The organism is Psychrobacter sp. ENNN9_III (genome assembly GCF_001462175.1).
Lineage (GTDB): Bacteria > Pseudomonadota > Gammaproteobacteria > Pseudomonadales > Moraxellaceae > Psychrobacter.
Window position 1 is genome coordinate 1 of sequence record NZ_LNUO01000027.1, and the last position, 47,321, is coordinate 47,321.

The 47,321-nt window shown below is 42.3% G+C and carries 36 protein-coding genes, 1 tRNA gene, 1 other RNA gene and 1 pseudogene; 27 read left to right on the plus strand and 12 right to left on the minus strand.

The features are described 5' to 3' along the window. On the plus strand, positions 1-647 hold a 647-nt coding region (locus PENNN9_RS12775; RefSeq protein ID WP_058368131.1), incomplete at its 5' end, for a MauE/DoxX family redox-associated membrane protein. 170 nt (positions 648-817) lie between these two features. Here the strand turns inward: PENNN9_RS12775 and PENNN9_RS02220 are convergent. The 4 genes from PENNN9_RS02220 to PENNN9_RS02235 form a co-directional block, all read right to left on the minus strand. Next, positions 818-1,360 carry a hypothetical protein gene (locus PENNN9_RS02220; RefSeq protein WP_058368132.1) on the minus strand — a complete coding sequence of 181 codons (543 nt, stop codon included), beginning with the start codon at positions 1,358-1,360 and terminating at the stop codon, positions 818-820. 391 nt (positions 1,361-1,751) lie between these two features. Next, positions 1,752-2,192 (minus strand): hypothetical protein, encoded by a 441-nt coding sequence (locus PENNN9_RS02225; protein ID WP_058368133.1) that lies wholly within the window; start codon positions 2,190-2,192, stop codon positions 1,752-1,754. Positions 2,193-2,668: 476 nt separating this feature from the next. Next, positions 2,669-5,119 (minus strand): YgiQ family radical SAM protein, encoded by a 2,451-nt coding sequence (locus PENNN9_RS02230; protein WP_058368134.1) that lies wholly within the window; start codon positions 5,117-5,119, stop codon positions 2,669-2,671. 226 nt (positions 5,120-5,345) lie between these two features. After that, entirely contained in the window at positions 5,346-5,813 is a 468-nt protein-coding gene (locus PENNN9_RS02235; protein WP_058368135.1) for an Lrp/AsnC family transcriptional regulator, read from the minus strand. A 215-nt stretch (positions 5,814-6,028) separates the two neighbouring features. On the opposite strand from PENNN9_RS02235, the gene PENNN9_RS12940 reads away from it, so the two are divergent. Together PENNN9_RS12940 and PENNN9_RS12945 are read left to right on the plus strand one after the other, a co-directional pair. Next, positions 6,029-6,679, plus strand: coding sequence for an EamA family transporter (locus tag PENNN9_RS12940; protein ID WP_227511693.1), 651 nt, complete (start codon positions 6,029-6,031; stop codon positions 6,677-6,679). Next, positions 6,676-7,050: a hypothetical protein gene (locus tag PENNN9_RS12945; protein WP_227511694.1), complete on the plus strand. Its 375-nt coding sequence runs from the start codon at positions 6,676-6,678 to the stop codon at positions 7,048-7,050. Before PENNN9_RS12940 ends, PENNN9_RS12945 begins: the two co-directional genes overlap by 4 nt. 133 nt (positions 7,051-7,183) lie before the next feature. Here PENNN9_RS12945 and smpB read toward each other — a convergent pair whose 3' ends face one another. Further along, positions 7,184-7,660, minus strand: a complete 477-nt coding sequence (smpB, locus tag PENNN9_RS02245) for an SsrA-binding protein SmpB (RefSeq protein ID WP_058368136.1) — start codon at positions 7,658-7,660, stop codon at positions 7,184-7,186. A 281-nt stretch (positions 7,661-7,941) separates the two neighbouring features. Between smpB and coaD the strand changes: the two genes are divergently transcribed. The 19 genes from coaD (at position 7,942) to PENNN9_RS02335 (ending at position 28,283) form a co-directional block, all read left to right on the plus strand. Then, entirely contained in the window at positions 7,942-8,532 is a 591-nt protein-coding gene (gene coaD / locus PENNN9_RS02250) for a pantetheine-phosphate adenylyltransferase (RefSeq protein ID WP_227511695.1), read from the plus strand. A 26-nt stretch (positions 8,533-8,558) separates the two neighbouring features. After that, complete coding sequence (locus tag PENNN9_RS02255; protein WP_058368137.1) at positions 8,559-8,807, plus strand: YfhL family 4Fe-4S dicluster ferredoxin; 249 nt, start codon at positions 8,559-8,561, stop codon at positions 8,805-8,807. A gap of 247 nt (positions 8,808-9,054) precedes the next feature. After that, positions 9,055-10,371: an adenosylmethionine--8-amino-7-oxononanoate transaminase gene (bioA, locus tag PENNN9_RS02260; RefSeq protein ID WP_058368138.1), complete on the plus strand. Its 1,317-nt coding sequence runs from the start codon at positions 9,055-9,057 to the stop codon at positions 10,369-10,371. Continuing rightward, a complete protein-coding gene (gene bioD / locus PENNN9_RS02265; RefSeq protein ID WP_058368139.1) occupies positions 10,368-11,090 on the plus strand; it encodes a dethiobiotin synthase in 723 nt (240 codons plus the stop codon). The genes bioA and bioD overlap by 4 nt, the downstream gene beginning before the upstream one ends. Before the next feature lie 86 nt (positions 11,091-11,176). Beyond that, positions 11,177-11,538, plus strand: an RNA gene (gene rnpB / locus PENNN9_RS02400) — RNase P RNA component class A. A 121-nt stretch (positions 11,539-11,659) separates the two neighbouring features. Continuing rightward, positions 11,660-11,736 (plus strand) — tRNA-Met (locus PENNN9_RS02270). Between the two features lie 307 nt (positions 11,737-12,043). Beyond that, positions 12,044-12,799, plus strand: coding sequence for an ABC transporter permease (locus PENNN9_RS02275; protein WP_227511696.1), 756 nt, complete (start codon positions 12,044-12,046; stop codon positions 12,797-12,799). 49 nt (positions 12,800-12,848) lie between these two features. Next, entirely contained in the window at positions 12,849-13,520 is a 672-nt protein-coding gene (locus tag PENNN9_RS02280; protein WP_058368141.1) for an ABC transporter ATP-binding protein, read from the plus strand. Continuing rightward, positions 13,498-14,604: a capsule biosynthesis protein gene (locus PENNN9_RS02285; RefSeq protein WP_227511697.1), complete on the plus strand. Its 1,107-nt coding sequence runs from the start codon at positions 13,498-13,500 to the stop codon at positions 14,602-14,604. Before PENNN9_RS02280 ends, PENNN9_RS02285 begins: the two co-directional genes overlap by 23 nt. Before the next feature lie 153 nt (positions 14,605-14,757). Next, complete coding sequence (locus tag PENNN9_RS02290) at positions 14,758-16,539, plus strand: polysaccharide biosynthesis/export family protein (RefSeq protein WP_058368143.1); 1,782 nt, start codon at positions 14,758-14,760, stop codon at positions 16,537-16,539. Between the two features lie 56 nt (positions 16,540-16,595). Further along, on the plus strand, positions 16,596-19,043 hold the full coding sequence (locus tag PENNN9_RS02295; protein ID WP_058368144.1) for a capsular polysaccharide biosynthesis protein: 2,448 nt from the start codon (positions 16,596-16,598) through the stop codon (positions 19,041-19,043). A gap of 131 nt (positions 19,044-19,174) precedes the next feature. Next, positions 19,175-20,404, plus strand: a complete 1,230-nt coding sequence (locus PENNN9_RS02300) for a capsule biosynthesis protein (RefSeq protein ID WP_058368145.1) — start codon at positions 19,175-19,177, stop codon at positions 20,402-20,404. Between the two features lie 425 nt (positions 20,405-20,829). Then, entirely contained in the window at positions 20,830-22,629 is a 1,800-nt protein-coding gene (gene lepA / locus PENNN9_RS02305; protein ID WP_058368146.1) for a translation elongation factor 4, read from the plus strand. Positions 22,630-22,743: 114 nt separating this feature from the next. Then, on the plus strand, positions 22,744-23,646 hold the full coding sequence (gene lepB, locus PENNN9_RS02310; RefSeq protein ID WP_058368147.1) for a signal peptidase I: 903 nt from the start codon (positions 22,744-22,746) through the stop codon (positions 23,644-23,646). Between the two features lie 190 nt (positions 23,647-23,836). Continuing rightward, positions 23,837-24,232 (plus strand): DUF4845 domain-containing protein, encoded by a 396-nt coding sequence (locus PENNN9_RS02315; RefSeq protein ID WP_058368148.1) that lies wholly within the window; start codon positions 23,837-23,839, stop codon positions 24,230-24,232. Between the two features lie 202 nt (positions 24,233-24,434). Next, the gene (gene rnc / locus PENNN9_RS02320) at positions 24,435-25,229 is read left to right on the plus strand and encodes a ribonuclease III (RefSeq protein ID WP_058368149.1); all 795 of its coding nucleotides are present in this window, start codon (positions 24,435-24,437) and stop codon (positions 25,227-25,229) included. 188 nt (positions 25,230-25,417) lie between these two features. Beyond that, on the plus strand, positions 25,418-26,590 hold the full coding sequence (gene era / locus PENNN9_RS02325) for a GTPase Era (RefSeq protein WP_227511698.1): 1,173 nt from the start codon (positions 25,418-25,420) through the stop codon (positions 26,588-26,590). A 46-nt stretch (positions 26,591-26,636) separates the two neighbouring features. Beyond that, entirely contained in the window at positions 26,637-27,383 is a 747-nt protein-coding gene (recO, locus tag PENNN9_RS02330) for a DNA repair protein RecO (protein ID WP_058368150.1), read from the plus strand. 126 nt (positions 27,384-27,509) lie between these two features. Further along, complete coding sequence (locus PENNN9_RS02335) at positions 27,510-28,283, plus strand: pyridoxine 5'-phosphate synthase (protein ID WP_058368151.1); 774 nt, start codon at positions 27,510-27,512, stop codon at positions 28,281-28,283. A gap of 62 nt (positions 28,284-28,345) precedes the next feature. Here the strand turns inward: PENNN9_RS02335 and PENNN9_RS02340 are convergent, their stop codons facing one another. After that, positions 28,346-28,984 carry a GspH/FimT family pseudopilin gene (locus tag PENNN9_RS02340; protein WP_082637957.1) on the minus strand — a complete coding sequence of 213 codons (639 nt, stop codon included), beginning with the start codon at positions 28,982-28,984 and terminating at the stop codon, positions 28,346-28,348. Between the two features lie 627 nt (positions 28,985-29,611). On the opposite strand from PENNN9_RS02340, the gene PENNN9_RS02345 reads away from it, so the two are divergent. Together PENNN9_RS02345 and typA are read left to right on the plus strand one after the other, a co-directional pair. Continuing rightward, complete coding sequence (locus PENNN9_RS02345) at positions 29,612-30,925, plus strand: OmpA family protein (RefSeq protein ID WP_058368152.1); 1,314 nt, start codon at positions 29,612-29,614, stop codon at positions 30,923-30,925. Positions 30,926-31,299: 374 nt separating this feature from the next. Next, complete coding sequence (typA, locus tag PENNN9_RS02350; RefSeq protein WP_058368153.1) at positions 31,300-33,192, plus strand: translational GTPase TypA; 1,893 nt, start codon at positions 31,300-31,302, stop codon at positions 33,190-33,192. Positions 33,193-33,273: 81 nt separating this feature from the next. On the opposite strand, the gene PENNN9_RS02355 is transcribed toward typA, so the two are convergent. The 6 genes and pseudogenes from PENNN9_RS02355 to cysM form a co-directional block, all read right to left on the minus strand. Next, on the minus strand, positions 33,274-33,714 hold the full coding sequence (locus PENNN9_RS02355; protein WP_058368154.1) for a hypothetical protein: 441 nt from the start codon (positions 33,712-33,714) through the stop codon (positions 33,274-33,276). Positions 33,715-33,891: 177 nt separating this feature from the next. Next, entirely contained in the window at positions 33,892-34,803 is a 912-nt protein-coding gene (gene mutM, locus PENNN9_RS02360) for a bifunctional DNA-formamidopyrimidine glycosylase/DNA-(apurinic or apyrimidinic site) lyase (protein ID WP_058368155.1), read from the minus strand. A 146-nt stretch (positions 34,804-34,949) separates the two neighbouring features. After that, positions 34,950-37,533: pseudogene (locus tag PENNN9_RS02365) on the minus strand (RelA/SpoT family protein). Positions 37,534-37,897: 364 nt separating this feature from the next. Then, positions 37,898-39,433 carry a 23S rRNA (uracil(1939)-C(5))-methyltransferase RlmD gene (rlmD, locus tag PENNN9_RS02370; protein WP_058368156.1) on the minus strand — a complete coding sequence of 512 codons (1,536 nt, stop codon included), beginning with the start codon at positions 39,431-39,433 and terminating at the stop codon, positions 37,898-37,900. A 71-nt stretch (positions 39,434-39,504) separates the two neighbouring features. After that, on the minus strand, positions 39,505-40,329 hold the full coding sequence (locus PENNN9_RS02375; protein ID WP_058368157.1) for a 3'-5' exonuclease: 825 nt from the start codon (positions 40,327-40,329) through the stop codon (positions 39,505-39,507). 56 nt (positions 40,330-40,385) lie between these two features. Next, entirely contained in the window at positions 40,386-41,354 is a 969-nt protein-coding gene (gene cysM, locus PENNN9_RS02380; RefSeq protein ID WP_058368158.1) for a cysteine synthase CysM, read from the minus strand. 438 nt (positions 41,355-41,792) lie between these two features. Here cysM and PENNN9_RS02385 point away from each other — a divergent pair, with 438 nt between their 5' ends. The 3 genes from PENNN9_RS02385 to PENNN9_RS02395 all read left to right on the plus strand — a co-directional run. Further along, positions 41,793-45,380 (plus strand): ATP-binding protein, encoded by a 3,588-nt coding sequence (locus tag PENNN9_RS02385; RefSeq protein WP_058368159.1) that lies wholly within the window; start codon positions 41,793-41,795, stop codon positions 45,378-45,380. Between the two features lie 270 nt (positions 45,381-45,650). Next, positions 45,651-46,463, plus strand: coding sequence for a crotonase/enoyl-CoA hydratase family protein (locus PENNN9_RS02390; protein ID WP_058368160.1), 813 nt, complete (start codon positions 45,651-45,653; stop codon positions 46,461-46,463). 350 nt (positions 46,464-46,813) lie between these two features. Then, positions 46,814-47,321 (plus strand): MFS transporter (locus PENNN9_RS02395; protein WP_197409063.1); only part of this gene is annotated, 508 nt, incomplete at its 3' end.

Consider the following 47,321-nt stretch of genomic DNA (forward strand, 5'->3'; position numbering starts at 1 on the left):
TCGATCGACATATTACCAACCAAGACCAAAACAGCTTGGTCAAAAATACCTTGGGTGTTGAAACCACACCGCAAACCTTTATTGAAGGCAAGCGCGTTGGTGGTAATGAAGAGCTACAGGTATTCTTAGGTAACAGCGAAGCCACAAGTGATGATGATACTACTTATGCGCCCATCATCGCGATATTCTCTGTCACCGCTTTAATGAGTTTGGCATTATGCTGGGCTCTATCAGTTAGTGTATTGTCCATGCAAGCTTTGATGTGGTTTGTCGCCTTATCTATGTGTGTGCTGGCCATCAAAAAACTTGAAGATTTAGAAAGCTTTACGACTGGATTCTTGGGCTATGATTTATTGGCAAGGCGGGTAGTGCGGTATGGTTATGTATATCCGTTTTTAGAAGCTTTTGCAGGGATTGCCATGCTTGCCGATCAACCTTGGCTCAATCCTATAGCTGGTATAGTCGCACTTACGATTGGGTTAATCGGTGGCGTCTCAGTGATAAAAGCGGTATATATTGATAAGCGAGAGCTAAAGTGTGCCTGCGTGGGCGGAGATAGTAATGTGCCATTAGGGGCTATCTCATTAACTGAAAACGTGATGATGGTAGGTATGGGTAGTTATATGCTTATTCGTGCTTTGCTTTAGTAAATAGTTTCGGGGAGGGTGCGTTTTGCGTACCCTCTGATATTGGAAAACTATTAAGCTTCTATAACAGCCTGTCAAATACATAAGTACTTTTCTCGACATCAAGATGAAAAAACTGCTTCAGTAAAACTTACAGCGGATGGGGATTATTAGCATCCCTGCTGAATTCTCTATGGTGGCATCTCTCCATGCGTCTTCACTTTACCTTTCTTACCATCAGGTTTAATCTCAATAGGTAACACCAGTCCTTTAGCGAAGTCATCAGACAGCACATAATCATAACTACTGGCAGCGATGTCAGGCGTAGTATGGATGATAAGCGTCATATCCTTGTCATCAGTCAGCTCGTGAGAAGTATAGCTATCACTGATTTGATCGAGCACTTTTGACAGTGCTTCGTTACTTGCCATGCTCACGGTCAGGTTATGCTGGGCCGTGGCGTTATCTACATCGAAATACTCGGCGTAGTCGCGTACATTTTGACTATCGCGTGCAAATGGATAGTTGTAATCGGCGAGGTTAGCAGGCTCCTGACCGCTCGCTACCAAAGACCAGTCGATCGTTTTGTCTGGCGTTGATGAGTCTGAGGTTGAGACAGCTGGCTCGGTAGCTTTATCAGCGCTGTCAGTCGTATCAGCACTATTATCGCAGCCTGTTAGCGCCCACATACTAGCGGTAGCGATTATCATCATACTCATTAAACGCTGCGTCATCGACGTATCCTCTTTATTATTGGTCATAAATTTTTATATAAGCGCTATTTTGCCAGCTTTCGCTGCGCTTCTCTAGCGAAATGCAGCAAACGAGCGATTGTTACAGAAATATCGGCAAGACAGGTATAGTTGGTTCGCTTTAAAACTGATACGGTGCTGCTGAGGTAAATTTTTTGCAGCCTCTGTCATGCTTGCGAACAGCACGCAAGAAAAATTTACCCCAGTAGCACATCGCTATTAACGTATCAATTTTATTTCGAACTGACTATATGTTTTATGGACTAGACGCATAAAAAAACAGCCATCTTTCGATGACTGCTCTCGGTTTGCTGTTTCTTATTTTGTTTTTATATCGTTCAAATGCGCAAGGTTAACGATTCAACCTTAACCATTATCTACCGATCTGGCAGTTTACTTGGTATTCTTTACCATCAGCCCATTTCATAGCTAAGATACCTTTATCGCCTTTCATATGCCATGCATAGACAACTTCTGGGTTTGACTCATTTACATAGCTTGCGGTATCACCTTCTACGCTGCCATTTAAGATAATTGGCTGTTCTGACCAGTTTACTTTAGGGAGTGTGGCAGTTAGCATCACTTGCTTTTTATTGATAGATTGTTTGGCAAGAATTTGACTGTCATCAGTACAAGTATAAGGCGCTGGCGCCATGCGATCATAGGCTGCATCAGTTACGCTTTCTGAAGCAGGTGTAGTAGGACTTGGCGTTGTTGGAGTATTTGGTGCGGTAGGCGTTGGTGCGGTAGTCGCACAAGCGCTAAGTAAAGCAAGGGCAGGTAGGGCAGTGGCAATCTTAGTTAGGGTCTTCATAATTCTCTCCAAAAACATCCAGTCATATCATTTATTTGTATTTAACAATGCGTTAAGCATATGACGCACATATTAGCGAAAATAGAGACGATAGATTGTTAGAAATTGTTTGTTAGCTGTTATTCACGTTACGTAATCGCTGGCTAATGTAATTCATAATTTAGAGAACCTAAAAAACTCTAAATTAAAGTGGCATATATTTTATCTGAATGCGCGACTGATAGTGATTTTTGCAGCCTCTGTGTGATTTTTGCAGCCTCTGTGTGCGTAAGCACGGCAAGCAAGAAAACTTTATCAGTCGCGCTGCGACATTTTTAGAGTGAATTGATTATATCGATAATTATCAGGCTCAATAAACCAGTTTAAATAAAAAGCGCACATCGGCTTGGGAGCTGATGTACGCTTTTATTGTCTTACTTCTATAGACTGATAAGGTTTAGCCTATCATTTGTACTATTTAATACGACTTATTAACGCTACTTGGTTTTACGCGGCGGTAAACCAGTATGCTGCGTTTGGAAGTTACCTTTGCTCACTCGTTTTGTATTTTTCTTCGCTGACTTCTTTGCTGAAGTGTTGTTGGTTGAGCCATTGCTACGCTTCACTGAGTCATTACCAAGGCGGCTGTTCTTTTTGCGCGCTGATTGATAGCTGTCTTGTGCGGCATCGCGACCTTCCAAACTGGCATTAAATGGCGGAATTAAGCAGCCACGGTTTTTACCAATCAAGTCACTACGTCCCATATCTTGTAATGCTTTACGCAACAGTACCCAGTTTTTCGGGTCATGGAAGCGCAAGAACGCTTTGTGCAATTTACGCTGCTTGCCAGACTTGACGATATCCATATCACCTTCACTACGGCTGATCTTATGTAGCGGGTCTTTATGCGTGTGGTACATGGTGGTTGCCGTCGCCATTGGACTTGGGTAAAACGCTTGTACTTGGTCAGCGCGGTAATCGTTGCGTTTAAGCCATAGCGCAAGATTCATCATGTCTTCATCTTTGGTGCCTGGATGTGCGGCAATAAAGTAAGGAATTAAATACTGCTCTTTGCCCGCTTCCTGACTGAACTGCTCAAACATCGCTTTAAATGCGTCATAACTGCCCATACCAGGCTTCATCATCTTCGATAGCACGCCTTCTTCAGAATGCTCTGGTGCGATTTTGAGATACCCACCGACATGATGACTGACCAACTCTTTGACATATTCAGGATCTTTTACTGCCAAGTCATAGCGCAAACCAGAAGCGATAAGAATCTTTTTGACGCCTTTGATATCACGGGCTTTACGGTATAGCTGAGTCAAATTACTGTGATCAGTAAGCAGGTTTTCACAGACATCAGGATAGACACAAGACGGCTTACGGCAATTTTTCTCAATGGTTTCATCTTTACAGTTTAGGCGATACATATTGGCAGTTGGACCACCAAGGTCAGATATCACCCCAGTAAAGTTTGGCGCAGTATCACGGATGGCTTCGACTTCACGTAAGATAGAGTCTTCTGAGCGGTTTTGGATGATACGTCCTTCGTGCTCAGTGATAGAGCAAAACGTACAACCACCAAAGCAGCCACGCATGATATTGACCGAAAACTTAATCATGTCATAAGCAGGAATGCGCGCATCGCCATAGCTTGGATGCGGCAAGCGTGCATAGGGCAGATCAAACACATAATCCATCTCTTCAGTTGAGAGTGGAATCGGTGGTGGATTGAGCCATACATCGATAGCAGTGTGCGAGTTGCCGCCGCCACTACCATGACGCTGCACCAGCGCACGAGCATTACCTGGATTGGTCTCTAAATGCAGGATACGGCTGGCGTGAGCATAAAGAACAGGATCAGACTTGACTTGCTCATAATCAGGTAGGCGAATGACAGTCTTTTCACGAGCAGGTAATTTAAGTTTATATTTACGCGCAGTCTTAGGCTTTTCTTTGACGTTGTCGAACCCTCGCAGCTGCACCACTTGAGTATCTTCATCGACTTGATCAGCGTTAATAACTTTATTGGTAACTGGCTCTGCGACGAAGCCAGCATATTGGGCAGACATTCCTGTCATGGCTTGCCCAACTGGCGAATCGCTAGGCTTTTCTTGCTCGATTTTACAGCTATCAACGTCTTCGGTCATCACATACGGATTGATAATGGGATCGACACGGCCGACGGTATCGACATCGTTGCTTGCCACTTCAGTCATATCCGCTTGCCAATGGCGACGGCTAGGCGACAGCAAATAAGCTGTACCACGTAGCTTGCTCATTTGCTCAAACGTATAGCCTTTTGAGAGACCATGTACCACATCGACGATGGCCCGCTCAGCGTTACCATACAATAAAACGTCAGCGCGAGAGTCGAGGAGGATACTACGGCGCACCTTATCTGACCAATAGTCATAATGAGCAATACGGCGCAGACTGCCTTCAATACCACCTAAGATAATCGGCACATCAGGATAAGCTTCACGGCAGCGCTGACTATAGACAATAGCCGCGCGGTCAGGGCGTTTATTGGCGACGTTTCCTGGTGAGTAAGCGTCATCACTACGAATCTTGCGATCAGCGGTGTAGCGGTTAATCATGCTATCCATATTGCCCGCGGTGACGCCGTAAGCGTAGACGGGCTTGCCAAGCTCCATAAAAGCGTCTTTACTCTTCCAATCAGGCTGGGCAATGATACCGACACGAAAGCCTTGCGACTCTAATAGACGACCAATAATTGCCATGCCAAAGCTTGGATGATCGACATAAGCATCACCTGAGATGATAATGACATCACAAGCATCCCAACCGAGCGCATCCATCTCAGCACGCGTCATCGGCAAGTAAGGAGCGGGCTCATAGCAGCTTGCCCAATGTTTATCATAGTCGTAAAGCGGTTTGACGCCTTGTTTAAAGGCGGTGCGGGCGATGGTATCGGCAGACATGGGCGGACCTATTAGCTAAGAGTTTGGCTGTAGAGCATAAAGAGGATTTAAAGGCAGACGGACAGGTTTTCTGTGCCTTTAAAAACCGCTCATTTTAACATGAATTACCCTCAGGTAGCGATAAGTTATTGATAGCGTGAGATAATATTCCAGTATTTACCATTTATAAGTGGTTAATAACGATAAGTCCGCTAAATGTATCGACAATACAACAGCTTATCTGCAGCTAATCCAACAAAATTTTCGTCCCACTCTTCGTAAAGTTCATCACAAACTGGCTTTTAAAGTTGCGCACGTTGTTTTCATAAGTGAGCAAACCTGTGGTGAATTGATGATAATCCTGCATGTTTTTGGCATTGACCATCAGCATAAAATCCGCATCGCCCGACACTTCATAGCAGCTCATGACTTGAGATTGTGCATGCATCAAGCGCTCAAACCGATGTTGCATAGATGTATTAGAGCGCGCCATCTCTATCATTACTACTGCGGTAAGCCCGTAACCGACTTTATTGGGATCGACGATAGCGACTTGTTTGGTAATGACACCATTATTGGTGAGTGATTGAATACGTCGCTGGGCCGTAGCGATAGACACATGAACGCGTTCTGCGATTGTTTTTAATGGCAGCGTTGCATCATCTTGTAATAAATTCAAAATGGCTTTATCAATATCATCTAAAGTTTCGCTCATTTATAGAATCCTATAGTAATTATTATCACTATAAACTAATTATTGATAGATAATTTATTTTATTACCGTACATATGATAAAAAAATTCAAAATGATATCCATATAGAGATAATATCTCTTTACATCTTAGTAGAATAAACCATATCGATAAAGCTTGTTCCATACAAAATAAAAGCTAATTTCTCTAACGTTTATTCAAACTTATGGTGCTGTTTATGACTATCTCAACGCTATCGACTGTCTTTGTTAATACATTCGCAACTACTGTTGCGCGCATGCCGTTACCTGCAATGTGGACAGCGGGCAGCGTACAGCAACGTACATTAATAATGGGCGTAGCACTGGCTGTATTATCAAATCTTTTATTCGGTGTGCTTTATGCGTACAGCAGTTTTTTGGCACCGTTATCAGGTACGCAAGTATTTATCTGGCGGATGTTAGCGATGTGGACGGCTTTGGTAGGGTATCTCATGGTTAGCGGCCGTTTGGGGAGGCATGTTGAAAAGTTAAAAAGCTTGCGCTCTGTTAAACAATGGGCATGGTTGCTATTGCCGACACCAATATTTCTTAGTCAATTTTGGCTGTTTATGTGGGCACCAGTCAACGGTCAAGGCGTCCAAACCGCGATGGGGTATTTTTTATTTCCCCTCATGATGGTGGTGTTCGGTTGCGTTTTGTTTGGCGAAAAATTAAGCCGCTTACAATGGTTGGCTGTTGCTTTTGCTGCCTTAGGTGTGGGCAGTGAAATTGTGCGCACCAAAGCGTGTCTTGGGCGACCTTGTGGGTTTGTGGTACGTATCCGCTGTACTATATCATTCGCCGTCTGCAAGGTATTGGCGCAATCACTGGATTATTGGTTGACTTGACTCTCTTTGCACCATTTGCAATGGCTTACTTATTCTTCGTTGCACCGACCAGTTTGATGCTCGTTAGCGGTTCTGGGTTTTTTATTATGATGCTTATAGGATTAGGCGTACTTAGCGTGTTGGCAATGAAAACCAACGTCGATGCTAGCCAAATGCTACCAGTCAATGTCTATGGCATGATGAGTTATATCGAGCCTGCGCTATTATTTATCTTAGCTATCACGGTACTTGGCAACCCATTTGAGTCAGCGATGATATACAGCTACGGATTGATTTGGTTAGGGATAGGGTTTTTGATTATTCATGGCGTCCGTCAGTTACGTAAGGCAAATCGAGAAACAAAAGTAACGCTAACCACTAAAACCGCCTAAATAGTTGTCAGTATAAGTAGATTGCTTTTGTGAAATTATATTTATACCTAGAACGAAAAAAGGACAACACAGCTTAAAGTTGAATCGTCCTTTTTTTGAAGGCTAATACCGTAAAGTAAATTTAGTTAGGGTATTAATCCAAATGCTGTTTAAAGCCGCGCTGCTTATCACGTTCCCAATCACGGTCTTTTAAGGTTTTGCGTTTATCGTGTTGCTTTTTACCAACGGCAAGGGCGATCTGGCATTTCACCATAGAGCGCTTCCAGTAGCATGATAACGGCACGCAAGCATAGCCTTTTTGATTGACCGCGCCGTAGAGTTTATCAATCTCACGGCGATTGAGCAGCAGCTTACGCGTACGGATACTATCAGGGCTGACATGCGTTGAGCTTGATAATAGTGGCTGAATATGTGCCCCAAACAAGAACGCTTCACCGTTACGAAAAGTGATATAAGCTTCGGTAATGGACATTTTACCAGCGCGGATGGCTTTGACTTCCCAGCCTTGTAAGGACAATCCTGCCTCGAACGTCTCTTCTATGAAATACTCGTGACGCGCTTTTTTGTTTGAGCAAATCTGATTGTCAGGTTTTCTTGATTTTTTTGACATAAATTCTCCATAAGGACTACAACACACCGTGTCCTTGTCTAACTATTCCTCATCCTAACCCTAATACGGATTATATTTTTGTGATGCTAAGATGGATGAGTCGAACCGTCTATTGTAGCAAAGCTACTACTAAAAATGTTAGGGCAAATGTAGTCATGCGTTATCAATATTCAGTAGATTTGGATTAAAAATTATACTAAGTACTGACCATAGATAAGTATTATGTTTAACCAAAATTTGTTAGCATAAGCGCTATTATTAACCAATAAATTAGCCTTGCCATGAATTCAGCAACTACTTCTAATGACTTAGATTCTAACCTTCCAAATTCTAATGCGTCGGAATTTTCGAACGCTGCCAAATCTTTAGAATCTTCAAAGTCTTCAAAGCTACATACCAAAATTTTATACCCAGGTACTTTTGATCCTATTACGAATGGCCACGTTGATTTGGTCACCCGTGCGACCAAGTTGTTTGATGAAGTGGTAATCGCTGTTGCCTCAGGCCATCATAAAAAGCCGTTGTTCAGCTTTGAGGAGCGTGTTGGCTTGGTAGAGACGGTATTTGCTGACTTACCGCAAGTATCGGTGGTGGGCTTTGAAGGGCTGCTGGTAGATTTTATGCGTGAAAAAAATGCTACCGCGGTATTACGAGGCCTGCGCGCCATGTCAGATTTTGAGTATGAGTTTCAGCTCGCCAATATGAACCGTGAGCTTGATGAGCGCTTTGAAGCAGTGTTTTTGACCCCATCTCAGCATTATTCATTTATCTCATCGACGATGATTCGTGAGATTGCCAAGCTTGATGGTGATGTGAGTAAATTTGTACCCAAGTGCGTCTCACAAGCTTTTATTAACAAACTTGGCTCATAGCCCTACTTATTTAATAGGAGCAGTTTATGGCTTTATTAATCACTGACGAATGTATTAACTGTGACGTATGCGAGCCAGCTTGCCCAAATGAGGCCATCTCAGAAGGGGAAGATATTTATGTCATTGACCCCGATCTATGTACTGAATGTGTCGGTCATTTTGATGAGCCGCAATGTGTGGTCATCTGTCCTGTGGACTGTATTCCTAAGGATCCAAACCACCTTGAGACCGAAAATGATTTATTGGCTAAATATAAACGTATCACTGGTCAGTGATGCGTTGTAGATTATGCTATTGATAAATACTCAGCTCAAAATAAAATCGTTACGTTAATAGTTGTATGCGACTGGTATAAATTTCCCTTGCTTGCTGCTATCACAGAGGCTACGAAAAATTCATCCCAGTCGCACTTTACCTATTTTAAATTGAGTTCACTATCTATATGGAAGTGCTAAAAACTAGGAATAATATGACGAATATGGATATTCAATTTGCCCCACGTTTGATGTTTAAGAGTGTGCTATGACGAAACCTGCTACTAGCGATTTTGATCAAAACCACCTGTGGCATCCTTACGCCAGCCTACCGCCCACTTATCCTAATATCGTTATTGACTATGCAGAGGGTATCTACATCGTCACCGAAGATGGTACGCGCCTTATCGATGGCATGTCGTCATGGTGGGCGAGCGTACATGGTTATAATCACCCCGATCTAAATACGGCTATTACAAAGCAGCTAGGCAAAATGGCGCATGTGATGTTTGGCGGCCTGACGCATCAGCCAGCGATAGATTTGGGTCAAAAGCTGCTCTCTATCGTACCAAAAGGCCTAGATGCTATTTTTTATGCCGATAGCGGTAGTATTGCAGTAGAAGTGGCTCTTAAAATGGCGCTGCAATATCAAATCGCAGCCAAACGCTCAACCAAACGACAATTTGCTTCTACACGTTCTGGTTATTACGGAGACACATGGCATGCCATGAGTGTCTGTGACCCTGTTAATGGGATGCATAGCTTGTACGGCAAGCAGCTTCCGATGCAGCACTTCGTGTCAGCGCCCCCATTAGGCTTTGAGCGCCGTTTAACTCAGTCTGAGCACGATGAATTAACTAGGTTTTTTAGTGAGTACGGTTCGCAGTTAGCAGGATTTATCATTGAGCCTATTATTCAAGGTGCAGGTGGTATGCGTTTTTATAGCTCTGAGTATCTGCAATTGTTACGTAAGCTATGTAATGATTATGATGTGGTGCTGATTGCCGATGAGATAGCTACTGGTTTTGGACGCAGCGGCAAGCTGTTTGCGTGTGAGCATGCCGATATTAGCCCTGACATTATGACTATTGGCAAGGCGCTTACGGGCGGTTACATGACGTTTGCCGCCACTTTATGTACAAGACAAATTGCGGATACCATCCATCATAGCGATTATCCAGCGCTGATGCATGGGCCGACCTTTATGGGTAATCCGCTGGCATGCGCGGTCGCTTGTGCGTCGATTGATTTAATCATGTCTTATGATATCGAGGCGCGTACGGCGAATATGCAAGCTGTGATGCAGCAGCAGCTTGCGCCTGCTATGGCATTAAATGGTGTGAAAGAAGTGAGGTGTTTGGGAGCAGTTGCCGTAATAGAGCTAGAGATAGCCGTTGATATGCCAGTTTTTCAAGCGTTGTTGATCAACAATGGTATTTGGGTCAGACCTTTTGGAAAATTGGTCTATATTATGCCGCCTTATGTCATTACTGACGATGAGCTAGTGACATTGTGCCAAGCGCTACTAACCGTTGTCACTTCTTATTTGAATCAGGTTTCTGTCACCAATAGAGCTTCAATATGAGCGTCCTATTTATATCCGGTATCGATACCGACATTGGCAAAACTTACGCGACTGGAATAATTGCTAACGCATTGATGCAACAAGGCGTCAACGTCATCACTCAAAAGCTGGTGCAAACGGGCGTGTCCATAAATCCAAAAACGGGCGAGATGGAAGTTGCTGATGACATTATCACTCATCGTAGGTTAATGGGTATTCCTCTACAGTCTTATGATTTGGATTTTACAACCTGTCCTTATCGTTATCACAAGCCTGCCTCACCGCATCTGGCGGTAAAACTTGCTAACGCAGTTTTAGACCCTGATGTCATCACTCACGCGACGCGGCAATTGCAAGTAAACTATGACGTGGTGCTGCTAGAAGGCGCAGGTGGTTTGCTCGTACCTATTACAGAGCAATTATTAATCTTAGATTATATTGCTACTCAAGACTATCCTATTATATTGGTAACTTCTGGTCGTCTTGGCAGTATCAATCACACGCTGCTTAGCCTTGAAGCTATTACTCAGCGCGGTTTGTCTGTGCATAGTGTGATTTATAACCCCATTCATGATAATGCTGCTCAGACGGATGCTGAGATTGCTAATAGCACGATTGATTTTTTGAGAAAATACCTACAGCAGTACTACCCAGCTACGCATTGGCTTAAGTTGCCATATATAAAGGCTGAGCAACCTAGAGCCTTGCCAGATTTTTACCTGCCAAACGACTTTGTCTGAGACTGCTAAAGTCTACTGCTCGATGAGTTAAAATTAAACACAAAAGATATTTCCAGATAATCCTTTGGTTTGCTATACTAGCGCCCTTGGTAGACTAGGCGATCGCCGCTGCATACTGTTTAACAGACTTGCAGGGGAGGAAAGTCCGGGCTACATAGGGCAGCGTGCCAGCTAACGGCTGGGCGGGGTAACCCGACGACCAGTGCAGCAGAGAGCAGACCGCCTCGCGTCAGCACGTGAGGTAAGGGTGAAAGGGTGCGGTAAGAGCGCACCGCGTGGGTGGCAACATCTCACGGCATGGTAAACTCCACGCGTAGCAAGACCAAATAGGCATCGACATGGCGCGGCCCGCGTTCGATGCGGGTAGGTTGCTTGAGCGTATCAGCGATGATACGCCTAGAGGAATGATCGTCCACGACAGAACCCGGCTTATCGGTTTACCAAACCTTTTTTATTGTTTATGCTCTAATATTTACAACTAATTTGAATTAAATTTAGATTTTTTGCAAAAAAAGCCAATTAGGGGTTGACGATATCCACCTCTATCGGTATTATACCGAGCCTTAAATGGCGATGTAGCTCAGCTGGTTAGAGCGCACGACTCATAATCGTGAGGTCGAGAGTTCAAGTCTCTCCATCGCCACCATCTATATAGCAGTAATGCGTAGTATGAATAAATCCAATCCTTTGTGGTTGGTTTTTTTTTGTCTAAAATAAGTCGTTAGACAGTGTCTGTATTAATGATACAAGCTCAATAAACAATCATTACTACTGCTATTTACTTGCCAATTTCTTGCTAAATCATAGCTTTATCTACCTACTCACAGATTATTTCTTGTAACTTATGTCCCTCTTACTTATCATAGGGGCTGTTTTTGGTGAAGTCCTGTAACGCTATGTCTGTACAATTGCCTCCTTATCGTCCTATTAAGCATCGCAGTGGCCTTAAAGTCATGGGCGCCGCCTTTCATGCTTTACTAATGCGTGAGCTACAAACGCGCTTTGGTGGTTATCGTTTGGGCTACCTGTGGGCGCCATTGGAAGTTCTTTTTCAAGTATTGATATTTTTAGTAATCTTTGGAGCGATTCGTGAGCGTTTGGTTCCAGGAATGGATTATTCCCTGTTTTTGGTAGCAGGGATGGTACCTTTTCGCATGTTTCAAAGAATAGCTACAAGGGCATTAGGGGCTGTTGATGCGAATAAAGGCCTGCTAATGTATCGCTCAATTAAACATATTGATGTGATCATCGCGCGCTCGTTTTTAGAGCTGGTTATTTATTTTTTCACTTCTATATTATTATTATTGGGTTTGGCCTTTTTTAATATTTATGCAAGTTTAGAGCATTTGCATGTGGTTTTATTTTGCTGGATAACGCTATTTATATTTAGTTTTGGTGTAGCGCTGATTATGATGGTAGTAGGCTTCTATGGTGGTGAAATTAGTAAGGTAATTACTATATTTTTCACTATACTGTATTTTGCCTCTGGTATTATTTACCCCATTCATATCATTCCTGAACCTTATTTTAGTTATTTGCTATACAATCCTTTTATTCACAATATTGAGCTGATAAGACATGCCTTTGCCCCCAATTATCCCGCTTATCACATTGATATATGGTACTTCTTGAAGTGGATGTTTGTGGTAAATTTCTTAGGGTTACTGCTTTATAAATATGCGGAACGTGACATGATTCGTTCTCGTTAAATATAGTGCTCTTAGCTTTTAGTAAATAGTTAGATGAAAGGGTGAGTAGATGATTGAAGTCAAAAATATCTCTAAGTCATTTATGACCAAGAAAGGTCGGCACTATTTGTTTAAAGATTTAAATCTGACCATCGCTGACAAGCAAAACGTCGGGCTGCTTGGTCGTAATGGCGCTGGTAAATCGACGCTATTGCGTATTATTTGCGGTCTTGATGAGCCTGATCACGGTGAGATTATTACTGACTCAACGATTTCATGGCCAGTCGGCGTCGCAGGTGGCTTCCAAGGCAGTTTGACTGGACGTCAAAACGTCCGTTTTGTCTGTCGTTTATATTCAAGTGGTCCATACATCGATGAAAAGATTCGCTTTGTCGAAGAGTTTGCTGATATCGGTAACTATTTTGATATGCCAGTCAAAAGCTACTCATCAGGGATGAAGTCACGCCTAACTTTTGGTTTAAGTCTAGCTTTTGATTTTGATTATTACATGCTCGATGAAGCGGGCGCGGTTGGTGATGCTGCTTTTCGTAGGCGTAGCGAAGCTATATTAGCAGCTCGCCGAGCACAAGCAGGGTTTTTAATAGTGTCACATAATATCAAAGATATTGAGCGTAACTGCGATATGGGTATTGTGTTAATGGATCAAACAGCCCACGTATTTGAAGATACAAAAGAAGCGATTGAAGTTTATGAAAAGCATGTACACAAATCAAAAAAGTAAGATAGTTAACTTCTCGCTGTTTATCGGCTTGGTAATCCTGCCTTGGGTGCTGGTGATTTTTTATGTCATGACGCTTGCACATCCGCGATTTATCTCCACAGCTGACGTAGTGGTCAAGCAAGTTAGCGATGCAAGCGTACCTTCTGGCGGTGGTTTGTCAGCGCTGCTTGGTGTTAATAGCACAAGTAAAGAAGATGCTACTTATCTGACCGAGTATATCTTGTCCAATGACATGATCAAACGTCTTGATAATAAGTTTCAATTTCGGGAAGCTTATTATGTCGATGGCTCAGACCCTATCTATGAGATAGACCCTGAAGCGTCACAAGAAGAATTGCTTGAGTACTTCAAAAAGCGCGTTCATATTGACCTAGATGAACAAAGTTACATACTTAGTGTCTCGACAGAAGCTTTTGATTCTGATTATGCTCATGAGCTCAATAAAGCCATTTTGGGTGAGTCTGAGCAGTTCGTCAACCGTATCTCGCAAGAAGTCGCGCGCGATCAGCTGGTGTTTGCCGAAACCCAACTGGAGGAGTCACAAGATCGCTTAAATGAAGCCAAAGAGCAGCTACTCACTTATCAAAATACTAACGAGATCTACGATCCGCAAGCCAATGCGCAGATAGTGAATCAACTGATTGGTAGTTTACAAGCGCAGTTAAGCTCACTACGCACCGAAGAGCGGCAGTTGCTTAGCTACTTGAATCCTGACGCTCCGCAAGTGGTGTCATTAAGAAGTCAGATTAGAGCGGTAGAGGAACAAATCAGTCAAGAACAAACTAAGCTGACCTCGCCAAGTACGACCAAACTAAATCGTCAAGCAGTACAGTTTGAGACGATTAAAGCAGACGTCGATTTTGCGACCGAACTTTATAAGCTATCGCTATCATCGCTTGAAAAAGCACGTTTAGAAGCTTTTAAAAAGATGAAAAACCTGATCGTCATCTCCGCCCCTTACGAGGCTGAAGATGCGTTATATCCGCGCCGTGCTTACATTATCTGGACATCACTGGCATTATTACTGATGCTTTACGGCTTTGTGCGGTTAGTCATGGCAGTCATACGTGATCATCGTAGCTAGTTTGGCATTGGTGGTTAAAAAGAAACAACTGGTTATTAGTACTACAAGTTGTTAGAAGCTTAAAATACTTAATAACCGTAAACGATTTGATAAACTTGGCTTGTATAAGCAGATATCAGCAATGATCGACAGATCAGCAAAGGAATACCGCTCATGAACATGAAACCACGCCCAATCGTGATGATGATTAAAGTGATCAGTTTAACGATGGCTGCTACTAGTCTTCCAGCATTGGCCGCAACCAGTTATGCGGATCAAATAGCGGGGTCTAGCTTTGGGACCAGTGCCAATAATACTAGTCAAGATCAAAACCGTAATAATATCAATGTCTCGACTCAAGCATTCGCAGGCGGTGTTCCTGGTCAGGCTACGACGCAAGAGGCAGTCAATGCCGCCAGTTTACCAAGTCAATCAGTCATTAATACCACGCGTCCTTATCAAGACATCAATACGCAAGATCTGATGTTCGGTGAGCAATTGTTTCGCGGTGCGTTTTCTACCACATCAGGCTCTACCTTTAATGACAGCTACGTCATCAATCCTGGTGATAATGTACAAGTACGTATGTGGGGTGCTTATCAGTTTGCATCGACTATGACTGTTGATCCGCAAGGCAATATATTCCTACCCAACGTGGGTCCAGTACGGGTATCTGGTGTACAAAATGGCAACCTACAGAACGTCGTCAAAAGTGCTGTCAACCGTATTTATCGCTCAAACGTCGGTGTTTATGCTTCATTAGAGCAAGCCCAGCCTGTTAAAGTGTTTGTCACAGGCTTTGTTAAACAACCAGGTTATTATGGCGGGCTTGCAGCGGACTCAGTGCTCTCATATTTAGATCGGGCAGGCGGTATTGATCCTACACGCGGTAGTTATATTGATATTCAAATCAAACGTAATGGTCAGCTATTACAGCAAGTCAATTTATATGATTTTTTATTAGCAGGTAAGCTGCAACCGTTTTCTTTTCGCGATGGGGATGTGATCACGGCTGCGCCGCAGAAAAAAACTTTCGCTGTGAGCGGACAGGTTCAGAACGAATATACTTTTGAATTTGATGTCAATGACTTGACCATTGGTGACGTATTACAAGTTGCGAACCCAGCTGCCAATGCAACCAACGTCAGCATCACTCGCAGTGCAGGACGCGCACAAACGGCAGAATATTACTCGCTTGCCGACGCACAAAATGTACCTGTCTATAATGGTGATCAAATGGTCGTTACCTCAGACCGCTATGCAGGCACTATCGCGGTACAAGTAAAAGGTGCTCATACTGGTAATGGCGCTATGGTCGTACCTTATGGCGCTCGTCTAAAAGATATCATTCCGCAGTTACAACCAAGTCCATTAGCGAAGCTTACGCACTTGACTATTTACCGTGAGTCGGTGGCCGAACAGCAAAAACGCATGATTAATGAGTCACTTGATCGCTTAGAAGAATTAACGCTTGCCACTCAATCAACGACGCGTGAGGAGGCAGCGCTACGCCAAGACGATGCCAATTTGGTCAAGCAGTTTGTGGCCAAGGCACGTACTGTGAGACCTGACGGTCAGATAGTAGTTGTACCAAACTCTTGGCAGGATATCATCCTTCAGCAAGGCGATGTCATTGAAATACCTGCGCAAACATCAGTGATTACTGTTAATGGTCAAGTACGTTCACAAGGCGCGCTCACCTTTAATCCGGACTTTACCGCTGGTGATTATATTGCCAATTCAGGTGGTTTTGGAGACAATGCGGATACTAAAGAAATCTTAGTGATTCATCAAAATGGCGCGAACGAAGTGGTCAATACCGCTTATCGTATCCAGCAGGGTGATGAGATTATGGTCTTACCAAAGGTCAAAACCAAGCGCGTCGAAATTACCCGCGGAATATCACAAATTGTTTATCAATTGGCAGTCGCGGCTAAAGTTATTTTAGACTTATAACTATATAATGCTTGATATATAAGTTAAGACATAAATAGTTGACAAGGATATTAGAGATGGCAAAAAGCGTGGCACATGAAGGCAAGATGACCTTAACTTCTCCCTCTAATAATGCGCTACGTTTGTTATCAACTCAACGTCGATTGCCCAATAATTTGGCAGTCATTGGCAAAGGCATGCGTCGTAACAATGTACTGTTATCTCAAATATTACAAGCTGATGTTCAGCGCTGGTATCCATGGTCAAGCGTGCAGCAGCGTTTTAATTCGACCATTCAAACGCCCGGCGCCTTTATCGGTTGGGGGCACAAAAAAAGCTATCGACGAGCCAAAAAGATTGCTAATCGTCAACAACTAACAACTTTAAGTATTGAGGATGGCTTTTTACGCTCTCTAGATTCTGGTATTAGTAGTCGTCATGGACTGAGCGTGGTTGTTGATGACATCGGTATCTACTTCGATTTAACGCAAAGCTCACGCCTTGAGCAATTAATCGTTGCATGCGCTAAAGAATACGCTAACTCTGATAGTAATATTTTAAATAAAGTCCATGCTCGCCAGTTAATGACATATATTTGCGATAAACAGTTGAGTAAATATAATGCTGTGATTACTTGTCCCTCATTAGACAAATTGGTTACTGAAGAAAACACCAATCTAAAAGAAGACTCGGTAAAGTCGCATGTACTCTTAATTGATCAAGTCGCTGGCGATGCTTCTATCAAAGGCGCTGGTGCAAGTAAGGGTCAGTTTAAACGTATGCTAAGGACTGCCTGTCGCAATCATCCTGATGCCTATATATGGATTAAAGCGCATCCTGCGGCCAAGTCAGGTTACCTGACCCGTCTCAAGCTACCTAAAAATGTTCGTCTATTAACGCAAGCACTCAATCCAATTGCGCTACTGGTACAGGTAGATCATGTCTATACAGTCAGCTCGCATATGGGGTTTGAGGGGTTAATGCTAGGCAAGGCTGTACATTGCTTTGGGGTGAATTGGTATAGCGGTTGGGGGCTCACTGATGACAGCGGCGCACCAAAACGATTGCTAAAAGCAGTTAAAAAGCGCCGCCAAACCTCAACAGCAACGTTAGAGACGTTATTTTATAGTGCCTATATTGATTATAGTCGCTATGTCGATCCAGCCACGAGGCAGGCATGTGATATTGATACGGCGATTACTTGGTTGGTAACCAATCGCCATTGGCAATCGCGTCTTGAAGGTAATTTGACGGTATATGAGTTTAGCCGTTGGAAACTGCCTTTCGTTAAAGCCTTTACCAATCTGCCGCGTACGACATTGTTTGTCAAACCAAAACCGCGTCTAAAAAACTTGCTACATCCAGATCATTTTAAAGTTGATTATAACCAGCCTTTATTGGTATGGGGCTTAGCTAAACGTCAACAAGTCCATAAACGACTACAGAGTAAACTTACAAAACCGCCAAGATCAGATATGCCAGCTATTTATTGTATGGAAGATGGTTTTATTCGCTCAAATGGTCTGGGTGCAACATTACTCGCACCGTTATCGGTAGTAATAGACAAACAAGGTATTTATTATGATGCCACTCAGCCCTCAGATTTAGAAACCTTATTACGCAACTGTGATACCTTGACACCACAGCAACATGCACGAGTACAAAGGCTGCAAACCAAACTACTGACTCAGCGAGTAAGCAAATATAACGTTGGTACGGAAGTTAGTGCTGAAGTTAATGCTACTGATAAAACCAGCATTATTGATCAAAAAATGCAATGGATGCAGGATGCAAAGGTATCTGGTAAACCACGTCTCCTTATCATTGGGCAAGTAGAAGATGATCTGTCAGTGCAGTATTGCGGCTCGACTATTAAGACCAATCGAGGTCTGATTGAGCGTGTCAGACAAGACAATCCTGATGCCTATCTAATTTATAAACTGCATCCAGATGTAGAAGCTGGTCTACGAGCAGGCAAAGTTGACAAGGAATGCTTAGCAAAAGTACAAGCAGTTGCCTATGATACAGCGATGCCTGATTGTTTAGAGTGCGTCGATGAGGTACATACGATTAGCTCATTGACTGGCTTTGAAGCACTGTTGCGGGGGCTAAAAGTGACTTGTTACGGTTTGCCGTTTTATGCAGGGTGGGGCTTGACGACCGATATAGATGCGCAGTTATCACCAAAAGCGAATTATCTACAGAGGCGAAAGCGGGATACAGAATTATCGCTTGAACAACTACTGTACTGCGCACTCATACGATATCCACTATATCGCTTACCTGAGGGTTACGGACTTGCACAAGTAGAGCAAGTGGTTGATTACTTATATCCTGCTAAGCACCAAAATCAACAAGTGTCTCAAAATAAATCATATGACAGTGTGGCTCAAACAAACACTATTTTACCAGTAAAGTTATCTACGTTATCAAAGCTCACTAATCAGTTTAAACGCCATACTGCTACGCGCTTTATGCAACAGCGTCATCAATGGCAACAGCATCTACATCAAAAAAACCAGTAAGCCTAAAATAAAACTATTACGACAATTATGTTTTTTTCGGTATAATTTGTGTACAATTTAGCAGTTATTACATGATTGCTTTATCTGTTTATCGCTACTTTTTAACTTTCTAACCGACGGTACATACTCTTATGGCAGCTTCGATGCATCAATTGCTTACTCATCGACACGTCTTGCTGCTACAAGGAAAGATGGGCGGGTTTTTCAACCGTTTTGCAACATTCTTGCAAACTCAAGATATACAAGTAAGTAAAATTAACTTTAATGCTGGTGACGCGTTTTTTTATCGTCATCCCAACGCTCATGATTATGTGGGGACTTTGGGTCAGTTTTCCTCTTGGTTACAAGCTTTTATTGAAGAGCACAGCATTGATGCGATTGTCTGCTTTGGTGATTGTCGCCCGCATCATACGCAAGCTGCCTGCTTGAGTGAGAAGCTAGGCATATCCTTTTTTGTCTTTGAAGAAGGTTACTTACGCCCCGATTATATTACCTTACAAGAGCATGGTATCAATGGTTACTCACGCTTAAACATTGCTGATATTAAAGCGCTCAAAAAAGCCAATGATAAACCGTTATATACGCACAATCGCTTTTATCGATTAAGTGTTGCTGCTATCGTTTATTATGTCGTTACTCGTCTATACAAGTCGCGTTATCCGCACTATTCACACTATCGCGGAATGACTGCATGGCAAGAAGCAATCGCATGGTTAAAAGCGCCTTGGCGTAAATTGCGCGGATATCTACCAGATAAAAAACTACAAAACCATCTCGTCACTCAAGTAGATAACAACTATTTTTTGGTCAGCTTGCAAGTGCATAATGACTCGCAAATCACTCATCATAGTGGTTATCGTGATGTCGTGCAGTTTATAGACGAGGTCATTGTAAGCTTTGCAGACCATGCTGACACAAAGCAGATGCTCGTATTCAAGCATCATCCCTTAGATCGAGGTCATCGTGATTATCGCGAATTGGTAGCAAGCTTAGCAGCTCGCTATCAAGTTAAATCTAGAGTATTCTATGGTTGTGATATGCACCTACCAACGCTCATGAAGCACAGTATTGGTATGGTCACTATAAATAGTACGACGGGTCTACAATCGGTATATCATAAAAAGCCCACCAAGGTTATGGGACGCGCTATCTATGATACTCCTAAGCTGACAGATCCTAAGACGCTCGCACAATTTTGGCAGCAGCCTAAACATCCAGACAATGAGTTTTATTTAAGGTTTCGTGAGTATTTGATTGAACAGACACAGATCAATGGGGCGTTCTATGGTAAGTCGCCGTGGATGTATAAATATTTGCAGCGGCCAGTGACCACGGACATAGTATCTGACACGGCCAAATAATGTCTTAAACATAGTGGCCAATGTGTTTGATGCCATGATTCATAGCCAATTACCGAAAGCCATAAACCTTAAATCTTATGGCTGATACAACGGTCAACGCTAATCAGTCGTTGATTTCAACTTTTAACCAAATCGCTACTAACAAAATCTTCTTACTTTACAGTGGAAAACTGCTAGAATACGCTCATATGTCTGTGTACATCAGTAAGCGTCGTTCGTCTTGTTTTTAATAATTAATGTTATTAATTCAGTTTAACTAAACACGCTTTGGCTAGTATCACTGACCACACTAATCTTTGTTATTAACTCTTTTTTGCAATATTTTTACCATAATTAATATCTAATAACCGTCCGTTTTTTACTATTGTTCACGTATTGTTGTTCAATAACGGTTATCCAATCACCTTTTATTTAGTAGGCGCTTTGTGACTGCATTAGCCAATATTCGTAACTTTTCTATCATTGCCCACATTGATCATGGCAAATCAACGCTTGCCGATCGATTTATTCAAATGTGCGGTGCATTGCAAGATCGTGAAATGCAAGCACAAGTACTTGATTCCATGGATATCGAGCGTGAGCGTGGTATTACCATCAAAGCACAATCAGTAACCCTGTTCTATGACCATCCAAATGGTGAACGCTATCAGCTCAACTTTATTGATACGCCTGGACACGTCGATTTTTCATACGAAGTTTCTCGCTCATTAGCCGCTTGTGAAGGTGCATTGCTGGTGGTAGATGCCGCGCAGGGCGTAGAAGCGCAGTCCGTTGCCAATTGTTATACCGCAGTTGATCAAGGTTTGGAGGTAATGGCAGTTTTAAACAAGATTGACCTACCGCAAGTTGAGCCTGAGCGTGTCATTCAAGAAATTGAAGATATCATTGGTATTGAAGCCATTGATGCGCCGCGTGTGTCTGCCAAATCAGGGCTTGGTGTCGACAAACTACTAGAAACCTTAGTTGAAGTTATTCCTGCACCAACGGGTGACCGCGAAGCGCCGCTGCAAGCCTTGATTATCGACTCTTGGTTTGATAGTTATTTAGGTGTGGTCTCTTTGGTGCGTGTGCGCGAAGGCACAGTAAAAAAAGGCGATAAGATTTATATCAAATCGACCAAAGAGGCACATCCGGTTAGCTCTATTGGTGTATTTACGCCTAAGCCTGTCGATACAGGTATTTTGGAAGCTGGGGAAGTAGGCTTTATTATCGCGGGTATTAAAGATATTGCAGGTGCTCCTGTCGGTGATACGATCACCCATGCCAAGACGCCAGACGTTGATCGCATTCCAGGCTTTAAGCAAGTGACCCCGCAAGTATATGCAGGTATGTTTCCTGTCGATGCCAATGATTTTGAAAAATTCCGTGAAGCACTACAAAAGCTACAAATTAATGATGCCTCACTATTTTTTGAACCTGATACCTCTGATGCGTTAGGCTTTGGCTTTCGCTGCGGCTTCTTGGGTATGCTGCACATGGAGATTATCCAAGAACGTCTAGAGCGTGAATATGACTTGGATTTAATTACCACGGCGCCCTCTGTTATCTATGAGATTGAGAAGAAAGATGGTGAAGTAATCTATGTCGATAACCCTTCAAAATTGCCAGAACCGAACAATATAGAAGAGTTTCGCGAACCGATTGCCCGTTGTCAGATTCTAGTGCCGCAAGACTATTTAGGCAACGTTATGACGTTGTGCATCGAACGACGCGGGGTGCAGGTTGATATGCGCTTTATGGGCAAGCAAGTCCAGATAATCTTTGATATTCCGATGGGCGAGGTGGTCATGGATTTCTTTGACCGTTTAAAATCAGTCTCTCGTGGATTTGCATCACTTGATTATAACTTTGAGCGTTATCAAGTGGATAAGCTGGTAAAAGTTGATGTGTTGATCAATGGTGATAAAGTTGATGCCCTAGCGATGATTGTACATCAGGATCAAGCGCGTTTCCGTGGTAATCAGTTAGTGACCAAGATGAAAGAGCTGATTCCGCGTCAGATGTTCGATGTGGCCATTCAAGCGGCAATTGGTAGTCAAATCATTGGTCGTAGTACGGTCAAAGCCATGCGTAAAGATGTTCTTGCTAAGTGTTATGGTGGGGACGTGTCGCGTAAGAAAAAGCTGTTATCTAAGCAAAAAGCAGGCAAGAAGCGTATGAAGCAAGTCGGTAACGTCGAGATTCCTCAAGAGGCTTTCTTAGCGGTACTGCAAGTAGATAGTTAATGGTTTAAACTGTCTTACCTTGTTCTTGCAAAGTTTTTGCAAATAATACGTCGCATATCGTTATTCTTATCGTTAAAGTCGTGAGATAAGCAGCTTTTTAATAGGCAAATGAGTATGGATTTTGATTTTAATTTGATTTTGGTGCCATTAACGATAGGCCTAGGGCTAATATGGCTACTAGATAAGTTGGCACTAAAACAGCGCAAAACACGTGGGCATGGTAAAGAGAGCTTATTGGTACGCTGGGCTTACGACTTTTTCCCCGTCTTGGCAGTGGTCTTGGTCGTACGCTCGTTCTTAATTGAACCTTTCAATATTCCATCATCGTCTATGGTGCCAACTTTATATACTGGCGATTTTATCGCGGTTAATAAGTATGCTTATGGTGTGCGCTTACCTCTGACATATAATAAAGTATTGGACACGGGGAGTCCTGAACACGGCGATGTGATAGTATTTCGCTACCCTGAAAATCCTAGCATTTATTATATAAAGCGTGTAATCGGTTTGCCTGGTGATACTGTCAGCTACAGTCAAGGACAGCTTGCGATCAATGATGTACCAGTCGATACTAAGCCAGTAAATTTTGATGCCAATCATGATCTAACTGCGCAGCTTTATCCTGCTGGTCAAGTGACACCTAGCCAAGTATTGACAGAGTCTGAGGCTACGCAAATGGGCCGACAAGAAGAAGAGCAAGCTCAGTATTTTCAAGAAACACAAGGTGAGAATAAGCATTTAGTGCGCTATCTATCGGGTATGAATAGCTCGCAATATGCGCCGTTTTTGCAACAGCAAGCACCAGAAGTGGTCAGTTCGGCAGGGACAGAATGGCGCGTCACAGTGCCTGCTGATGAGTACTTTGTGATGGGTGATAACCGTGACCGTAGTGCTGATGGCAGGTTTTGGGGATTTGTACCTGATGAGAATTTAGCTGGTAAAGCTGTGTATATTTGGATGCATAAACCACCTGGGCTTAATCTGCCGACTTTCGCACGTAACGGTTCAATTGATTAGCCGCTATTCTATTGATTGATTATTGTGCTAATATCAATATTAACCCTAATTAAATTAATATATATACTGTATGTACTTCATCAACCATGTTGCGCGCAAGAGATGCACAAAATGGTTATAGAACATTAAGACATAAACACCAATAGAGCATGAAATACAATTATATTATATTGAGTCATTAGGAGAATTTATGCCGCAGCAGTTAACAGGGTTGTCGTCGCAACGTGGGTCTGGTGTGACTAGCATAGTTTTATTACTTATTATTATCGTTATTGCTGGCAAGTTGGTGATTGCCATTATGCCTGCTCAAGTTGGAGACTATCAGCTGAGCAAAACATTAGGTACTCAGCTAAAAGAAGCCAATAATAATGGCGAGACTGCAAAACAGTTCGTTGAACGTGTCAATCGTCAACTGTCTATCAATGCTGATTATGACACGACTGCTGAAGAGGTATTTACTTTTACCAATAAACAACCAGGTCAGCTTGCTATCTATAAGGATTATGATAAAACCAGTAATTTCTTTGGTAACGTTGATATCGTTAATCGTTTTGAAGGTGAGATAAACGCCGCTTCAGTAGAGTAAATATCTACATAAGTAGCTGTTTTATCATTTATAGTAGATGGAAGTTAACCAATTAAAAAGCATTCACCATTTGTAATAACTGATCTGCAACGATTAGCAAAACATAGACTGTTGATAAGCGTTTAATAGGTTTTATACAGCTACTCTACCAACTATTTAACCGTATGAATTACCAACATTAAAGGATAACCAAAAGCCACGCATGAAATCAACTTCACAATCATACAAAGCGCTGCCTACCGCCAAAAAAAATAGCGCAACTATGGAGACTTTACCTAAAGGCTCAGATTTTGTTCAGCGTCTGGCAGTATTGACTCGCAAATTAGGCTACGAGTTCAATGATTTGAGTTTGCCGAATTTGGCTTTAACGCATCGCTCGTTTGATAGCAAAAAAAATTACGAACGTTTAGAGTTTTTGGGGGATGCGCTGCTTGGTATGATTATTGGTGAGGCTTTATACCATCGTTATCCAAATCAAAACGAAGGACGCCTGACGCGTATGCGTGCCACGTTGGTACGTCAAGAATCATTGGTGACTATTGCGCAAAATTTAGATCTATCCAATCATCTGATTCTAGGAGTTGGTGAACGTAAAGGTGGCGGCCGTAACCGCGCCTCGATATTGGCCGATGCCGTAGAGTCATTAATTGGCGCTATTTATTTAGATAGCCAAGATATGGAAGTTACTCGTCATTGCGTATTGGCCTGGTATGGTGATCTTATTGATAACGTCAACGACCAAAAAGCTCTCAAAGATGCCAAAAGCCGTTTGCAAGAATGGCTACAATCTAAACAGTTTGATTTGCCTCATTACGAGTTGGTTGAAACACGAGGCAATGCCCCTTATCAGATATTTGTAGTACGCTGTCAGGTCAATATTAACAACTGTCCTGATATTACTGAATCTGGAGAGAGTCGCCGTATTGCAGAGCAAAAAGCAGCTGAATTAATGATTAATCAGTTACATAAGCTACCTGGTGTATTTAAAAAACGTTGATAGTTTTAGCTTTACGCTATATTTGATTCATATAAGCGCTAAGACATTGATAAAAAATTTCCATCTTTCATGTTTTAATAGATGATATAAATCTTCAAATACCTTTAAATCAAAATAAGCTTAGTTGGCACGATCAGTATATAAAATGTGCTGCTAAGATTATTATCAAAACCCCACAGGATTACCTTATGAGCAATCATAACGACTTGCCATTAACTCCCAAAAATAATACCCATGATATGACACAAAACACTGATACCAATCAAAATGATACTGTAGAAAACGTTGAAGATATGCAAGAAACAAGAAAAATAGGTGAGTCATTAACAGCTGTTCAGCCGCACGATAGTAGTGATGCTGACGAACATGATAATAGCATTGCTCTTGAAAACAATGCTGCGATTGATGGGTTTTTTGCGCCAAGTAGTAACAATGGTGTTGCTAACGACTTTAAAGCAGGTTATGTAGCGATTGTCGGTCGTCCAAACGTTGGTAAGTCGACTCTGATGAATCATCTGCTGGGTCAAAAGCTATCAATTACTTCCCGTAAGCCACAAACAACGCGCCATCGCATACATGGTATTTTGAGTACCAATGAGATGCAGGCAGTGTTTGTAGATACACCAGGTATTCATCATAATGAAGTACGTGCTATTAACGAGCGTATGAATAAAGCGGCCGTATCAGCATTGGTAGATGTGGACTTAGTATTGTTTGTGGTCGACTCAGACCAGTGGCGTGAAGATGACTTGTTGACGCTACAAAAGCTTGGCGAAACTGATTTGACGGTCGTGTTGGTCATCAATAAAGCAGATACGTTGAAAGATAAAGGCACGTTGCTCCCATTGATTGAAACGTTTAATGAGAGTTTTGACTTTGCTGATATCGTACCCGTTTCGGCTTTAAAGAACCAAAACTTAAATCGTCTTGAAGAGGTAATCGCGTCGCATCTACCGAATGCCACACCTATTTATGACACTGAACAGATTACCGATCGCTCAGAGCGTTTCTTGGCCAGTGAAATCATTCGCGAAAAAATCATGCGTAGTGCAGGTGATGAAGTACCTTATGATCTCACTGTACAAATTGATGAATTCAAAGATGAAGCGGCTCATACAGATCCCAAAACTGGTCGTCCACGTAAAGCCTGTACTTTCATTGATGCCACAATATATGTAGAGCGTAATGGACAAAAAGCTATTGTAATTGGTGAAAAAGGTCAACGTATCAAGCAAGTTGGAATAGATGCACGCAAAGATATGGAGCAATTATTTGGCAAAAAGGTCATGCTAACTTTATGGGTAAAAGTCAAGCGTGGTTGGTCAGATGATGAACGCGCGCTCACCAGTCTAGGTTATTAATTTAAAATAAATATTTAGCCTATGTATAGTGCTGAGGTAATAGACGATGCGTAATGAAGCGTTAACAGGGTATTTATTACATCAGCGTCCTTATCAAGAAAAACGGGCACTTTACTATTTGTTCTCTTGGCAACATGGCGTAGTGCACGGTATTGGCAAAAAAGGTGCGCCTTTATTCGAGCCGCTCCAACTGTTTGCGACAGGTAAGCGGGATCTAAAGACCTTTAGTCAGATTGGTTTATTGCCGGCAGAAGATAGTTTTACAAAAGATGCTATAACCACTGAGCCAACACGTTACCAGCAAATAAGCGGTCAGCAGCAGTATGCAGCTTTGTATTTGAACGAGATACTGTGGAAGCTATTGCCCAGCGAAGATCCAATGCCCGTATTATGGCAGCATTACCAAGACAGCTTGATGCAGTTAAAGCAGCCATTGACCGCAACTGCACTTAGATTATGCTTACGTCAGTTTGAGTCTCACTTGTTTCAAGAATTGGGCTTTTCTTTGACGCTAGCCCATGACAATGTATTAGCGCCTATCGAACCTGATACTGATTATCGGTTTTTATCTGATGTAGGTTTTGTCGCTACTAATCAACCTGATAAAACGACGATTAATTCGTTACAAACACTTTTTACTGGCGCCGATATTATCGACATGGCACGTCTAGGAATATCTGAGCCCACATTGAGCAATTGGTCACGGCTTCATAAACATCTGATTGACCACCTGCTTGATTATCAGCCGTTACAGAGCCGTTTACTATGGCAGCAGCAGCAACGTTACCAATGATAGCGTCAACCTTTAGTCAAAGCATAGTCGTAAGAAGTATGGTCGTTTAAAAAATATTTAAGCCAATGCTACTGTAGCGTCATTATCTATATATTATATCGGGTCTCGTTATCAAAAGGATTTCTTATGACCACATCTTTACAGCATTCATCGAAAAGTACAGTAAAAACACCTTTACTCGGTGTTAACGTTGATCATATTGCAACCTTACGTCAAGCACGCGGGGTTGGCTACCCTAGTCCTTTAGAAGCAGTGCTATTGTGTGAGGAGGCGGGAGCAGATGGTATCACTATACATTTGCGTGAAGATCGTCGTCATATTCAAGACTCAGACGTCTATGAGATAGCAGAACAGTTGACGACCAGACTAAATTTAGAGATGGCGGCAACGTCTGAGATGTTATCTATTGCTCATAAAGTTAAGCCATATTGGGTTTGCTTAGTGCCTGAAAAGCGTGCGGAGCTAACGACCGAAGGTGGTTTGGATGTAGCAGGGCAGATCAGTCATTTAAAACCCTATATCCAAGACTTACAAGCAAAAGGAATTAACGTTTCTTTATTTATAGATCCAGATGAGGAGCAGATTGCCGCTGCAGTTGCCTGTAACGCTGATGCTATTGAGTTACATACTGGTACTTATGCTGAGTTAGGTCTGGCTGGGAATATTGAGGCGCAAAAGTCCGAATTAGAGCGTATTAAACAAGCTGTGACCATCGCAAAAAATCTAGATAACAAGTTGCTTATTAACGCAGGCCATGGCCTAACTCGTGATAATGTAAACGCTATTGCTCAAATCGATGGTATTTATGAGCTCAATATTGGACACGCCTTGATTGCTGACGCTGTATTTGTCGGCTTGTCGCAAGCAGTGGTTATGATGAAAACAGCAATGCATAAATGACTTTTTAGATTGAGTCTAAGCTAATAGCGCCTCTAATAATATTGCTACAATAAATAATGCATTTATACACAACCAGTAGGGTGTCTATCATTAGGTTTGTATGTGATATTACCATTTTGATTAAAAGAAATCTGATACATAGCCTGACTATAGGTCGGGCTTGGACAGTATTTTATGTGACCAAAGTGTCCTCGCGGTTTGCCTGTATCACCATAAAATTTAACATAATGCCGTTTCCCAGCACGTAAATGTAGTGTGCCATATTTAGGATTTAAGCTCTGCTTACTAAGTAAATAATCCGTACTGGTATCAAAAACTTTATTATTATTTTTATCAACAAATAACAAAAGGTTTTTATCGCTATTCTTATTACAGCGTCCTCCTGCATCAGATAAACATACTAATAAATTCTGCCGTCGAATAAAACTTTCAGCTTTTGCTATTTTTAAAGTGCTCTCTAATTGATTCTTGATACGTTTGGCTTCCATACTTGCTAGTTGATCTACGATCGCTGGTGCTGCAATTGTTGCGATAATAGCTAGAATTGCTACTGTTACTATAAGCTCTACAAGATTAAATCCCCTTTGTTTATAAGGTTTTAAAAAGCTCTCGATTTTTAAAGGTTTAGTGAGACGTAGATAAAACAGAGTAGAGTTTGTTACTTTGTGAACGTTCAATATCGTATGACGTAGCTTAATCATATATAGTCATCGCCTATACCATGGATTGAATTATATAAGTTAATTTCATCAGCTTCATACGTTTAAATTAGGTCTTACGTTGATACCTTTTTATATACAAGACGTTAACTCTTAAAAATACCTGCGACTTTTAAATTCACAAAATTTTAACAATAATATCTTTAATATGTCATTTCAGATTAGCTTGAAATAACAAATATCCGTACTAGAATAATGTTTACTATTTAATATATACGAATTATAGTACGATTGTCAAAATTTGTTTCAATTAGTGAAGACTAACCTTTTATAATAGAGAAAAAAATTCGATTGTATTAAACTAACCGCAGACAATAAGTAGAATTTACTCTACTTCTATTGCGAATTAACATTCAAAAGACTAAAATTGCAACGTATGTTAGTTCTTAGTAAAACAAGCAGGCTATTGTGTTTGTGTTGCAACACTATCGTGTAATAATGTGTAGCTGCCTAACGAAAAAAGTTGTAAACTTAATAGATAGTCGATAAGCTACTTCCTAATTAGTTTTGTTGTATAATTATGCATTCGTAAAAGATGTCTACTTTTATTACATCTTAGGAAGCGGTTTTGCTTAATGCATCACTCAAATCATCCTTTGGAGGAAGTCCATGAAATTGAATAAAATTGCTCTAGCTCTGGTTGCCGTAGCAGCTGCACCTTTAGCAGCTAATGCTGGCGTTACTATTAGCCCGCTATTACTAGGTTATCACTATACTGACGAAGCGCACGATGAGCAGCGTGAAATCTTACGTACTGGTAAAGATCTATATTTTGATGCCAACGGTAACTCTATAGATGGCCGTGGTGGCAACGTACCTAATGGTGGTGTAGCCAAAGAAAGCAGCTTGTATACTGGTGCTGCTCTAGGTATCGAACTGACTCCTTCTACCCAGTTCCAAGTAGAGTATGGCGTATCAAACGCTAATGGTGAAGCATCTGAAGATTCTGCAGATGCTGGTGTTAACCGGTTTGACGTCGAACAAACGATGATTTCTGGTAACTTCTTGATCGGTACTGAAGAATTTACTGGTTATACTGATAGCGCGTTCAAACCATATGTACTAGTTGGTGCTGGTCAATCTAAAATCGAAGTAGAAAACCAAGAGACAATTGCTGGTGTTGCGCCTAATGGCCAACAAGTAACTGTTGATGGTGAAGATATACCAGCTGGTACTGAAGTATCATCATCAAAAGATACTATCGGTAACCTAGGTCTAGGTGCTATGTATCGCATCAACGACGCGCTAAGCCTACGTGGTGAAGCTCGTGCGATTCACAACTTTGATAACAACTGGTGGGAAGGCATGGCATTGGCCGGTCTAGAAGTTGTACTTGGTGGCCATCTATCGCCAACAGTAGCAGTACCACCACAAGTTGAGCCAGAAGTATCTGTTCCACCAGTAGTAGTGGTCGAGCAAGACGTTGATTCAGATGGTGATGGTGTACCTGATAGCATCGACGAATGCCCAGGCACTCCTATGAACGTCGTAGTTGATGAGCGTGGTTGCCCAGTAGCAGTAGATATTACTGATGAGCTAAAAATGGAGCTACGTGTATTCTTTGATAACGACAAATCAGCTATCAAAGACCAGTACAAAACTGAAATCGCTAAAGTAGCAGAGAAGATGCGTGAGTACCCTAACTCTAGCGCTCGCGTAGAAGGTCATGCTTCTAAAACTGGTCCTTCAGCACGTTACAACCAACGTCTATCTGAAGCTCGTGCCGTTGCTGTGAAATCTATGTTGACTAACGAATTCGGTATCGCTCCAAACCGTCTATCAACAGTTGGTTACGGTTATGACCGTCCAATCGCACCAAACGATACTGAAGAAGGTCGTGCAATGAACCGTCGTGTATATGCCATCATCACTGGTGACAAAACTATGACTGTTGAACAAACTAAAGACATGGTTATTCAATAATATATAGCCAATTAGTTAAGTTCTAAATTATATAGTTACAAAAAAAGCTACCTATTAGGTGGCTTTTTTTTGTTTATACTGTGAGATAAATAACTTATTGCATAAATTTATAATCTAATAATGTTATACTAGCCGCCCAAACACTTTGTAGATTGACAAAGTGTACATTAGCATAGCTATCTGTATGATGGATTTATCAGTAGAAAACCTTACTTTGCCAGTATTTTTTATTTCACTACCCCTATTGCGTAGTCATTTTATAGTAAAGTAAAAATAACTATCTGCTTTATAGTAAACTATCTGCTTTATGATAAAAGATTCTCCAGCGGCGCTTACTGCTACTGCATTTTATTAAGACAAAACGAGCATTTTATATGGCGAACGATATCAAACATCTGCGTAATATTGCAATTATTGCCCACGTTGATCATGGTAAAACAACTCTAGTTGATAAATTATTACATCAATCTGGTACTTTTGGCGATCGTGCAAACATTGCTGAACGTGCAATGGATTCAGGTGACATTGAACAAGAACGTGGTATTACTATTTTGGCTAAAAATACAGCCATTCGTTGGACAGATAGTTCTGACGATACAGAATACCGTATTAATATTGTAGATACTCCAGGTCACGCCGACTTTGGTGGTGAAGTTGAGCGTGTCATGTCAATGGTTGACTGCGTACTTTTAGTCGTAGATGCTGTTGATGGACCAATGCCTCAAACCCGTTTTGTGACTCAAAAAGCGTTTGAGCAAGGCCTAAAGCCGATCGTTGTCATCAACAAAATCGATCGTCCAGGCGCACGTCCTGATTGGGTTATGGATCAGATCTTTGATCTATTTGATAACTTGGGTGCAACGGACGAGCAGTTAGATTTTCCAGTAGTTTATGCATCAGCATTGAACGGTATTGCAGGTTTAGAAGCCGATGATTTGGCTGAAGATATGACTCCACTTTTCAAGACTATCGTCGATGTTGTACAGCCCCCACAGGTTGATGCAGATGCACCATTCCGTATGCAAATCTCAAGCCTTGATTACAATAGCTTCGTCGGTGTCATCGGTATTGGTCGTATTCAGCGTGGTAAAGTAAAAACCAATACTCAAGTGACTGTCATTGATAAAAACGGCAACACGCGTAATGGTCGTATTTTAAAAATCATGGGCTATCATGGTCTCGACCGTATCGAAGTAGAAGATGCTCAGGCAGGTGATATCGTTTGTATTACTGGTATTGATGCACTGAATATCTCTGATACTATTTGTGATCCTAATCACGTAGAAGCGTTGCCAGCTCTAACTGTTGATGAGCCAACGGTTTCAATGAACTTCCAAGTAAACAACTCGCCATTTGCTGGTCGTGATGGTAAGTTTGTGACTTCACGTAACATTCGTGAGCGTCTTGAGCGTGAGCTGATTCACAACGTAGCATTACGCGTAGAAGATACAGAGTCTCCTGATAAATTCAAAGTATCAGGTCGCGGTGAGCTACATTTATCAGTGCTGATCGAAAACATGCGCCGTGAAGGTTTTGAGATGGGTGTTTCAGGCCCAGAAGTTATCGTTAAAGAAGTTGATGGTAAGTTACAAGAGCCGTATGAAAATGTGGTCTTTGACATCGAAGAAGAACATCAAGGTTCTATTATGGAGCAAGTAGGTCTGCGCAAAGGCGAGATGACCAATATGGAACTTGATGGCAAAGGTCGTATGCGTATTGAAGCGACCATACCTGCTCGCGGTTTGATTGGTTTCCGTTCTGAGTTTTTAACACTGACTTCAGGTACTGGTATCATGACGTCAAGCTTTTCGCATTATGGGCCGCAGAAAATCGGTGATGTCGGTGGTCGTTCTAATGGCGTATTGGTATCTATGGCGACTGGTACTTGTTTAGGTTTTGCGCTATTCAATCTACAAAAGCGTGGCAAACTGTTCGCTGAGCCACAGCTTGAAGTATATGAAGGTATGATCGTTGGTTTGAACTCGCGTAACGATGATATGGCTGTTAATCCAACGACCGCTAAACAGCTTACTAACGTACGTGCTAGTGGTACTGATGAGGCTTTGACTCTAACGCCAGCGGTTAAGTTTACCCTTGAGCAAGCGCTTGAATTTATTCAAGATGATGAATTGGTAGAAGTAACGCCAAAAGCTGTCCGTATTCGTAAGCGCTACTTGACTGAAAGTGAGCGTAAACGTCATGGTCGTAAGCGCTACTTGACTGAAAGTGAGCGTAAACGTCATGGTCGTAGTAAGAAAGGTGCTTAATACTTCTGTATAGTATGATTAAAAAAGGCTAACGTTACGTTAGCCTTTTTTTATGTTTAATGACTCACATTTTATAGCAAATCACTTTGTCACTACGACATAGTCATTGGTATCGATGAGAATCTCCGACGGTTGATCGACGACGATGCGTACGATGTTGTCATTGACGTCTTGTGATTTATAAAAATTGTCTTCAGCGACTGTACAACCTAGACAGCGAGCCATCGCATTCCAAGGTTCAACGAACAGTTTTTGCTGCGCTTGATCAGCGTTACCGCCAATAAGAGAAAAGGGCAGACTGACAAGATAAGCAGCAGTACCAGTGACAGCAGTAACCAGCTGTAATGGCTTTCCAACGACTGTATCAACGACCATCGTGTCATACGATGGGCCAAAATCACTCTCATCTATCTCTATAGCGGCCGAAGCTGGCTGTGTGAAAGCTATCATAAAGCCCAAGCTTAGGGCAGCGGTCAAAAGCTTACTTTTATTGGAGCGTCGGTTATCGGCATTAACAGTCATTATAATTTCCTAAAACATGTAAGCGGTATAAGTAACGAACACTGCTATTGAAGATACTTACAAATAAAGGTACTTATAAAGCAGCATTGACTTCTTATTAAAGCAAGATGCGTGCCGATAAGCAATATGAAAACACATTATACTGCTCTTTAGTTTATTTTTTTAATAAAAGTTTGTTTATAGAATTGGCTGACAAAATGGACAAAACACGCTAGCACGACCATTAAGTTTGATATTATCAAGTACAGTAGCGCAATGCGGACAAGACTCACCTTGTCTACCGTAGACATTTAAGGTTTGTTGAAAGTACCCCGTTTGTCCACTCGCTACTGTAAAATCGCGCAATGTTGAGCCTCCAAGCTCGATCGCTCGTTGTAGTATGACCTTAATATGTTCAACTAATATGCTTATTTGTTCATAAGACAACTTATGTGCTGGGGTGGCAGGATGAATAGCGGACAAGTATAGACTCTCTGTTGCATATATATTGCCTACGCCAACCACAACCTGCTGTTCCATAATGACTGATTTGATAGCACGAGTGATAGGACGTTGTTTGGTTGTTTTATTTGTTATGCCATCGCCATCGCTACGTTGAATCAAACGATATAGATAATCAGCGGTAAAATCTTCCGATAGCGGCTCAGGTCCTAGATGATCTAAGAGCTTGGTATTATAATCCTTATACCATAAAACTGCGCCAAAACGTCTAGGATCATGATAATGAAGCTGTGTTTGAATGCCGTTGCTATCGTTAAAAGTCATTATTAAATGATCGTGTTTACGCTTGTCAGCACCTAAAGAGTGCTGTTGTAAACTACCTGACATGCCTAAATGTATGATCAATTGACGTTGATGTTCAATTGCATTTTGACTGTTTCGTATTAGCTGTGCTTTGGGTACAAAAGTTAGGATTAGATACTTCGCTCGGCGCTCTACGTCTTGTAACGTATAGTCAATTAGCGTATTTAAGTCATCAGGCACAGGCCAACGTAGTTTTGACTGAAACACTTGTATGGCAGTAAGTTTTTGTTCCAATAAGGGGACAAGACTTGTTTTTGTGGTTTCAACTTCAGGTAATTCAGGCATAAGGGCATTCTACAAAAAATTGGAAAATATAAAGGACAAATCACCATCTATTTATATTAATTGTCTTTAACGCTATGAGTTAGTTATCAAATAATAATATTTAGGTTTGACACATGTATAAAGCGCCAGGTATTACTTGTTAGCTGTTAGACAATGGTACGACGGGCATGCAAGATACCTGGCTGCTGCTCGAGCTTGGCTAGCAGTTTAGATAGATGCGCCAATCCTGAGACTTCAATATGGAATTTTAACGAAGCAATATTGTCATCAGTGCTCAAGGTCTCAACCTTGCGTATGTTGACGCTTTCTTTGTCAATAACTTGGGTCAAATCGCGCAATAATCCGCGTCGATCATAAGCTTCAATATGGATATCGACAGGTTGGTAGCGACCGGATTTAGACTTCCAAGCCGCACTAATCTCTCTTTCAGGGTCGCGTTCAATCAGGCGCATATATTCAGGACAGCCACGATTATGAATACTGACACCGCGAGACAAAGTAATGTAACCCGAAATTGGCTCGCCATGTACAGGATGACAACAACCCGCCAAATTTACCTCAATATTATCTAAGCCATCAATGCAGATTTTATACGCGTCAAGTTTACCTGTCGTCTTTGGATCAACGCTAGGCGTATATTCTTCCTTTTCTTTTTCAGGCAGGCTCTAGATGGAGCTGACGAGAAATGTGACCAGTTAATTGATGGAGTCCAATTTCACCTGTGACTAAGCCGACGATGATATCATCCGTATTATTGACATGAAAATACTGCGTATAGTCATTCAAATCAATGCTATTGGGATGTACTGAAAGTCGCTCAAGCTCTTTACTCAGCATCTGCTTACCAATCTCGATATTTTTATCACGGTCTTGCTTATTAAACCATTGGCGTAATTTAGAGCGTGCGCGATTGGTATGAATATAACCAAGTGATGCGACCAACCAATCACGATTAGGCTCGCGGGCGGCCTTGGTGATAATCTCGACCTGCTCGCCAGTTTTTAGCTGGTAAGTCAACGGCACGTAACGCTGATTTACTCGAGCTGCTTGAGCGCGATTGCCTACTTGCGTGTGTACATAATAAGCAAAATCAAGTACGGTAGCACCTTTTGGCAGCTCAGTGATGTCACCATCTCGGCTAAAAATATAAATCCTCTCGAGCTCATCAAAATCAACGATTGGCTCTTCGTCTTCTAGTTCACCTAACTCACGGTCATTGAACTCACCATCTGGCGTTATTCCTAAGCGATTTTGATTGCGGGTTTCATTATTGATAGAAAGCAGATGACGCAATGAGCTGATCTTTTGAGTGAGGTAGTTGTCTTTTTTCTTTTTGAGGCCTTCTTTATAGTTTACATGAGCGCACATGCCAAGCTCAGCTTCAAAGTGCATGCCTTGGGTACGTATTTGTACTTCAAGTGATTTGTTTTCGGCGATGACGGCAGTGTGCAAAGAGCGATAACCATTTGGCTTTGGATTGGTAATATAGTCATCAAACTGCTCAGGAATGTAACGCCATAGGCCGTGTACTAAGCCTAGCACATGATAACAATCCGCTGGGTTTTCTACCAATACTCGCAGTGCGCGAATGTCATAAAGCTGATCAAACGATAAGCGTTTTAGCTTCATTTTGCGATAGATAGAATAAATATGTTTAACTCGTCCTGAGACATCAGCGGTAATACCAGCTTCTGCTAAAGCTTCGTTGAGCTTGTCTTGCACTCGTTGAATATAGTCCTCGCGCTCGCTGCGCTTTTCGGACAATAATTTGGCAATCTCTTTATAACGCTCAGGGGCAAGATAGCGAAAAGCTAAGTCTTCAAGCTCCCATTTTAACTGAGCAAGCTCCCATTTTAACTGAGCAATACCTAATCGATGAGCAAGCGGTGCGTAAATAGTCATCACTTCGCGAGCTACGCGTTGTTGACGTTCAGGTTTGGAAAATGATAGCTCACGCATGGCAAAGGTACGTTCGGCAAGCTTGATAAGCACTACGCGTACATCATTAGTAACAGAAATGAGCATACTATAGATGTTAGATAGCTGATCGCGTTGATTATTAACGAAATGATCTTCTAGGCGTTTATTGCTTTCTATAATGGCAGACAACTTTCCCATCGCCAAAGCGTCTTTGACTAAACGTGCAATATCAGCACCAAAGCTTTGCTCAATATCAGTCAAACTCACCAGCGACTTACGTGCGCTACGGTATAACATAGCAGCCACCAAAGCGTCTTCATCTTGATATAGGTAGGTCAAGATATCTGCCATACCAATACCCGTCACATAAGCACCAGAACGTTCAGACTCGCTAGTATTCATACGACTACGAATAAACTCGCAAGCAGCCGCTAAATTAGGGACAGAGTCTTGATCGATACGTTTTGCGACATTATCAAGCCATACAGGCACATCAATATTGGCTTGATCTGAATCATCAGCGATAGATGCTTCTGTAAGCATCTGCATATCGTCTGGAAGAATAAGGTCCGAATATTCGTTTTCTAATTTAGGATCATGACTGTGATAAGAGTATCGGGCAGAGCGATCAAAAGTGGTATGCAGCTTATGGGTTGCCAGCTGTTGTTTAATATCAAGTGGCACTTGAGCGTAACTATTAGCAGATTGATGAGAACGCTGGCTTGCAACTAGCTGCGCTGCTATGGTCGCACTATCATTTTTTGTTGTTTGTCCATCAATAAGCGGTAGACCTTCCCGAATTTTTACCATAGCCGGCTCCTCTTAGCTATTTTCGAAATTTCTTATCGTCTTACCTGCTCTGCAAAAACGCTTGATCTACACAGTAATACATTATTATTAGATGTGATCAACACAGCTGCAAAAATCCGTTTTTTAGCAGCTGTTGTAAAGAGTTTATGCCCAGTATTTTGAGACGATAAGCGCAAATATGCACAATGTGCGAATAATACACATACAGCTTGTATGGGTATTATTATGTCACTTTAAAATGGTATTTCAAGCAAGGCTCTGTAGTGATAATGCATATAAGCGTAACTATATTCTGACGAAATTTTATTCGTTCAAAACCGTTCAATTTAGAGCAGTAAAGAGCCTAACGGTACAATTAATAAAATTAACTCGCTATCCTCTCAAAGCGAGCGATGGATTCGACATGACCAGTATGACAGAACATATCCATCACTCCAGCGTGGGTGAGACGATAGCCTTGCTCTAACAGGGCTTTTGTATCGCGCGCAAGGGTAGCAGGATTGCAAGAAACATAGACAATTCGCTTGGCATTAAATTTAGGCAAGTATTGCATGATCTCCCAAGCACCAGAGCGAGGCGGGTCGATGAGTAGGGCGTCAAAGCCTTGATTGGCCCAAGGTTCATCAGTACAGTCGCGAGTCAAATCTTGGTTATAAAACTCAGTATTATTGATACCGTTACGGCGAGCGTTGTCTGCTGCTCGGGCCGTCATTGCATCGCTACCTTCGACGCCTACCACGGCGCCAGTTTCACCAACAAGGCGAGCTAAGGGCAAACTAAAGTTACCTAAACCGCTAAACAAATCTAGTACCCGCTCGCCTGCTTTTAAATCTAACAAATCGCAAGCAAGTTTGGTCATCTGACGATTGACAGAGAGATTTACTTGCGTAAAGTCGGTCGGGATAAATTCAAAGGTAAGGTCATATTCTGGCAGTTGATAATATAAACGTCCAAATTGCTGGCTTAAGTCGTCTTTATCAGTTAAAGCAATACGTTGGATACTATCAGCGCCTTTGGACTGTAGGTATAGCTGCCAATGACGCGCTGCAAAAAACGTCTTTAGCTTCTCGATATCAGAGTCTGATAATGGGGCTAGATTACGTACAATAAGAGCAACTGGCTGATCGCCATCAGGCAGCTCTGGTAGGTATTCTCCCATTGCTAGCTCTAGTTGGGCAATCTTATCGCGGCTCTCAAGCGTACTAATAAGCGCTTTTAGGTTTTCAATCTCAAAGCCAATACGTGGATCTAAGATATGACACTCATTTAATTCAGCCAAAAAGTTGCTTGAGCGCTCACGAAAGCCGACCAAGGCAGTTTCTTTTTTGGCGACATAGCGTACGCCAAGTCGTGCTTTGGTACGATAGCCAAGGCGATCACCGACCACAGGGGCAAGCCAGCTATCAGGCTCAGCATTGGCTTGATGCATAAGCATCTCAGCAAGTACCGATTGCTTAAAGTTGATTTGGCCATCTGGCTGCCAGTGCTGCAAGCTGCAACCACCGCAAACGCCAAAATGTGGGCAGGGCGGTACAGCACGTTCAGGATTTGGATTGGCTGTGATATCAATCGCATCTCCCTCCTCAAAGCTGGCACGGCTATTGGTTAGTTTGACCAAGGCGCTTTCACCCGGTAAGGCAAAGCTGACAAAGACTTTTTTGCCATGCTTGTCTGCTACGTGTCCCTCTTTTTCATCAAAGCCATTGCCATATACGGCAACCCCGCGCCCATCGTGTGACAATCCATCGACATTGAAGGGTAGTGGTTCTGCCTCTTTTAAACGCCGACGCGTCTTTGACGATGGTTTGGATTTTTTCTTATTAGGCGGGATAGTAATCGTTTTAGTGTCGCGGGCTTGCGGCTTTGTGTCAGGTGCTGTGTGAGTATCGGTGGGTTGCATAAACCTGCCTTAATAATAAGTAACTAAAATGAGAGTAAGTGCTATTGTTGATAATACTATGTTTTGTCTTTTTATGGTTCGGGTGCAGATGACCAATCGGCAAGAAACTCGTGATGGCGCGCTTTGCCATCTGCTTGAGTAAATTTGATTAAATAGTCACGACTTTGTTGTTGCCAATGATTATAAGCGGGTGAAGATAACTTACCGGTTAGACGCAGCCAACGTAGATATATCAGCCATGTATTCATGACATCAGATTCGCAATATATCGATAACGTCTGCCAGTCACCATCATTAACCAGATCGCCTACCATGCTGCCATCCACATCGGTTTTGCCGGGTAGGCCATACAGGCTTGCAACCACATCCATCGCTTCACGGCGACTCGCACCATATTGGCTAAATCTGTCCATTAAATCTAAATGCTTGGTTTGAAAGCGATTGACATAATTATCAAAACGCATGTTTTTAATGCGCTCGCCCTCTTCAAATAACCATGGCGCGGACAGATCATACTGCATAGCACGGTAAATAAGTACAGGGATATCAAAGCCTGAACCATTCCAGCTAATCAGCTGTGGCAGGGTTTCGATATCGCTAAAGGCGCGAAAAAACTTGGCAAGGATATCTTTTTCACTAAACTTATCTGCTGTCAAAGAAAATAAAGAAAACTGTCCATCTTTGATGTATAGCGCTGAGATGCACACTATGCGCTGTAATGGTAAGCGCATAAAGTCATGCCCAGCCTCTTGTATCCGAATGGCAGTCAGGGCACTTAACGCATCAGCGTCGTTTAAGTTAGCCAGTTTTGGATAAATACGACGTGCAGCATCTGTATCTGCCACGGTCTCAATATCAAAGACCAGTACAGGATTGGCAGGTAGGGCATATGACATAAATAGTCCTAGTTACTTATTGGGCAAGCGTGACTTCGGCAAGCGTGACGCATACATTACGACTGAGTACTACTATCATCAACGTCACTATCATCGACATTGTATAGGCCAGTCGATAGATAGCGATCACCACGATCACAAACGATAAAGGCAATAACAGCATCAGGATTCTCTTTGGCGACTTGCATAGCCGCCCACGCTGCTGCTCCTGATGATACACCAGCAAAAATACCTTCAGTCTTCGCCAATTTGCGCATATATATTTCAGCGATATGTTGATCAATATCCATGATCTCATCGACTAAATCTGCTTCAAAGATACCTGGCATATAAGCAGCAGGCCAGCGGCGAATACCAGCGATGGACGCTTCCTCATCAGGTTGCAAGCCGATAACTTTGATCGCTGGGTTTTGTTCTTTTAGGTATTGCGATACGCCTGTAATGGTACCTGTAGTACCCATTGAGCTGATAAAATGGGTGATTTTGCCCTCAGTCTGCGTCCACAGTTCCGGGCCTGTCGTCAAATAGTGCGCTTGCTTATTGTCAGCATTATTAAACTGATCAAGCACAACCCCTTGTCCCTCAGCCTGCATCTGTAATGCCAAATCACGTGCAGCTTCCATCCCTTCATCGACTTCGATTAAGGTTGCGCCATAAGCTTTCATTGCATCTTTACGCTCCTGGGTTGAGCTTGTCGGCATCAATAGGGTCATCGGGTAGCCACGCATAGCAGCAACCATGGCTAAGGCAATACCAGTATTACCGCTGGTTGCTTCAATCAAAGTGTCACCTGGCTTGATATCTCCGCGCTGTTCTGCTTGATAAATCATGTTAAAAGCAGGTCGATCTTTTACAGAGCCTGCAGGGTTATTGCCTTCGAGTTTGGCCAGCAACATCGCTCCATTGGTAATGCTTTCCTCTATAGGCAAACGATGTAGCTTAACAAGTGGGGTTTGGCCGACACAATCAGCAAGTTCGGTGACTTGATTGATAAAATTGGCGTTTGGCATAGCGGTAGAGGACATAAGGTACCCTTATTTATTTTGGAATAATAGTTTGTAAATATGGTTCTAATTTTCGTTCTAGCCAATAATGAGCGGTTCGCTGTTACCCGAGAATTTTGACAAATTAAAAATGGCATCATTATATCATTTTGTTTTTGGCTACGCTGTTAGCATCAAGATATTTTGGTAAATGAATAAAATTAAAAGAGCTAAACCATAAACTATCTACTAATAACTTATCTACTAAAAAGAATAAGTAACTATAGATGGTGAGGCGATTGATAGCGATGGCAATGTAAAGTAGATATTTATAATAAGCTGATATGAAGGGCGAAGATAATACCTACACTTCTAAATGCTGCTAAAATAACGCAAGTACTTAGAACGTAATGGTTGAGTAAAACCGTTTATAGTAGCTATTTATACATAGCAAAGACATCTGTAGGGATAAGATTTAGCATGGCATACAAAAAACGCTTTGATACCAGTAGCGCCTATGGTCAGTTGATCATCTTGGTGTTTTTACCGATATGCGTATTGGCGGCAGTCGGTGGTATTCTCGTTTTTCATGAAACGATGCGTGCTAGTGAGTCAGAGCAAGAAGCATTAGCTGAGGCTGTATTGATTCGTTATAAGCCTATGGTTACTGAGCTGATCCCTGCATTGCTAGTGCAAGAACGTCAGCGATCAAAAGCCAATGAAAAAAATTCGCAAGATATGATTGATAATATGGCAGCAGCCAGTCAAGCAGCACTTGAAAACAATATTCGGCCTGAGTATCTGCCGTTATCACAAGTACATTCGGACCATTATATTAGTGCTCGCGGAGGCAGGCTAAGTAGTACAGTGCTGTCAGAAGAAGCGCTTGGAGGAGTGTCTACCTCTCACTTATCGACTGCTGCAGTCATTGATGAAAGTCTCAATGAGACAGCAGACGCTCCGCAAGGGGCGATGGCGACATTGGTATCGATTCGCGATAGGCTCAGTCGTATGCAATCAGAGCAGCATGTACAACGCATCGCCATTATCAATGAAAATAATCAGGTACTTGCAACAGTCGGCTATGGGGTGAGTGAGAGTTGGCCTCTAATCGATGCGTCAAAGAGTTTTTTATCACAGCAATCAACGCCTATTGGTACAGCTTATGGCACTGTATTGGGTGATTTTGAAGGGCATAGATTGTGGTTGCTTGTCGATATGGATAATGAACCACTTTATATTGCACGTTATCGTATCGCGATGGCGCTGGTCATTACTGGTCTTTTCACTATCTTAATTTTGCTATTAAGTCTCAATATCTATGCTAAACGCTGGATTGCGCCTATTTATGAGCTGCGTTTGCAGCTGCAGCGTACTCATGTGGACAATTTATACAAGCCTATTCCCGTTGAGTCTGATGGTGAGTTAAACTTATTACAACAAGACTTGGTTAAGACGTTACGGCGCTTGCACAGCAGCTTTCAAGACTTAAAAGACCACGCTGAGCAAACCGAAGACGATCTGCGTCTGGCTTTTGACGAGATGGAGATGCAAAATATTTCTATCAGAAATGCTCGAGATGATGCGATCTCAACCAGTCAAGCCAAGTCTGCATTTTTAGCCAATATCAGTCATGAGCTGCGCACGCCGCTAAATAGTATCGACGGATTTATTAATTTGTTGGCGCGTCACGGTGAGCTAAATCCTGAGCAAGACTTGTATGTGCATACCATTCGTAAATCGTCCGCACATCTACTGGCACTGGTAAATGATGTCTTGGACTTCTCCAAAATTGAAGCAGGAAAACTGGTACTTGATCGTCACGAGTTTGACCTTTATGACACCATTTATGACGTGGTCGATATGCTCTCTCCTGTATCGGCAGAGAAAGGCCTACGTATGGCTGTGCTATTTTACAACGATGTGCCGATGCGAATCGTGGGTGATGCCCTGCGCCTCAAACAAGTTTTAACCAATCTTGTCGGCAATGCCATTAAATTTACTGATAGCGGTGATGTCGTGGTGCGCGTAAGCTTAGATGATCATCGCGATAATCATCTAATGATTAGCGTCCAAGATAGTGGCAAGGGGATATCTCTTGCAGACCAAAAGATGCTGTTTCAAAGCTTTAGTCAAGGCGATCCCTCTATCACGCGTCAGTATGGTGGCACAGGATTGGGCTTGGTCATCTCTAAGCAATTAACACGTCTTATGGGCGGTGATATTGGGTTTTATGACAATGCACAAGAGAATATAGCCAATCAAGGAGCAACATTTTGGTTTCGTATGCCAACTCATATCGATGTATTGGAAGCTGCTACTGGTCAAACCATTGCCTTACCAGTACTTGCGCCACTGGCTAGTGCAAATGACGAATTCAATGTATTGGTCTGGATCAATCACATTGCTTCAAGACAAGTCCTCAAAGCCAGTCTGCAAGCTCTACCTATCAAACTTACTCAAGCCAACTCGCTACCTGGTGTGCTTGAATCTTTAAAAGAGCGTGGCAATTATTGGGATTGGGTAATCGTCGATAATGATACGCAAGATGACATGACAGCACTGCTCAAGCAAATTCGTTTGCACTATCAAGGTAAGCTTGCTGTGTTTGGCTATCAAGTTGCCGCTGATCAGGCATTATTAAACCGCTATCATGCCAATGTCTTATATGAGCCATTGGATAAAAGGCAGTTATATGCCATGCTCGATACTCAAAAGAAAAGCGAACCGGTCGCAGCGCAAGCACCGCGCTGGCATGGCATAACTGTGCTGGCGGTAGACGACCATCTGCCCAACCTTTTGGTATTAGATGCGCTTCTTAGTGAGCTTGGTATCCATGTCATCACTGCCAATAGCGGCTTTGATGCTATCGAATTGATCAGCAAGCAGCAGGCCAAAAATATAAAAAACGCCAAATCTGCTCAACAAAGCTTATCCAACAAAACACAGATATCAAAAGCTCAAGCTCGCGCACAAACCCATGTGTCATCCAATGCTGCCTCAACGATAGACGCAAATACAGAAGATAAAACATCGACCCATTCAAAAAGCAACTCACAAGATAGACTACAGGATAAAGACCGTATCGATCTTATTTTTATGGATATTCAAATGCCGCGTATGTCAGGTCGTGAAGCGGCGCAGCAAATCCGTAAAATAGAGGTTGGTGACAGCTATATTCCTATTATTGCCCTAACGGCTCATGGATTATCTGATGAGCGCGATAAGCTGCTTGCAAGTGGTATCGATGATTATGTTGGCAAACCAATTAGCCAGCCGCAGTTATTACAAGTGCTACAAAAATGGTTGGGACGCACGTCAACGTCGCAGCATTTATTACAAATAGCATCTACTGATGCTGCAGATAGTATGGCGTCCAATGCTGTAGACGATACCAAAGTCAAAAGTCCACCTGTAGATAAAACCGTACCACGGCCGCTCTCTTTAAAGAAAATTCGTGACGACTATATGCGAGATATTCAACCTCGCGATGAGTATAGACGAGAACCTCAACGGGCGACTCAGCCTCGTTATCAAGGCTTACAGTACCAAAACCAGCTGCATGAGGACACTCTCATCGAACAAGATGAGCAGTCACAAAGCTACTCATCAGAACAGGCACAGCAGGAGTATGGTCCAAAAAACAGCAGTATAGAAGGGTTGGAGATACTAGATTGGCAAGATGCGTTGACACGTTCGGCAAACAAGCCGGATCTGGCCGCCAAGCTAATCATTATGATGATCGATACAATAGCAGATGAAAAAGAAGCCTTAGCTCAAGCATGGCAAGCACGCGATCGAAACATGCTGGCGCAAGTTGCACATCGTATTTTGGGTGCCAGTCGCTATACTGGTGTACCGCAGTTACGTCAAGCTAGTCAAGATTTGGAAGATAAATGTCTATTAAATGTCCAACATACTACGCCAGCACAGTTTGCTATGCTCAAGCCATATTATGAAGATTTGTTGCTTGCGCTTACCAATTTACAAACGCTTGATCTGTCGCCATATCCGCAATTGAACTATCATCGCTTAAGCGAAAATGATATGACTTGGAAGATGATATGATTTAAAAAAGGATCTGATTTAAAAAAGAATCTAGTGGAAGAAGTCATCAAAGTAAATGTCTAGTGGAAGAAGTCATCAAAGTAAATGTCTGGTTAGCGGCGGCTTGAGCAAAGAGCTAGATATTATAGAACGTTATGGCTAATAGAAAATTGCTACCTTCACAGTCAGTTATTCGCACGGCATAGCAGATATAAGCCTGTTAAGATTAATAAAATATAACTGCTAAAACGAACATCAAATTATCATCCAAACTGCTTATTAAGGATTGTTATGCATGCTATCGCCGCTTATCAATATGAAACCCTACAAGTTAGCGTTACCGAAAATATTGCCACCGTCACTATAAATCGTCCTCAAAAAAAGAACGCTATGAGCTTTAAAGTGGTTGATGAGCTGATTGCTGCTGCTGGACATATTAGTAAGGATAAAACGCTACGTGCTGTCATTCTTAATGGTGCTGAGAGGACGTTTTGTGCTGGCATCGATTTGGGTGATTTGAATCATCCTAAAAATCAAGCGTACGCTTTTTGGGAATTAATTAAACCTCACCAAAGCCTATTTCAGCGGGTTTGCTTGGTCTGGCGCGAGGTGCCAGTTCCTGTAATTGCTGTATTAGAAGGATACTGTATCGGCGCAGGATTGCAGCTGGCACTGGCTTGTGATGTGCGTATCAGCCATCCTGATTGCAAACTATCTATTATGGAAGCCAAATGGGGGTTGGTACCAGACATGGGACTGACGCAATCGGCGCTAGGGGTCGTGCGTGCAGACGTGCTAAAAGAGCTGGCAATGAGTGCGCGTACCATTGATGCTGAGGAGGGGAGAGCATTGGGGTTGGTTAGTCATTGTAGCGAGTCGCCACTACAACAGGCACAGCTGCTGGCCGCTGAGTTCGCTGAGCGTTCTCCTGATGCGGTGCTCGCAAGTAAGCGTGTCATCAATGCCATGTATCAGCAGTCGCATACCACGCTATATAAAGAAAAAATGTGGCAGTTAAAACTTATGTTAGGACGAAATCGTAAGCTTGCGCTCAAAAAAGCCAAAGAAGCCAGTACAGCATTTAGCAAACGCCAATTTCGTTAATTTGACTCCCAACTTATGGCGTTATCTTGGTTAGTGTTTAATTATTGAGGTTTGTTCTATTAACGGTGTACGTCTATTGAAATACAAGCAGATAGTACGATATAGGACTGTCCGCTTGCATATTTGTAATGATAATAAATTAGATATGCATCATTGTTTTTATCAGTGATTTCTGTCAACAAATAGGATCATTTTATTGATAAAGTTTATATTGGATAAAAACAATCGAAGTATCAACGACAATCTTTGTATAGAATGGTCTCACTATGTCTGCTCCAAAATCCTCTTTGCCCAATAAACCTATTACTGCTGAGCGTGTGCGTTCTGCTGATCTGCCTGTTGCCTGGATTATGATGCTTGGGCTGATTGTGGCAATAGGGCCATTATCTATCGACATGTATCTGCCGGCTCTACCATCGATGGCAGATGATTTTGCTGTAACCACAGCATTTATGGCCAACTCTGTACCGGCTTATTTTTTTGGTTTGGTATTTGGACAGCTGTTTTATGGTCCTTTTAGTGACCGTGTTGGTCGTGTCAAACCTTTATATATTGGCATGACCCTATACGTTATTGCATCGATAGTTTGTGCCACGACCAGTAACGAGTATGTGTTGTTCGCTGGGCGGACGCTACAGGCACTTGGCGCTTGTGTGGGTGCTGTCGTCACTCGCGCAGCGATACGTGATCGACTTACCGCCAAACAAACTGCCAAAGCTTTTTCTATTATGATTTTGGTAATGGGACTGGCACCTATCTTAGCGCCATCTCTTGGCGCGCTATTCTTACAATTCTTTAGTTGGCATTCTATTTTTTGGTTTTTAGCGGCTTTTGGAGTGCTTAACTTACTGTTAACTA

Bases quoted from the DNA above. Each gene is read 5' to 3' on its own strand.
- PENNN9_RS02375 (WP_058368157.1), bottom strand. From the start codon at position 40,329: ATGTCATATGCCCTACCTGCCAATCCTGTACTGGTCTTTGATATTGAG.
- PENNN9_RS02275 (WP_227511696.1), top strand. From the start codon at position 12,044: ATGGGCGCCGCCTTTCATGCTTTACTAATGCGTGAGCTACAAACGCGC.
- recO (WP_058368150.1), top strand. From the start codon at position 26,637: ATGCGTAATGAAGCGTTAACAGGGTATTTATTACATCAGCGTCCTTAT.
- PENNN9_RS02295 (WP_058368144.1), top strand. From the start codon at position 16,596: ATGGCAAAAAGCGTGGCACATGAAGGCAAGATGACCTTAACTTCTCCC.
- PENNN9_RS02340 (WP_082637957.1), bottom strand. From the start codon at position 28,984: ATGATTAAGCTACGTCATACGATATTGAACGTTCACAAAGTAACAAAC.
- PENNN9_RS02255 (WP_058368137.1), top strand. From the start codon at position 8,559: ATGGCTTTATTAATCACTGACGAATGTATTAACTGTGACGTATGCGAG.
- typA (WP_058368153.1), top strand. From the start codon at position 31,300: ATGGCGAACGATATCAAACATCTGCGTAATATTGCAATTATTGCCCAC.
- coaD (WP_227511695.1), top strand. From the start codon at position 7,942: ATGAATTCAGCAACTACTTCTAATGACTTAGATTCTAACCTTCCAAAT.
- PENNN9_RS02355 (WP_058368154.1), bottom strand. From the start codon at position 33,714: ATGACTGTTAATGCCGATAACCGACGCTCCAATAAAAGTAAGCTTTTG.
- era (WP_227511698.1), top strand. From the start codon at position 25,418: ATGAGCAATCATAACGACTTGCCATTAACTCCCAAAAATAATACCCAT.
- bioA (WP_058368138.1), top strand. From the start codon at position 9,055: ATGACGAAACCTGCTACTAGCGATTTTGATCAAAACCACCTGTGGCAT.
- PENNN9_RS02385 (WP_058368159.1), top strand. From the start codon at position 41,793: ATGGCATACAAAAAACGCTTTGATACCAGTAGCGCCTATGGTCAGTTG.
- mutM (WP_058368155.1), bottom strand. From the start codon at position 34,803: ATGCCTGAATTACCTGAAGTTGAAACCACAAAAACAAGTCTTGTCCCC.
- PENNN9_RS02230 (WP_058368134.1), bottom strand. From the start codon at position 5,119: ATGTCTGCCGATACCATCGCCCGCACCGCCTTTAAACAAGGCGTCAAA.
- lepB (WP_058368147.1), top strand. From the start codon at position 22,744: ATGGATTTTGATTTTAATTTGATTTTGGTGCCATTAACGATAGGCCTA.
- rlmD (WP_058368156.1), bottom strand. From the start codon at position 39,433: ATGCAACCCACCGATACTCACACAGCACCTGACACAAAGCCGCAAGCC.
- PENNN9_RS02280 (WP_058368141.1), top strand. From the start codon at position 12,849: ATGATTGAAGTCAAAAATATCTCTAAGTCATTTATGACCAAGAAAGGT.
- rnc (WP_058368149.1), top strand. From the start codon at position 24,435: ATGAAATCAACTTCACAATCATACAAAGCGCTGCCTACCGCCAAAAAA.
- PENNN9_RS02315 (WP_058368148.1), top strand. From the start codon at position 23,837: ATGCCGCAGCAGTTAACAGGGTTGTCGTCGCAACGTGGGTCTGGTGTG.
- PENNN9_RS02300 (WP_058368145.1), top strand. From the start codon at position 19,175: ATGGCAGCTTCGATGCATCAATTGCTTACTCATCGACACGTCTTGCTG.
- PENNN9_RS02285 (WP_227511697.1), top strand. From the start codon at position 13,498: ATGTACACAAATCAAAAAAGTAAGATAGTTAACTTCTCGCTGTTTATC.
- PENNN9_RS02335 (WP_058368151.1), top strand. From the start codon at position 27,510: ATGACCACATCTTTACAGCATTCATCGAAAAGTACAGTAAAAACACCT.
- PENNN9_RS02220 (WP_058368132.1), bottom strand. From the start codon at position 1,360: ATGACGCAGCGTTTAATGAGTATGATGATAATCGCTACCGCTAGTATG.
- smpB (WP_058368136.1), bottom strand. From the start codon at position 7,660: ATGTCAAAAAAATCAAGAAAACCTGACAATCAGATTTGCTCAAACAAA.
- PENNN9_RS02235 (WP_058368135.1), bottom strand. From the start codon at position 5,813: ATGAGCGAAACTTTAGATGATATTGATAAAGCCATTTTGAATTTATTA.
- cysM (WP_058368158.1), bottom strand. From the start codon at position 41,354: ATGTCCTCTACCGCTATGCCAAACGCCAATTTTATCAATCAAGTCACC.
- PENNN9_RS02225 (WP_058368133.1), bottom strand. From the start codon at position 2,192: ATGAAGACCCTAACTAAGATTGCCACTGCCCTACCTGCCCTTGCTTTA.
- PENNN9_RS02290 (WP_058368143.1), top strand. From the start codon at position 14,758: ATGAACATGAAACCACGCCCAATCGTGATGATGATTAAAGTGATCAGT.
- PENNN9_RS12940 (WP_227511693.1), top strand. From the start codon at position 6,029: ATGACTATCTCAACGCTATCGACTGTCTTTGTTAATACATTCGCAACT.
- PENNN9_RS02345 (WP_058368152.1), top strand. From the start codon at position 29,612: ATGAAATTGAATAAAATTGCTCTAGCTCTGGTTGCCGTAGCAGCTGCA.
- PENNN9_RS02390 (WP_058368160.1), top strand. From the start codon at position 45,651: ATGCATGCTATCGCCGCTTATCAATATGAAACCCTACAAGTTAGCGTT.
- bioD (WP_058368139.1), top strand. From the start codon at position 10,368: ATGAGCGTCCTATTTATATCCGGTATCGATACCGACATTGGCAAAACT.